Source organism: Glaesserella parasuis (assembly GCF_002015085.1).
Lineage (GTDB): Bacteria > Pseudomonadota > Gammaproteobacteria > Enterobacterales > Pasteurellaceae > Glaesserella > Glaesserella parasuis.
On sequence record NZ_MUXW01000001.1, the window covers coordinates 101,089 to 158,759 of the forward strand.

52 protein-coding genes, 1 tRNA gene and 4 pseudogenes (1 of these 57 running past the window's edge) are annotated in these 57,671 nt (G+C 39.7%); 27 read left to right on the top strand and 30 right to left on the bottom strand.

Annotated elements, in window-relative coordinates; all coding sequences use genetic code 11:
* Positions 1-1,143: pseudogene (locus B0183_RS00445) on the bottom strand (hypothetical protein); the annotation flags it as partial.
* Positions 1,144-1,360: 217 nt separating this feature from the next.
* On the opposite strand from B0183_RS00445, the pseudogene B0183_RS12560 reads away from it, so the two are divergent.
* Positions 1,361-1,486, top strand: a pseudogene (locus B0183_RS12560) (helix-turn-helix domain-containing transcriptional regulator); the annotation flags it as partial.
* 42 nt (positions 1,487-1,528) lie between these two features.
* Here the strand turns inward: B0183_RS12560 and infB are convergent.
* The 7 genes from infB to rdgC form a co-directional block, all read right to left on the bottom strand.
* Positions 1,529-4,144 carry a translation initiation factor IF-2 gene (infB, locus tag B0183_RS00455; RefSeq protein ID WP_078208166.1) on the bottom strand — a complete coding sequence of 872 codons (2,616 nt, stop codon included), beginning with the start codon at positions 4,142-4,144 and terminating at the stop codon, positions 1,529-1,531.
* Positions 4,145-4,161: 17 nt separating this feature from the next.
* Complete coding sequence (nusA, locus tag B0183_RS00460; RefSeq protein ID WP_021113457.1) at positions 4,162-5,694, bottom strand: transcription termination factor NusA; 1,533 nt, start codon at positions 5,692-5,694, stop codon at positions 4,162-4,164.
* 14 nt (positions 5,695-5,708) lie between these two features.
* Positions 5,709-6,170, bottom strand: a complete 462-nt coding sequence (gene rimP, locus B0183_RS00465) for a ribosome maturation factor RimP (protein WP_078208194.1) — start codon at positions 6,168-6,170, stop codon at positions 5,709-5,711.
* Between the two features lie 201 nt (positions 6,171-6,371).
* Positions 6,372-6,448: transfer RNA gene (locus tag B0183_RS00470), tRNA-Met, on the bottom strand.
* A gap of 93 nt (positions 6,449-6,541) precedes the next feature.
* Positions 6,542-7,597, bottom strand: a complete 1,056-nt coding sequence (gene fbpC / locus B0183_RS00475; protein ID WP_078208167.1) for a ferric ABC transporter ATP-binding protein — start codon at positions 7,595-7,597, stop codon at positions 6,542-6,544.
* Positions 7,581-9,644, bottom strand: coding sequence for an ABC transporter permease (locus B0183_RS00480; RefSeq protein ID WP_078208168.1), 2,064 nt, complete (start codon positions 9,642-9,644; stop codon positions 7,581-7,583). Before B0183_RS00480 ends, fbpC begins: the two co-directional genes overlap by 17 nt.
* Positions 9,645-9,895: 251 nt before the next feature.
* Complete coding sequence (gene rdgC / locus B0183_RS00485) at positions 9,896-10,813, bottom strand: recombination-associated protein RdgC (RefSeq protein WP_021118809.1); 918 nt, start codon at positions 10,811-10,813, stop codon at positions 9,896-9,898.
* 340 nt (positions 10,814-11,153) lie between these two features.
* Here rdgC and agaR point away from each other — a divergent pair, with 340 nt between their 5' ends.
* The 8 genes from agaR to lacD all read left to right on the top strand — a co-directional run bounded on the left by agaR (position 11,154) and on the right by lacD (position 19,214).
* On the top strand, positions 11,154-11,915 hold the full coding sequence (agaR, locus tag B0183_RS00490) for a transcriptional repressor AgaR (protein WP_021110574.1): 762 nt from the start codon (positions 11,154-11,156) through the stop codon (positions 11,913-11,915).
* A gap of 51 nt (positions 11,916-11,966) precedes the next feature.
* Positions 11,967-13,097 (top strand): SIS domain-containing protein, encoded by a 1,131-nt coding sequence (locus B0183_RS00495; RefSeq protein WP_035490504.1) that lies wholly within the window; start codon positions 11,967-11,969, stop codon positions 13,095-13,097.
* 16 nt (positions 13,098-13,113) lie between these two features.
* Complete coding sequence (locus B0183_RS00500) at positions 13,114-13,587, top strand: PTS system mannose/fructose/N-acetylgalactosamine-transporter subunit IIB (protein ID WP_016528132.1); 474 nt, start codon at positions 13,114-13,116, stop codon at positions 13,585-13,587.
* 13 nt (positions 13,588-13,600) lie between these two features.
* Positions 13,601-14,476, top strand: a complete 876-nt coding sequence (locus tag B0183_RS00505; RefSeq protein WP_012621601.1) for a PTS mannose/fructose/sorbose/N-acetylgalactosamine transporter subunit IIC — start codon at positions 13,601-13,603, stop codon at positions 14,474-14,476.
* On the top strand, positions 14,463-15,299 hold the full coding sequence (locus B0183_RS00510) for a PTS system mannose/fructose/sorbose family transporter subunit IID (RefSeq protein ID WP_005713835.1): 837 nt from the start codon (positions 14,463-14,465) through the stop codon (positions 15,297-15,299). The genes B0183_RS00505 and B0183_RS00510 overlap by 14 nt, the downstream gene beginning before the upstream one ends.
* Before the next feature lie 683 nt (positions 15,300-15,982).
* Positions 15,983-17,773 carry a glycoside hydrolase family 35 protein gene (locus B0183_RS00515; RefSeq protein WP_078208169.1) on the top strand — a complete coding sequence of 597 codons (1,791 nt, stop codon included), beginning with the start codon at positions 15,983-15,985 and terminating at the stop codon, positions 17,771-17,773.
* Between the two features lie 102 nt (positions 17,774-17,875).
* Positions 17,876-18,262: a PTS sugar transporter subunit IIA gene (locus tag B0183_RS00520; protein WP_021110506.1), complete on the top strand. Its 387-nt coding sequence runs from the start codon at positions 17,876-17,878 to the stop codon at positions 18,260-18,262.
* Positions 18,263-18,272: 10 nt separating this feature from the next.
* Positions 18,273-19,214 (top strand): tagatose-bisphosphate aldolase, encoded by a 942-nt coding sequence (lacD, locus tag B0183_RS00525; protein WP_078208170.1) that lies wholly within the window; start codon positions 18,273-18,275, stop codon positions 19,212-19,214.
* A gap of 44 nt (positions 19,215-19,258) precedes the next feature.
* Here the strand turns inward: lacD and B0183_RS00530 are convergent, their stop codons facing one another.
* From B0183_RS00530 to znuC, 3 genes are all read right to left on the bottom strand, one after another.
* The gene (locus B0183_RS00530; protein ID WP_021110569.1) at positions 19,259-20,056 is read right to left on the bottom strand and encodes a class II glutamine amidotransferase; all 798 of its coding nucleotides are present in this window, start codon (positions 20,054-20,056) and stop codon (positions 19,259-19,261) included.
* A gap of 123 nt (positions 20,057-20,179) precedes the next feature.
* Positions 20,180-20,965: a zinc ABC transporter permease subunit ZnuB gene (gene znuB, locus B0183_RS00535; RefSeq protein WP_021113448.1), complete on the bottom strand. Its 786-nt coding sequence runs from the start codon at positions 20,963-20,965 to the stop codon at positions 20,180-20,182.
* Between the two features lie 10 nt (positions 20,966-20,975).
* Positions 20,976-21,761: a zinc ABC transporter ATP-binding protein ZnuC gene (gene znuC / locus B0183_RS00540; protein WP_021112231.1), complete on the bottom strand. Its 786-nt coding sequence runs from the start codon at positions 21,759-21,761 to the stop codon at positions 20,976-20,978.
* A gap of 206 nt (positions 21,762-21,967) precedes the next feature.
* Between znuC and mepM the strand changes: the two genes are divergently transcribed.
* The 4 genes from mepM (at position 21,968) to B0183_RS00560 (ending at position 27,742) form a co-directional block, all read left to right on the top strand.
* A complete protein-coding gene (mepM, locus tag B0183_RS00545) occupies positions 21,968-23,389 on the top strand; it encodes a murein DD-endopeptidase MepM (protein WP_035495712.1) in 1,422 nt (473 codons plus the stop codon).
* An 11-nt stretch (positions 23,390-23,400) separates the two neighbouring features.
* Complete coding sequence (gene dsbC, locus B0183_RS00550) at positions 23,401-24,084, top strand: bifunctional protein-disulfide isomerase/oxidoreductase DsbC (RefSeq protein ID WP_021112250.1); 684 nt, start codon at positions 23,401-23,403, stop codon at positions 24,082-24,084.
* 304 nt (positions 24,085-24,388) lie between these two features.
* The gene (gene clpB / locus B0183_RS00555; protein ID WP_078208171.1) at positions 24,389-26,962 is read left to right on the top strand and encodes an ATP-dependent chaperone ClpB; all 2,574 of its coding nucleotides are present in this window, start codon (positions 24,389-24,391) and stop codon (positions 26,960-26,962) included.
* A 117-nt stretch (positions 26,963-27,079) separates the two neighbouring features.
* Positions 27,080-27,742, top strand: coding sequence for a Bax inhibitor-1 family protein (locus B0183_RS00560; protein WP_010785792.1), 663 nt, complete (start codon positions 27,080-27,082; stop codon positions 27,740-27,742).
* A gap of 67 nt (positions 27,743-27,809) precedes the next feature.
* On the opposite strand, the gene polA is transcribed toward B0183_RS00560, so the two are convergent.
* The 4 genes from polA to zapB form a co-directional block, all read right to left on the bottom strand.
* Positions 27,810-30,674 (bottom strand): DNA polymerase I, encoded by a 2,865-nt coding sequence (gene polA, locus B0183_RS00565; protein ID WP_078208172.1) that lies wholly within the window; start codon positions 30,672-30,674, stop codon positions 27,810-27,812.
* A 146-nt stretch (positions 30,675-30,820) separates the two neighbouring features.
* Entirely contained in the window at positions 30,821-31,468 is a 648-nt protein-coding gene (gene hxpB, locus B0183_RS00570; RefSeq protein ID WP_026916708.1) for a hexitol phosphatase HxpB, read from the bottom strand.
* A gap of 133 nt (positions 31,469-31,601) precedes the next feature.
* Positions 31,602-32,180 carry a thymidine kinase gene (locus tag B0183_RS00575; RefSeq protein ID WP_016528142.1) on the bottom strand — a complete coding sequence of 193 codons (579 nt, stop codon included), beginning with the start codon at positions 32,178-32,180 and terminating at the stop codon, positions 31,602-31,604.
* Between the two features lie 58 nt (positions 32,181-32,238).
* On the bottom strand, positions 32,239-32,457 hold the full coding sequence (gene zapB / locus B0183_RS00580; RefSeq protein ID WP_010785796.1) for a cell division protein ZapB: 219 nt from the start codon (positions 32,455-32,457) through the stop codon (positions 32,239-32,241).
* Positions 32,458-32,782: 325 nt separating this feature from the next.
* On the opposite strand from zapB, the gene B0183_RS00585 reads away from it, so the two are divergent.
* Positions 32,783-32,962, top strand: a complete 180-nt coding sequence (locus B0183_RS00585; protein ID WP_016528143.1) for a hypothetical protein — start codon at positions 32,783-32,785, stop codon at positions 32,960-32,962.
* Positions 32,963-32,985: 23 nt separating this feature from the next.
* Here the strand turns inward: B0183_RS00585 and efp are convergent, their stop codons facing one another.
* On the bottom strand, positions 32,986-33,552 hold the full coding sequence (gene efp, locus B0183_RS00590; protein ID WP_016528144.1) for an elongation factor P: 567 nt from the start codon (positions 33,550-33,552) through the stop codon (positions 32,986-32,988).
* A 166-nt stretch (positions 33,553-33,718) separates the two neighbouring features.
* Between efp and B0183_RS00595 the strand changes: the two genes are divergently transcribed.
* Positions 33,719-34,252: a hypothetical protein gene (locus B0183_RS00595; RefSeq protein ID WP_021118058.1), complete on the top strand. Its 534-nt coding sequence runs from the start codon at positions 33,719-33,721 to the stop codon at positions 34,250-34,252.
* 170 nt (positions 34,253-34,422) lie between these two features.
* Entirely contained in the window at positions 34,423-35,436 is a 1,014-nt protein-coding gene (gene epmB, locus B0183_RS00600; RefSeq protein ID WP_078208173.1) for an EF-P beta-lysylation protein EpmB, read from the top strand.
* A gap of 7 nt (positions 35,437-35,443) precedes the next feature.
* Here epmB and nrdR read toward each other — a convergent pair whose 3' ends face one another.
* The 4 genes from nrdR to cmoA form a co-directional block, all read right to left on the bottom strand.
* On the bottom strand, positions 35,444-35,893 hold the full coding sequence (gene nrdR / locus B0183_RS00605) for a transcriptional regulator NrdR (protein WP_062923864.1): 450 nt from the start codon (positions 35,891-35,893) through the stop codon (positions 35,444-35,446).
* A gap of 14 nt (positions 35,894-35,907) precedes the next feature.
* Positions 35,908-36,171, bottom strand: coding sequence for a YcgL domain-containing protein (locus B0183_RS00610; RefSeq protein WP_078208174.1), 264 nt, complete (start codon positions 36,169-36,171; stop codon positions 35,908-35,910).
* A gap of 1 nt (position 36,172) precedes the next feature.
* A complete protein-coding gene (locus B0183_RS00615; RefSeq protein WP_005711286.1) occupies positions 36,173-37,621 on the bottom strand; it encodes a replicative DNA helicase in 1,449 nt (482 codons plus the stop codon).
* Between the two features lie 135 nt (positions 37,622-37,756).
* Entirely contained in the window at positions 37,757-38,482 is a 726-nt protein-coding gene (gene cmoA / locus B0183_RS00620) for a carboxy-S-adenosyl-L-methionine synthase CmoA (protein WP_035494270.1), read from the bottom strand.
* A 277-nt stretch (positions 38,483-38,759) separates the two neighbouring features.
* Between cmoA and B0183_RS00625 the strand changes: the two genes are divergently transcribed.
* Positions 38,760-39,530, top strand: coding sequence for an FNR family transcription factor (locus B0183_RS00625; protein WP_021110553.1), 771 nt, complete (start codon positions 38,760-38,762; stop codon positions 39,528-39,530).
* A gap of 167 nt (positions 39,531-39,697) precedes the next feature.
* Here B0183_RS00625 and B0183_RS00630 read toward each other — a convergent pair whose 3' ends face one another.
* Positions 39,698-40,738, bottom strand: coding sequence for an ABC transporter substrate-binding protein (locus tag B0183_RS00630; RefSeq protein WP_016528148.1), 1,041 nt, complete (start codon positions 40,736-40,738; stop codon positions 39,698-39,700).
* 126 nt (positions 40,739-40,864) lie between these two features.
* Here B0183_RS00630 and trmJ point away from each other — a divergent pair, with 126 nt between their 5' ends.
* Complete coding sequence (gene trmJ, locus B0183_RS00635) at positions 40,865-41,593, top strand: tRNA (cytosine(32)/uridine(32)-2'-O)-methyltransferase TrmJ (RefSeq protein ID WP_035524983.1); 729 nt, start codon at positions 40,865-40,867, stop codon at positions 41,591-41,593.
* Positions 41,594-41,668: 75 nt separating this feature from the next.
* Here trmJ and B0183_RS00640 read toward each other — a convergent pair whose 3' ends face one another.
* Complete coding sequence (locus tag B0183_RS00640; RefSeq protein WP_078208175.1) at positions 41,669-42,748, bottom strand: porin; 1,080 nt, start codon at positions 42,746-42,748, stop codon at positions 41,669-41,671.
* A 441-nt stretch (positions 42,749-43,189) separates the two neighbouring features.
* Here B0183_RS00640 and priC point away from each other — a divergent pair, with 441 nt between their 5' ends.
* A complete protein-coding gene (priC, locus tag B0183_RS00645) occupies positions 43,190-43,687 on the top strand; it encodes a primosomal replication protein PriC (protein WP_035524990.1) in 498 nt (165 codons plus the stop codon).
* A gap of 147 nt (positions 43,688-43,834) precedes the next feature.
* On the opposite strand, the gene rpsI is transcribed toward priC, so the two are convergent.
* Both rpsI and rplM read right to left on the bottom strand, forming a co-directional pair.
* A complete protein-coding gene (gene rpsI, locus B0183_RS00650) occupies positions 43,835-44,230 on the bottom strand; it encodes a 30S ribosomal protein S9 (protein ID WP_021112205.1) in 396 nt (131 codons plus the stop codon).
* Positions 44,231-44,245: 15 nt separating this feature from the next.
* Complete coding sequence (gene rplM / locus B0183_RS00655) at positions 44,246-44,674, bottom strand: 50S ribosomal protein L13 (protein ID WP_010785807.1); 429 nt, start codon at positions 44,672-44,674, stop codon at positions 44,246-44,248.
* Between the two features lie 306 nt (positions 44,675-44,980).
* Here rplM and B0183_RS00660 point away from each other — a divergent pair, with 306 nt between their 5' ends.
* Complete coding sequence (locus tag B0183_RS00660; RefSeq protein WP_078208176.1) at positions 44,981-45,373, top strand: Z-ring associated ZapG family protein; 393 nt, start codon at positions 44,981-44,983, stop codon at positions 45,371-45,373.
* A gap of 179 nt (positions 45,374-45,552) precedes the next feature.
* Positions 45,553-46,272 carry a dethiobiotin synthase gene (bioD, locus tag B0183_RS00665; protein ID WP_078208177.1) on the top strand — a complete coding sequence of 240 codons (720 nt, stop codon included), beginning with the start codon at positions 45,553-45,555 and terminating at the stop codon, positions 46,270-46,272.
* A gap of 136 nt (positions 46,273-46,408) precedes the next feature.
* On the opposite strand, the gene gltS is transcribed toward bioD, so the two are convergent.
* Complete coding sequence (gene gltS, locus B0183_RS00670; protein WP_021114703.1) at positions 46,409-47,629, bottom strand: sodium/glutamate symporter; 1,221 nt, start codon at positions 47,627-47,629, stop codon at positions 46,409-46,411.
* Positions 47,630-47,834: 205 nt separating this feature from the next.
* Between gltS and B0183_RS00675 the strand changes: the two genes are divergently transcribed.
* Positions 47,835-49,493 carry a putative transporter gene (locus tag B0183_RS00675; protein ID WP_078208178.1) on the top strand — a complete coding sequence of 553 codons (1,659 nt, stop codon included), beginning with the start codon at positions 47,835-47,837 and terminating at the stop codon, positions 49,491-49,493.
* 212 nt (positions 49,494-49,705) lie between these two features.
* The gene (locus B0183_RS00680) at positions 49,706-50,476 is read left to right on the top strand and encodes a hypothetical protein (protein ID WP_035524996.1); all 771 of its coding nucleotides are present in this window, start codon (positions 49,706-49,708) and stop codon (positions 50,474-50,476) included.
* Between the two features lie 171 nt (positions 50,477-50,647).
* Here the strand turns inward: B0183_RS00680 and pflA are convergent, their stop codons facing one another.
* From pflA to focA, 3 genes are all read right to left on the bottom strand, one after another.
* Positions 50,648-51,388 carry a pyruvate formate lyase 1-activating protein gene (gene pflA, locus B0183_RS00685; protein WP_078208179.1) on the bottom strand — a complete coding sequence of 247 codons (741 nt, stop codon included), beginning with the start codon at positions 51,386-51,388 and terminating at the stop codon, positions 50,648-50,650.
* Between the two features lie 141 nt (positions 51,389-51,529).
* Entirely contained in the window at positions 51,530-53,854 is a 2,325-nt protein-coding gene (gene pflB / locus B0183_RS00690) for a formate C-acetyltransferase (RefSeq protein ID WP_078208180.1), read from the bottom strand.
* 93 nt (positions 53,855-53,947) lie between these two features.
* Positions 53,948-54,772 carry a formate transporter FocA gene (gene focA / locus B0183_RS00695; RefSeq protein WP_021110543.1) on the bottom strand — a complete coding sequence of 275 codons (825 nt, stop codon included), beginning with the start codon at positions 54,770-54,772 and terminating at the stop codon, positions 53,948-53,950.
* A gap of 194 nt (positions 54,773-54,966) precedes the next feature.
* Here focA and B0183_RS00700 point away from each other — a divergent pair, with 194 nt between their 5' ends.
* The 4 genes and pseudogenes from B0183_RS00700 to B0183_RS00715 form a co-directional block, all read left to right on the top strand.
* Positions 54,967-55,443: a YqaA family protein gene (locus B0183_RS00700; protein ID WP_021116727.1), complete on the top strand. Its 477-nt coding sequence runs from the start codon at positions 54,967-54,969 to the stop codon at positions 55,441-55,443.
* 48 nt (positions 55,444-55,491) lie between these two features.
* Positions 55,492-56,040: an ADP compounds hydrolase NudE gene (nudE, locus tag B0183_RS00705; protein WP_021114275.1), complete on the top strand. Its 549-nt coding sequence runs from the start codon at positions 55,492-55,494 to the stop codon at positions 56,038-56,040.
* A complete protein-coding gene (locus B0183_RS00710; protein ID WP_021110540.1) occupies positions 56,027-56,428 on the top strand; it encodes a hypothetical protein in 402 nt (133 codons plus the stop codon). Before nudE ends, B0183_RS00710 begins: the two co-directional genes overlap by 14 nt.
* A gap of 177 nt (positions 56,429-56,605) precedes the next feature.
* Positions 56,606-56,914, top strand: a pseudogene (locus tag B0183_RS00715) (IS1595 family transposase); the annotation flags it as partial.
* A 314-nt stretch (positions 56,915-57,228) separates the two neighbouring features.
* Here the strand turns inward: B0183_RS00715 and B0183_RS00720 are convergent.
* Together B0183_RS00720 and B0183_RS12205 are read right to left on the bottom strand one after the other, a co-directional pair.
* Complete coding sequence (locus tag B0183_RS00720; protein ID WP_042906059.1) at positions 57,229-57,459, bottom strand: hypothetical protein; 231 nt, start codon at positions 57,457-57,459, stop codon at positions 57,229-57,231.
* A 161-nt stretch (positions 57,460-57,620) separates the two neighbouring features.
* Positions 57,621-57,671: pseudogene (locus tag B0183_RS12205) on the bottom strand (transposase); its annotated part runs 210 nt beyond the window's last position; the annotation flags it as partial.

Below are 57,671 nucleotides of genomic sequence, written 5' to 3' on the forward strand. Positions count from 1 at the left end.
AGAAACTGCACCGATAAGAAAATCATCAGAACCTTTAGGATGAACGTCAGGACTGTCACCAACACTTTGTGTTGATTTAAAACCATTGCTAACAGAACTTTCTTCTGTTGTTACAGAATAGGATTGTCTCGCTCCTTCTATACCCCCATTCGTTTGTGCTTTCGAACCATAACCTAACGCCACGCCACCACCAACAAGAACAATTGAATTGTTACCAAGTGCGGTTGCTCTCTTTACTAGGTTGGTAGTTGCCTGTTCACCCACAGCGACAGAACCTATGCCATATGCAGTAGCTTTATAGCCTAAAGATGCCGCATGACTGCCCGCTACAGAACTGCCACCGACAGCCACACCATATTCGCCATTTGAAGTACTTTTCGCACCGATTGCTACACCTTCTGTATGGGTTGCTTGTGAGACTGGACCGACTACAACTGATCCAGTTCCAACTGCCTTTGATTTTCCACCAATTGCAATGGCAGCATTTCCTGTTGCCGTGGTGTTAATATACTGACTACCTCCTGAAGCCTGATATTCAGTCTCATTTAAATCATCGTTACCGATTGATATGGAGCCACGCCCCTCCGCGATGGTATCTCCCCCGATAGCAATAGATTGTGCCCCTCTTGCTCTAGCTTTTGGACCTATTGCAACTGTTTGAGTATGTTCCGCATTGGCTTCTCTGCCTAAGGAGACAGATTGTAATGCTGCATTTGCACTATAACCGATTGATATGGAGTATTCCCCTCTCGCATTGGTACTTTTCCCGATAGCAACAGATTGTACCCCTTCTGCTACAGAATCTTGACCTACTACAATTGTTTCAACCGCTCTCGCATTGCTTCCTGCGCCTAAGGCGATAGATTTGAATGGTATTGCTTTTGCATTATAACCTATCGCAACAGCAGTCCTACCACTAGCGTCTGAGTGCTCACCAATAGTAATAGAACCAGACCCAGCCCAACTACTTCGACCAATACCAATAGAAGCATCGTCACTTCCTTGATTCCCTGGAGTAGAACCATTTTGAAACCATCCTTCTGCTGAACCTACTGGACTAAAAAATATACTTAGTAATACTAGACTTAAAAGATTTAATTTAAATTTATCTTGCTGTTTATCTAAAAATAATGTGAGGTGCATAGTTGAGCTCTTTTATACGTGTTAAGCGGGGGAATCTCGAAAATACCTGTCCCCACGCCATTGTAAAAAAAAAAACAACAGGTTACATAAAACAAAGAATAAAATAACAAGCATTTTTCAACTTTTATTTTCAATTATCAAAAAAGTTAGAAATAATAGGCGGAAATCTGATGAAAGCGGTGATTTAGATAGGATATTTTACACCGCATCAAAAGATACAGGATTACCACGAGAGAGTTTATACAAAACTTTATCAGGTGCAAGCAAACCACGTTTTGACACCATTGCAAAAATATCATCTGCGTTGGGTTTAAACATTGCGTTTGTTCCAAGAACTTTGTGATTCTTATTTGGGGCAAATGACATTTGCCCTAATATCAATAGATTAAATCGAACGTTTAATCTCAACCACTTCGAATACCTCGATTTGGTCGCCGACTTTTACATCATTGTAGTTTTTCACGCCGATACCACATTCCATACCGTTACGGACTTCTGAAACGTCGTCTTTGAAACGACGGAGAGATTCTAACTCGCCTTCAAAAATTACTACGTTATCACGTAATACACGGATTGGGTTGTTACGTTTGACGATACCTTCAGTGACCATACAACCTGCAATTGCACCAAATTTCGGGTGACGGAAGACATCACGCACTTCTGCCAAGCCGATGATTTCTTGTTTAAATTCAGGTTGTAACATACCGCTCATTGCTGCTTTGATTTCGTTTAATAGCTCATAAATGATTGAATAATAACGTAAATCAATGTTTTCGCTTTCGATAATGCGACGTGCTGAGGCATCTGCACGGACGTTAAAGCCAAGTACAATAGCGTTAGACGCTGCCGCTAAGGTTGCATCGGTTTCCGTAATACCACCTACGCCAGAGCCAACTACTTTCACTTTTACTTCTGCCGTTGAAAGCTCGTGTAAAGATTGAACAATCGCTTCTACAGAGCCTTGTACGTCTGCTTTCACAATCACGTTCAATTCTGCAACATCGCCTTCCGCCATATTGCTAAACATATTTTCAAGTTTCGCTTTTTGTTGGCGAGCCAATTTCACATCACGGAATTTACCTTGACGGTATAACGCCACTTCACGCGCTTTTTTCTCATCACGCACCACTGTCGCTTCATCACCTGCGGCTGGTACGCCTGAAAGTCCTAATACTTCCACAGGAATTGATGGGCCTGCTGATTCAATGTCTTTACCATTTTCATCACGCATTGCACGAACACGGCCATATTCAAAGCCACAAAGTACGATGTCGCCTTTGTTTAACGTACCTGATTGAACAAGGATAGTTGCAACTGGACCACGACCTTTATCGAGGTAAGATTCGATAACCACACCGCTTGCCATACCCTCTTTCACTGCACTTAATTCTAATACTTCCGATTGAAGAAGAATGGCTTCAAGTAAGTCGTCAATCCCCATTCCTTTTTTCGCTGAAACAGGAACAAATTGAACATCACCACCGAATTTCTCAGAAATCACTTCGTGTTGTAATAACTCTTGCTCTACACGCTCTAGGTTTGCTTCTGGTTTATCAATTTTGTTTACCGCAACCACAATCGGCGCACCAGCTGCTTTCGCGTGTTGGATTGCTTCAATGGTTTGTGGCATTACGCCATCGTCAGCTGCTACTACAAGAACAACGATATCCGTTGCTTTCGCACCACGCGCACGCATTGAGGTAAATGCCGCGTGTCCTGGTGTATCTAAGAAGGTAATCATCTTACCGTCGTCGGTTTCAACGTGATATGCACCGATATGCTGAGTAATACCGCCAGCTTCACCTGCTGCTACTTTCGCTTTACGGATATAGTCTAATAATGAGGTTTTACCGTGGTCAACGTGTCCCATAATGGTCACAACTGGCGCTCGGGTTACTTTTTCTGCGTGTAAGTCACGATCTTCTAAGATCGCTTCTTCTAACTCATTTTCTTTACGCAGAATCACTTTGTGTCCTATTTCCTCTGCAACAAGCTGTGCAGTTTCTTGGTCAATCACTTGGTTAATGGTCACCATTTCGCCCATTTTCATCATTGTTTTGATAATTTCGGTCGCTTTTACTGCCATTTTGTTCGCAAGTTCTGCCACAGTAATAGTTTCACCGATCACCACATCACGCGTAACTGCTTGAGCTGGTTTAGTGAAGGCTTGTTGTAATGCACTGCCTTTCTTCGCGTGTTTACCCTTGCCTTTGGTATCTTTTTGGTTACGGCGGTCAGATTGACGTTCATTTTTACTGCCGTTTTCATCATCACGTCCGCCTTTTTTGGTTTTCGCTACACCGCCTTTGCCACGTCCACGATTGCCTTCACTACGACGCTCAGAATCACGTTCTGCTTCTAACGCATATTTAGAAGTAAAGCGGTCATCTTCATAGTCTTCACCATTTTCAATCGCTTCTTCACGGGCAATTTCTGCTAAACGACGAGTATTTTCTGCTAAACGACGAGCATTTTCTGCTGCACGTTTTGCGTCCATTTCCGCTTTTTGGCGAGCCACTTCTTCTTGCTTACGACGCAATTCAGCTTCTTCTTTACGTTTTGCCTCTTTTTCAGGATCAACCGCTTTTTCTTGTTTTGGTTGAGCTTCTGCTTTTGGTTGCGCTGGTTTTGGTTGTTTATTTGGCATTACAGGCACTTGATGTACCGCTTTTTTTGCTTCTTCGGCTTTTGCTGCTTCTGCTTTTTTAGCCTCTTCTTTCGCTTTGGCTTCCGCTTCAGCTTTTTCTTTCGCTGCTTTTTCTGCTGCTTTTTCTGCTGCTTCTTTTTCTGCTTTCGCTTTAGCTTCCGCTTCTTGTTTCGCTTTCAGTGCTTCTTCTTGGGCTTTTTTAGCTGCTTCAGTATCTACTTTGCGAGATTTACGCACTTCCACTTGCACTTCTTTTGCCTTACCGCCTGCAGTCGTACCGCTCACGGTTGTTTTAGTACGACGCTGTAAACTTAATTTCTTCGGTGCGTCTGTTTTGATTTCATTTTCACTCATTCTTTCTCTCCCTGTTTTTAGCTAAACCAGCAAATTTGACGTGCAGCCATAATTAATTCTGCGACTTTTTCTGCGGTTAATTCTTCAATATCAGCTAAATCATCAACACCTTGCTCTGCAAGGTCTTCAAGAGTGGTAATCTGTTTTTCTGCTAATTTAAAGGCGATATGGCGATCCATACCTTCAAGATTTAACAATTTATCTTCAATATGTGCCTGTTTTAATGCTTCTTCTTCCGCTAACGCTTTAGCTGTGATCGCATTTTTAGCACGCGCTTGAAGTTCTTCAACTAGATCTTCATCTTCTAAGCCATCAATTGCTGTCAGTTCCTTAACTGGTACATAAGCAATTTCTTCTAATGAGGTAAAGCCTTCTTCAATTAAAAGATGAGCAAATTCTTCATCAATTTCTAAAGCGTCCATAAAGAGATTAATCACTTTATTGTCTTCTGCTTGATGTTTTTTTTCTAACTCATCGGTTGTCATCACATTTAATGTCCAACCTGTTAATTGGGTGGCTAAACGTACATTTTGACCATTACGACCGATAGCTTGTGCAAGCGCGTTTGCTTCAACAGCAATATCCATTGAGTGATTGTCTTCATCAACAACGATTGAGCTAACATCAGCAGGTGCCATTGCGTTAATCAAAAATTGTGCTGGGTTGTCGTCCCACAACACGATATCTACACGCTCACCGCCAAGTTCGTTAGTAATTGCCTGTACACGCGCACCACGCATACCGACGCAAGCACCTACTGGATCGATACGTTTATCATTGCTTTTCACGGCAATTTTGGCGCGAGAACCTGGATCACGAGAAGCCCCTTTGATTTGAATCACTTCTTCACCGATTTCAGGTACTTCAAGTTTGAATAACTCTTGTAACATCACTGGTTTTGCACGAGTAACGAATAGTTGAGGACCTTTTGACTCAGGCTTAATTGCATAAAGTACACCACGCACTCGGTCACCTGGACGGAAGTTTTCACGCGGTAACATATCTTCACGCATAATCACCGCTTCAGCTTTAGTGGTATCGTCCTTTTTACCTGCAAGCTCAAGAATAATACTTTCACGACTTACTTTTTTTACAGTACCGATAACAATTTTGCCTTCTTCTGAACGGAATTGTTCAATCACTTTGTTACGTTCCGCTTCACGAATTTTCGTGGTGATCACTTGGCGAGCGGTTTGCATTGTTATACGGTCGAATGCGATAGACTCAATCTCATCTTCAACATAGTCACCTAATTGAATGTTCGGGTCTTCAAATTGAGCCGCTTCTAAGGTAATTTCACGTGTGTGGTAGTGCACTTTTTCAACCACTAACCAACGACGGTAGGTGGTAAATTCACCGGTTTTACGATCAATCACAACACGCACATCGATATCAATGCCGTTGCCCGTTTTACGATCTTCACGTTCTGCAGCCGCTTTCTTTTTCGTTGAAATGGCTAATGCTGTTTCAAGTGCCTCAAAAATGGCATCTTTTGGTAATAATTTTTCATTGGATACCGCTTCTGCGGCTAATAAAATCTCTTTACTCATTGGTTTTGATTTCCTTAGAAATTAAAAACGGGGATTAAATTTGCTTTTTGAATGTTGCCAAAGACAAAAGCCTGTAAATTACCATCAACTTTTAAGGTAATTAAATCACCTTCAACACTCACTAATTTACCTTGCCATTTACGGCGATCTAACATTGGAATGCGTAAATGAACAACAATTTCACGCCCAACAAAGCGTTGATAGTGGGCTAATGTAAATAATGGACGATCTAACCCAGGGGAAGATACTTCTAGGTTATATTTATCCGCAATCGGATCTTCCACATCAAAAATCGCACTCACTTGACGGCTAACATCGCTACAATCATCAATCGTAACACCGCCTTCTTTATCAATATATAAGCGTACAGTTGAAAAACGACCTGCACGTTGGCACTCAACGCCGACAAGTTCAAATCCCATTGCATCAATGGGATCGGCGACAAGCTCTTGTAATTTTTGTTCTAATGTTGCCAAGGAAACCTCCATTTGACAGATATAAAAAAAGGACTTGAAAAAGTCCCTTTAACACAACAAAGCTGACTATGTAGCCACAAAAAAGCCTCAAACTACAACAGTTGAGGCTTCAAGCGGTTTGTTTTATCTAACATTTTACAATTTCAAATGCCTAGATAGAACAAAACTCATCGTCTTAACCAAAACGATGAGCCTTAAAACTGGTTGCGGGGGCCGGATTTGAACCGACGACCTTCGGGTTATGAGCCCGACGAGCTACCAAGCTGCTCCACCCCGCGTCTGATGTGGTGTATTATAGGGGATAAAAAAATCCGTGCAACTCTTTTTTTAAAAATTAAGAATGAATGCTAGATTTTTAGTCAAAATATGCTTTAAGCATTATCTTTCAACAAAAACACCCCTTTATTTTTTATTTCTATATAACAATTTCTTTGGGATTCATCATAATCTTCTGGGTTAAGGTTAATCATTAATGTTTTCCCTTGCCAAAGTACGGTAATTTCCCAATGGTTTCCCATATAGACAGCCTGCCTAATTTCACAATATTGAGCTGCAGTTCCATCACTTAACAAGCGGATACTTTCTGGTCGTAATCCGACAAGACAATCCCCATCAGGTACTTGAAAACGTGCTGCATTTTCAAGGGTAAAAGAAAACTCACCGATATTAATTTGATTGCCTTGTCGTTTTCCTGAAAAAATGGTTGATTCCCCCATAAAATGAGCAACAAAGAGAGAGTTTGGCTGTAAATAGAGATTTTTAGCCGTATCTTTTTGCATAATGCTACCCTGATCCATCACAATCACTTCATCAGACACTGCAAAAGCTTCACTTTGATCGTGAGTAACATAGAGTGAAGTGATATTGAGCCGTTGTTGTAACTCGCGGATTTTTTCTCGCATTGAACGGCGTAAATTCGCATCTAGACTACTTAGAGGTTCATCAAATAAGAGAACTTTAGGCTTGAGAATTAATGCTCTTGCTAATGCCACTCGTTGTTGCTGTCCGCCTGAAATTTGATCGACATAGCGATCTTCAAACCCTGCCAGATCGACTAACTCTAATGCTTCTTTTACTCGCTGTTTTCGCTCTTCTTTGGATACACCCTGCATTTTTAGCCCATATTCCACATTTTCACCAATCGACATATGTGGGAAAAGTGCGTAAGACTGAAATACGATACAAATATCTCGCTGTTGCGTTGCGTTGTGGGTAACATCTTGGCCGTCAATAAAAATTTGTCCTGCTGTGGGGCTTTCTAAACCTGCAACTAAACGTAACACAGTGGTTTTGCCACAGCCAGAAGGACCGAGTAACGTGACCATTGTGCCTTGTTTAATTGAAAAGTTTAAGTTATCTATAACTCTATGTTTACCAAAAGATTTGCTGATATTTTTCAACACGAGAAAATCATTTTTTTGTTCCATTTTTCTCTCCAAATTCATCTTTTTGCTTTGAACGGGCTATATGCATGTCGCCAACAAGCCAATCAAATAAGAAAATCATTGCCATCATGACTACAATCAACATTGAGCCATAGGCAATCGCCATTCCATATTCCCCATCCTCTACTCGATTTAAAATATATGAGGTTGCGACGCGTGTGTCTGCTGTAACTAAAAAGATGATCGCACTGACTGTTGTCATTGATCTAACAAAACTCGTAACTAAGGCAGAAAGTAACGCCGGTTTTAAAAGCGGTAAAGCGACAAAGCAGATTGTTTTTAATGTTCCAGCTTTCAGTGAGAGCGAGGCTTCATCTAAGGCTTTATCTAACTGTCTTAATCCAGCAATAGCCGCCCTCATTCCTACTGGCATATTCCGCATCACCATAGACAAAATAATAATAAGCCCTGTTCCTGTCAGGTAAATAGGTTGATGGTTAAAAGCCAGAATATAGGATACCCCAGCCACTGTTCCTGGTACGGCAAAACAAAGTAACGTCAGAAATTCTAAGGGCTTTTTCCCTTTAAAATCACGGCGAACAGTAATATAAGCAATCAACAAACCAAAAATAGCCGTAATCGGTGCTGCACTAGCGGCAAAAATAACCGTTTGGATTAAAGATGGCCACGCTCCACTATTAAACCCTTGTCCAAAAAGATTGAGGTAGTTATTGAATGTCAGTGTGTGGTCTATTCCCCAACTTACGGTGAAGCTACCGTAAAAAATACTACCGTATAGTACGAAGTTAAACAGAACCCAAAAACCTAAAGTGCAAATAATTGCCCATTTCATACCGCTTGGTAATGCTTGTACATCACCTCGATAAGATTTACCTGATACGGTGATATAAGATCGATTGCCAATCCAGAGATATTGCACCACAAAAATCGTAAGGGAAAAGAGTAACAAGATCACACCTAAGGTGCTTGCCGAAGCATAATCTAACTGTGAACCAGCAATATAGAAATAGATTTGAGTGGCAATAACGTCAAAACTTCCACCTAAAACTAAAGGGGTGCTAAAGTCTGCAAGCGATTGGATCACCACAACTAAAAACGAGTTGGCTAACGCTGGCTTGAGTAATGGAAAAATAATATAGAAGAAGGCTTGATAGCGGTTAGATCGTAAAGTATAAGCGGCTTCCTCAACAGATGGGTGAATAGATTTTAATGCACCGTCTAAAATCATAAAAGACATTGGGGTCAGTGCGAGGGTATGGGCAATCACTATCCCTGTAAAACCATAAAGCCAGTTATTACTAAAGCCAAGATGATCGACTAAAAAAGCAGTCACATAGCCCGAACGTCCTAACATAAGGGTGACACCTAAGCCCACAACAAATGGCGGTGTTACAATGGGTAAGATAGAGAAAATTTTACCAATAAACGCCGTGCGTTTTGCAATCCGTGTGGTATAAAGAGCAAAGGCTAAACCAAACAACGTAGATAAAATCCCAACAGTTGTCGCAACACTTAATGAATTACCAATCACTCTTAATACATAAGGCTGTTGTAAGATAGACAACACTTGACTTGGTACAAATTCACTGCCGTCGTAAAACATTGAGATGAAAATTGCCAGTGTTGGATAGACCATAAAGAAAAAGATCAACAAAATAATGCTAATCAATGAGGCAATAATAAATCTGTCACCCTGCATTATTTTTAATTCAGCAAGGGCATTTGTCGCTAACGCAATCAACGCAACAATTAAGAAAAAAACCGCATAACCTAAGCTGATTTTTGCTAAAATTGCGGAAAGAAAGATAAAGAGAAACAGCCCAACTGCCCCGAATAACTCACATTTACTTCGTAATGTTGAAGGTGTTTTGTTCGGATACAGATAAAGCAGTAGGGGAAAAAACCATATCCAAGTAAGGTTAATATCATTCCACCCCATAGCCTGTTGAAATTCGGCTGAAGTTGCTTCAAACAGTCCATATTGCAATGCTTTTACTGGGAAAAAGCAAAAGCCTAAAAAAGCAAAAATAACCCAAGTCAATGAATGACGAAAAAAAAATGTTTGCATAACCCTCTATAACATCTATTCCACAATCTTTCATCATTCTACTATTAAACAAAATGATAGAATAGTTAAATTATAATTCAGCGCCAACTAAAGAATAATCAACCCGATCTTCAAAAAAAGATCGGGTTTGAGTGTCATACTTTAAGAACGCCCAGCAAAAAAAGCGAATCGTTCTAAAATAGAACCATTCTAGATCAAAAAATAATCAAGTTTCCAAATAAAAAAATATTGGCTGAGAAATAGTAGACCAGCTAAAAAGATAACAAGGAATTTACCCCCCCAAACTCTTCCGTCAATTTTTCTGTAAACAGACGTAATTCTTCCGTCATTAACAGAAAATCCGCATCGAAACGTTGGGCTTTGTCTTCTTTCAAAATATCATCGTTCTTTTCACGCACTTCATCGGCAAATTTGACACGGGCAAGAGTGGCATCTTCGTTCAACACAAAAGAAAAATGATTTTCCCAATCTAACGCAAGTTTTGTGACAAATTTGCCCGCTTGTAAATGTTGGCTAATTTCGTCGCTTTCTAAATCTTGGCGTTTACAACGGATTACGCTGTCGGTATCAAAAGATTTTAATTCTGCTTCTTCCAGAAGTGTCAGCCAGCTTGGTGTATGCCCTTTTGCCACCCAATTTGTCATCACTTCGCTCGGCTGTAGCGTGAAGGAAATCGGCACAACAGGCAGAGAGCCAAGGGATTTGCGTAATAAAGCAAGGGTGTCTTCGGCACGTTTTACCGAGCCACTATCTACATAAACGAGCTGTTTATCTAAGTCTAACCAAATCGCCGTAAATTGGTGTTTACTAAACGCACGAGGCAACAACATTGCCACAACATCATCTTTGATCGCCTGCTTTTCCGTTTTTTTCAGCTTACGTTGCTCTTTTTGTTCTAAGGCTTCAATGCGATTTTCCGTTTCTTTTTTGACGACGTGAGCTGGCAATAATTTTTCTTCTTTATGAGAAACCAGTAGGAACTGCTGACCCTGTGCAAAGTGCAACAGTTCACTTCCTGCAAGCGGTGACGACCAGCCAAATTTTTGCATATCGCTTTGTTGGCAAGGGGTGAATTTTGTTTGCTGTAATTGTGCGTCTAATTCACTGCTAGTGAAGCGTAATTCACTGGTTAAACGGTAAATCATTACATTTTTGAACCAATATGTCATAACATCTCTCTTTATCTAAAATTCATTATCAATCAATAAGTTACTGAAAGTTCATCATTGATTACTTTGATTATATCACCATAACTCAAAATGATAGTAACCATTTTGAGCACGAATATCACAATCACTTAGTCTTGGTATAGAAGTATAGTAGGAAACTTTCCAAGCTCAAATTACTATAAACGTGACAAAACATTTTCTTGCTTAAAACACAAAATGTAAATTTTGTGATCTTTCTCTCATTTTCGAATATTTTCGATTGTTTTTGTTTTTAAGGGGTGTAAACTTACTTTCGAAAGCAATCGTAGTATGTGGTGGTTGCTTTGATGTAGGAGAGAAAATGAAAAGTAGCGTAGAAAGACGTTCTGACATTTTGGCATTATTGCAAAAAACAGGCAGTCATCGAGTTGAAGCATTGTCTCAGCATTTCGGGGTTTCGACGGTTACTATCCGTTCAGATCTCAATGTGTTAGAGCAACAGGGCTATATTACAAGATCGCACGGTTTTGCGGTATTAAATTCCAGATTAATGGCGGAACTTTCTATTGCGGATAAACGCAATAATTATCCCGAACTCAAACAACAGATTGGTCATCTAGCTGCCTCTTTACTAAAAGAGGGTGAAAAGGTGATTTTGGATTCTGGAACGACAACGAAAGCAATCGTAAGTGCTATTGGCGATCTTAACTTGACAGTATTGACAAATGGACTTGATGTCGCAATGGCATTGGTTTCTTGTCCAAATGTTGAAGTAAGAATGACGGGTGGGGTTTTACGGAAAAATGCGATGTCGTTTTCGGGAGTAATGGCGGATAATAATTTGCAACATTATCGCTTTGATAAAGTCTTTTTGGGTGTTGATGGTTTTGACTTACAAAAAGGGGTCACAACCTTTAACGAGCAAGAGGCTCAGCTAAATCGCTTAATGTGCGATGCAGCGGATCAGGTGATTGTGGTGACTGATTCAAGCAAATTTGGTCAATATAGCCATTTTGTTATTTGCCAAGCCAATCAAATAGATGTGTTAGTCACGGATAATAAAATTCCTCTAAGTTATCGAGAGTATCTCGAAAATGTCGGGGTGCAAGTGTTAATTGCGTAGTTTTATTCTCTTTCCTTATAAATAAATCCATTTATTTGTGAGGGAAATGCAATGATCCTCAATATTGCTAACCAAACATTAGAAAAGCAGAACGCTTTTTGGACGGCAAAGGAAATTGCCCAACAGCCAGCGACTTGGCGTGAAACGGTTTCTATTGTGAAATCGTCACTTGTTATTCCATTTCTTCAGCCTCTTGTTGAATATGCAAAACAAGGCGAACTTCGTGTTATTTTTACGGGGGCAGGTACTTCTGCTTTTATTGGTGAGGTTGTTGCACCGATATTAAGCCAGCATTTAGGTTGTGCTGTCGAAGCGATTGCAAGTACTGATCTTGTATCCAATCCTTATCAATATCTTTTTGCGGATAAACCAACGCTTTTGGTGTCTTTTGCTCGCTCTGGTAATAGCCCTGAAAGTATTGGGGCAGTAGAGCTTGTCGATGAAATTGTAGAGGAAGCGTATCATTTAGCCATAACGAATAATGTCAATGGGGCATTATTTAAAAAATGTCAGCAAGATCCGACCGCTTATCCATTAGCATTACCAGAATCAACCCACGATAGAGGCTTTGCAATGACCTCCAGTGCCAGCAATATGATGTTAGCGGCATTAGTGGCATTTTTACCCGATGTATTTGATGATAGCTGGGTTGAGGAAACGGTATCGGTGACAGAACAGTTACTAGAACGGGATCTGCTCGAAATCCAACGTTTAGCCCATCTGCCATTAAAACGGATCGTCTATTTAGGCAGTGGGCATTTCCAAGGGCTTGCCCGTGAAACCTCTTTAAAATTACTTGAACTCACCGCTGGTGAACGTCTTGGCTTCTTTGAGTCGTCAATGGGCTTCCGCCACGGACCAAAATCCCTTGTTCAAGATGAAACGCTCATTTTTATCTTCTTATCTCAGCAACCTTATACCGCACAATATGACCGTGACCTGTATCAAGAGTTAATCAGAGATAAAAAAGCCAGAGAAGTGGTGTTACTAGGCGATACAAGCGGCTCGATCCGAGCTGAAATTCACAAATTAGATGACGCAGCACGGATTTTCCCATTCTTAGTGATTGGGCAACTTTACTCGTTTTATAGCTCGCTCTATCTCGGCTACACCACGGATAACCCTTGTCCGACAGGCGAGGTTAATCGTGTGGTGCAAGGTGTAACGATTTATCCATATTGATATACAGGAGGCAAAAATGGCAATTTTAAATGTACGCATTGATGGACGTTTAATCCACGGTCAAGTGGCAAACTTATGGACGTCTTATCTCAATATCACTCGCATTATGGTCGTCGATGAAGTCGCGGCAAATAATGACATTGATAAAGCAGGCTTACGCTTGGCTTGCCCAGCAGGGGTGAATTTAAGTGTTTTACCTGTGGAAAAAGCAGCTGCCAACATTAACGAAGGGCGTTATGACTCTCAACGTGTGTTGTTGGTGACAAGAACCCCACAAACGATCTTACAGCTTGTGGAGGCAGGCGTAAATCTGCCAGAAGTAAATGCAGGGAATATGCCTAAAACGGATCTAACACGTCCTATCCGAAAAACAGTACACGTTACTGAAGATGATGTGGAAGTGTTTAGAAAACTTTCTGAAAAAGGCGTGAAGCTTACTGCTCAGTTAGTGCCTAATGAAGAAAAAGTCGATTTAATGAAACTTTTATAGAGGAGTAACGATTATGATCGAATGGTGGCAAATACTTTTGATAACGCTCTATGCGTTCTATCAAATCCTAGATGAAATCACGATTGTATCTAGTGCTGGTTCACCTGTGTTTGCAGGCTTTATCACAGGTTTAATTATGGGCGATTTAACAACTGGATTGTTAATCGGTGGTTCAATGCAATTAACCATTTTAGGTGTAGGTACCTTCGGTGGTGCATCTCGTATTGATGCAAACTCAGGTACTGTTATCGCAACTGCATTCTCTGTTGCAGCTGGAATGGATCCACAATTAGCCTTAACAACCTTAGCTGTACCAATCGCAGCGTTAATGGTTTATACCGATATTTTAGCGAGAATGTCTAACGTATTCTTCGCTCACCGTATCGACAAAAATATCCAAGACCACGCTTATAGTGCAATCACGGTAAACTATCTCTGCGGTGCAATCGCTTGGGGTCTATCTCGTGCATTACCAATCTTCTTAGCGTTAGTGTTTGGTGGCCCATTTGTGGCAAGCCTAGCAGAAGCAATGCAAACAGGCTTCTTAAAAGTTATCGCAGATGGTTTAACCCTTGCAGGTGGCGTATTACCAGCGTTAGGTTTCGCAATCTTACTTCGTTACTTACCAACAAAACGTCACATTGCATACTTAATCCTTGCATTCTCACTCACAGCAATCTTCATTACTCTCTTCGGTAACATCAATGCTGTAGGTGCATCAACAGGTGTAAGCAACTCAATCAGCAGCGTACCAATGCTTGCAATGGCAGCAATCGGATTTGCATTCGCCTACATTGTTTACCAACGTAGCGTAGAAGGTGGCTCAGCCCCAGTTGCAAAACAAAATACCACTTCTGACAAAGGAGAAATTGAAGATGACGAACTCTAATCAACAAGTCGGAAATCCAAAAGGCTATAAATTAACAGATGCGGACTTCCGCCAAATCAATATCCGTAACTTATTCTTCAACCAAGTTGGTTGGAACTACGAACGTATGCAAGGTTCAGGTTATTTATGGATTATGTTGCCACAGCTACGCAAAATGTACGGCGACAATACACCTGAACTACAAAAAATGATGGTGATGCACAACCAATTCTTCAACACCAGCCCATTCTTTAACACTATTGTTAAAGGTATCGACTTGGCACTTGAAGAAAAACAAGGGGTGAAATCACTTGAAGCCGTTGCAGGTATCAAATCAGGTTTAATGGGACCATTTGCCGCTATCGGTGATGCCCTATTCGGCTCACTCGTCCCAGCAATTATGGGGGCGATTGCCGCAACAATGGCAGTAAACGGCAATCCGCTTGGTGTCGGCTTATGGGTTGCGGTAGCGATTGCAACAATGGTATTCCGTTGGGTGCAACTCAAAATCGCTTATCGTGAAGGGGTAAACTTAGTCACCAACCTAAGTCACCGTTTGAACGCACTAACCAATGCTGCAACAGTGCTTGGGGTATTCGTTGTGGGGGTAATGTGTGCCACGATGGTGAATGTCAAAGTACCGTTTGTTGCTACTATCGGTGAGAAAGTCGTTTCCGCCCAAGCGAACTTAGACCTTATCTTACCAAGATTAGTCCCTGCGTTAGTGGTGTTCTTCATCTACTGGTTACTCGGCAGACCGAAAATGAACTCTAACAAAGCGATTATGATCATCATCGCACTCTGTATCTTGCTCTCTTGGGCTGGATTGTTGGCGAAAGGGTAATTTAAAAGGGACACGAGGCGTCGTGTCCCTACAACCACTTCGGATTTAGTCTTGTAGGGACACGCTGCGCGTGTCCGTCAATAATCATTCAACTTGATTAATAATGTGGTTGTGGGAAATATTGGAACGGACACACGCAGTGTGTCCCTACCCGCGTATCTTGGGCTGGATTGTTGGCGAAAGGGTAATTTAAAAGGGACACGAGGCGTCGTGTCCCTACAACCACTTCGGATTTAGTCTTGTAGGGACACGCTGCGCGTGTCCGCCAATAATCATTCAACTTGATTAATAATGTGGTTGTGAGAAATATTGGAACGGACACACGCAGTGTGTCCCTACCCGCGTATCTTGGGCTGGATTGTTGGCGAAAGGGTAATTTAAAAGGGACACGAGGCGTCGTGTCCCTACAACCACTTCGGATTTAGTCTTGTAGGGACACGCTGCGCGTGTCCGTCAATAATCATTCAACTTGATTAATAATGTGGTTGTGGGAAATATTGGAACGGACACACGCAGTGTGTCCCTACCCGCGTATCAATACAACGTTATTGTAGCGACGCCACGCTTGGCGCCCTAAAACAAGCGGTCAAATTCATTCAAAATGTTACAAATAACCAAGATCTAAAACCCAATCGCTCTTCTCTAGATTTATTCGGTTTTATATCTTTTAAGCGAGGTGAACTATGCCTTTCCAAATCGGCGAAAAGGATTTCCTACTCAATGGAAAACCGTTCAAAATCCTGTCAGGTGCAGTACATTATTTTCGTATCGTGCCGGAATACTGGTACAAAACGCTCTATAACCTAAAGGCAATGGGGTGTAACACGGTGGAAACCTATGTGCCGTGGAACTTACATCAGCCACAGCCTGATCAATTTAACTTCAGCAAGCGGGCAGATTTAGTCAAATTTTTGCAAACAGCAAAAGATCTAGGGTTGTACGTTATTCTTCGCCCAACACCTTATATCTGTGCGGAATGGGAGTTTGGCGGATTGCCTGCGTGGTTGCTCAATATTCCAAATATCCGCTTACGCCAAAACGATCCGCTGTTTATCGCTGAAATCGACCGCTATTTTCAAGAACTGCTTCCACGCATTGCCCCTTACCAAATTACCCAAGGCGGTAATATTCTAATGATGCAAATCGAGAACGAATACGGCTCGTTCGGCAATGATAAAAACTACCTAAGAGCTATTCGGGCGTTGATGTTAATTCACGGGGTGAACGTACCGCTTTTCACGTCAGACGGTGCGTGGCAGAACGCCTTAGAAGCAGGGGCGTTGATCGAAGATGATATTTTGCCGACGGGGAACTTCGGCTCTCGTTCCAATGAAAATTTAGATGAGTTGCAACGTTATATTGATAAGCACGGCAAATCTTACCCGTTGATGTGTATGGAATTTTGGGACGGTTGGTTTAACCGTTGGAAAGAGCCTGTGATCCGCCGTGATGCTCAAGATTTAGCGGACTGCACCAAAGAGCTACTCGAACGGGCAAGTATCAATTTCTATATGTTCCAAGGCGGAACGAATTTTGGCTTTTGGAACGGCTGTTCCGCACGGTTAGACACCGATTTACCGCAAGTAACCAGCTACGACTATGATGCCCCTGTTCACGAATGGGGTGAACCGTCAGAGAAATTCTACCTGCTACAAAAAGTGCTAGGGCAGTATCCTGATGCCAGCCCGATTGTCGATCCGATTTTGCCAAATATCACCGCTTACCCACCGCTTGCAGTGCAAAATGAAGTCTCGTTGTTTGGTACCTTAGACACAATCAGTGAATGCTATGAAAGCCCGTTCACTCAAACAATGGAACAGCTAGGGCATTACTACGGCTATCTGCTTTATCGAGCCAAACCGACAGCATATAGCGGTGAGATCAAGCTGAGAATTTACCAAGGCAGAGATCGCATTCAGATTTTCAACGATAAACAAAAAGTTGCCACCCAGTATCAACACGAGATCGGCAATGAAGTGATGTTACAGACACCAAATGGCGAGTTCCAACTTGATCTATTAGTGGAAAATATGGGACGAGTGAATTACGGCGGTAAGCTACTTGCAGCGACACAGCATAAAGGGATCGGGGCAGGAGCTGTGCTTGATCTGCATTTTCACACAGGCTGGCAACAGTATGCGATTGATTTTGACCGCTTGGAAGAGATTGATTTTGATGGCGAAAAAGACAGCCAAACGCCTTCGTTCTATCAATTTAAGTTACACCTAGACCAAGAACCGCAAGATACCTTTATTGATACCCGTGAGTTCGGCAAGGGGGTAATTGTGGTAAATGGTGAGAATTTAGGACGTTACTGGAATGAAGGCCCAACCTGTTATCTCTATCTGCCTGCACCGTTACTGCACAAAGGCGAGAATGAGATTATCGTCTTTGAAACGGAAGGGGTGAAGATCGATAGCTTAACATTTAGCGATAAGCCGATTTATAAAGAGTTGAATACGAAGAACTTATAAAGCCGTAGGGACACACTGCGTGTGTCCGTTGTGTATCAATATGTTTATTTTTGGACACACGCAGTGTGTCCCTACATCATAAATGATAAAAAAGGAGCAACTATGAGCTTAATTTTAATCAGTCACGGAGAGTTTGCGGAAGGCTTACTGGATACTGCCGAAATGATTTTAGGCAAAATCGACAATGCTCAAACCGTCTGCTTATATCCACACGAAGGCAATGAAGATTTCCAAGTGAAATTTGAGCAAGCATTGGCGAATGCAAGCGGTGAGATTGTGGTTTTTTGCGACATTATGGGCGGCACGCCGTGTAATGTGGCAATGCGTTACTTGCCGAAATTATCAGGGTTATATAGCGGAATGAATTTACCGATGGTGATTAGCTATGTGAGTGAAGAAGGCACGGACGGCTTACTGGAAAATGCCAAAGAACAAATTCACGATGTGGCTCAACAACTTAAAAACTTAGCGTTAGGCGATGATGAATAGGAGTAGTAGTATGTCTAAACAAGATTTAATGAAAAAACTTTGCACCAAAGAGGGCATTATTGCTGCTCTTGCGATTGACCAACGTGGTGCGTTACGCCGAATGATGGGCGATGATATTACCGCTCAGCAGGTCAGCGAATTTAAAACTTTGATCTCTCAAGAATTAACCCCCTATGCGTCGTCGATCTTACTTGATCCAGAATTTGGCTGGGTGGCTTCAGAGAAACGTGATGCAAATTGCGGATTAATTATGGCATACGAAAAAACAGGCTATGATAAAACCGCTGTGGGTCGTTTCCCTGATTTGATTGATGATGTGTCCGTCTATCGCTTAAAAGAAAAAGGGGCGGAAGCGGTTAAATTGTTGATCTATTTTGACATTGATGAACCACACGAAATTAACGATCGCAAAGCTGCCTTTGTTGAACGTGTTGCTTCGGAATGTAATGCGGAACAAATTCCGTTGTTCTTAGAAATTTTAACCTACGATGGCTCAAACGAAGATAAAGTCTATAACGCCAAAGTGAAACCGCGCAAAGTGATTGAAGCGATGAAGTTCTTTGCGGACAAACGTTTTGGGGTAGATGTGTTGAAAGTGGAAGTGCCTGTGGTGATGAGCTATGTGGAAGGCTTTACTGACAGTGAAGTGCTTTACAGCCAAGCAGAAGCGGCGGAATTCTTTAAAGAGCAAAGCGAAGCAACAGATCTGCCGTTTATTTTCTTAAGTGCAGGCGTTTCAGCCAAACTGTTCCAACAAACCCTTGAATTTGCTCACCAAGCAGGCAGTCAATTTAACGGCGTACTGTGCGGACGTGCCACTTGGGCAGGCGGTGCAGAAGCCTATAAAGCCGAAGGTGTTGAAGCCGCTCGCCAGTGGCTTAAAACACAGGGTAAACAGAATATCAGTGAGTTGCTCGAAGTGTTAGAACGCACGGCAACGCCGATTAAGTAGAAAAGTAAATTGCCCCTTTTGAGTATAGAAAGGGGCAATCTATTTTAAACGTGAGGTTTACATTCAGGTAGTGTACCTTCAATTTCAAAGAGTACATCACCATCTTTAAAGAAGACATAGCCCCCATTTTTCATTTTTGTCCAGTTCTCATTTTTTGTGAGAGGCTGGGTTGTAATAATGGTGACTTTATCACTTTCTTCCGTATATTCACGGAAATCAATCATTACATCATCATCACGCAATGCCGTGCCGAATGGGGCTTTGCGACAGATATAATGTAAGTTTGTTGAGCAACGTGCGATCATCCAGTGCCCATTGGAAAGAATAAAATTAAATACGCCGTGTTTAGCGATTTCACTGGCAATATCTACAATTGCGTCAAAAATCTCTTTTTCACTTGGTTTCTGTGGAAAACGTTGTTTTAGGCTGGCAACTATACAGCAAAATGCGGCTTCAGAGTCCGTTGAGCCTATAGGCTGATAGTGATTATTCGGGCAAACTTTGACATCAACCGTGCCGTTGTGGGCGAACACCCAGTTTTCACCCCAAATTTCGCGGATAAATGGGTGGGTATTTTCTAAATTGACATCGCCACAGGTTGCTTTACGGATATGGGCGATAACGTTAAAGGATTTAATTCGATATTGACTGACGAGATCTGCCATTGGTGATGAGGCACCTGGGCGATTGTCTCTAAAAATACGCACACCTTTGCCTTCAAAAAAGGCAATGCCGAAGCCGTCGGTATGGTGGTCGGTTAAGCCTGCACGCCGTCGAAATCCTTCAAATGAGAAAGTAATATCGGTCGGCGTATTACAATTCATTCCTAATAATTGACACATAATTTACTTCTTTATTTACTTCAAAAAAATATAAAAATCCCACCGCTTGTTATCATTAACAAGCGGTGGGATTTAAGCGAAATTTGACAAAAAATTCAATAGGAAAATTATATTTTATTGATCTTAATTCGCCTCTTTTTTAATTAATGAGAGTAAAAAGAGTGTTCCTGCACAAACAACCACTGAAGGTCCTGCTGGTGTATCTTTGAGGGCAGAGAGTAATAATCCGCCACTGACCGATAATATGCTTAATCCGATGGCGTAAATAACCATTGTTTCAGGGGTTTTGGCAAAGCGTCTTGCGGTTGCAGAGGGGATAATCAGTAGTGAGGTGATGATTAAAGCCCCGACAAATTTCATACTTAATGCAATGGTTAATGCGGTGAGCAACATTAATAAGAGGCGTAGGCGTGCGACATTTAGACCTTCAATTTGAGCTAATTCAGGGCTGACTGTGATGGCGAGTAGCTTTTTCCAATACAGAGCCAGTAGTGTCGCAATGCCGATAACCCCGATGCTGATAAAGAGTACGTCGTTAAAACCAATTGCAAGAAGATCACCAAATAGGTAGGACATTAAATCAACACGAACATTGTCTAATAGGCTGATGGTGATAACGCCTAAGGATAAACTGCAATGGGCGATAATGCCTAATAGGGTATCGACTGAGTGAGTAGAGTGCTGTTCTAACCAGACGAGGCAAAAGGCGAGTATGACGGTCATTAGAATAACAGCAATATAGGGATCGATTTGTAGGAAAATTCCTAATGCAACCCCAAGTAATGCGGAGTGAGAGAGGGTATCACCAAAATATGCCATTTTTCGCCAGACGACAAAAGCTCCAAGCGGTGCGGTGATGAAGGTTAAAAATACGCCTGCTAACCACGCAGGAAATAAAATCTCAAACATATTGCCTCAATTAGTGATGTCCGTTACAACGACATACATTGCCTTGTAAGTCGTGATGGTGATTATGGTGATGAGAATAAAATGCCACGTTTTTCGCAAATTGATCGCCAAAGAAGTGGATAAAACTTGGGTCACTTGAAATTTTTTCAGGTGTACCAGCACAGCAGATATGGCGATTAACGCATAGTACTTCGTCCGTATTTGCCATTACAATGTTTAAATCGTGAGAAACCATTAAAATAGCACAGTTTAACCATTCACGAGTTTTATTTAATAGTTGATAGAGTTCCGTTTGCCCTGTAATATCCACCCCTTGCATTGGTTCATCTAAGACAAGCAGTTGTGGACGGTCTAAAATTGCACGGGCAAGCAGTACTCGTTGTAACTCACCGCCAGATAATTTTTGCATACTATGCTTAGCAAGGTGAGTGATTGAAAATAGGGACAATGCTTCATCTATCAAGGGTTTAGTGCTGTTAGGCTTGAGAGATAGAAATTTTTCAACGGTAATGGGAATAGAGTGATCCAGATGCAATTTTTGTGGCACATAGCCAATTTTTAGCTGTGGTTGGTGAATAACCTCCCCTGATGTTGCTGGCTGTAATTTCAGCAATACTTTTAATAGGGTAGATTTACCCCCCCCATTAGGACCAACGATAGTTGTGATAGAATTGGGGTAGATGTTTAAATGAATATTTTCAAGGGCAACTTGTGTACCAAAATTAACATTAATCGCTTTCAGTTGCACAAGGGGCTTCGTTAAATTGTGGATCGGCTTAATTTGCTTGATCTGCATAACATTAATAAATTTAAGGATTTAAGGATTTAAAATTAGCGGATTTTTTGCTGTTTTACAAGAAAGCTATGGGAATTTTTTGCCCATTCCTTTGTCTATAATAAGTTAGCATAGAAGAAATTATTTAGGATAGAATTTTGCAACACGTTATTTTTGCTAGAGATCGGCGTCGTAAGAAGAATAGAACTAAGGCATTTGTGTTTTTGGTGATTATATTATCTATCTTTATCGGTATCGCTTTAACCTTAAAAAGACCGAGTTCAAATTCTTCAGAGGCTCAAGAAATCCCGATTACGTTGGCTACTCAGTCGTTGCCTGAAGTTTCAACAGGATTATCTCATGGTGAGCCTAAGTATATCAGCATTGATTTTACTGCCTCTGCTAAAGAGGAACAGGAACAAGTGAATGCCGAGCCTGTTGATGAAAATGCAACCTCTTATGAAGATGAGTTAAGTGATGTTGATGATGAAGTAGAAGGTCAGTCTGCGGTTGTACCTGAAAGTGAAAAATTATCAGAAGAAGCAGAAAGTGTGTTAGAAGATCTGCTAGATATTGCAGATCAAGCATTACGTATCCAAAATCAGTTTAGTTATATCGTAACTCAAGGCGATCAGCTAAAAGATGTACTAGAGCAGTCAGGATTAACACATGCTACAGCAAAAGCCTTAGAAAAAACTTTTCCACAGTTAGCCGAGCTTAAAGTTGGGCAACAGTTCTACTGGATTTTAGACAATAACGGTGAGCTGGAATATATGAACTGGCTTATCTCAGAAAAAGAAGAGAAAATTTTTGAGCGTAAAGCACAAGATCAATTTGCAGTACAAACTATTCAGAAAAAAGGTGTTTGGCAACAAGATGTGATTAAAGGCACCATTGATGGTAGTTTTAGTGCCAGCTTAAAGGCGGTAGGTTTATCTCAACGTCAAATTAATCAGTTAGCTAACGGTCTGCAATGGCAAATTTCCACCAATAAATTGAAAAAAGGCGATAAATTTGCAATTTTAGTGAAGCGTGAGTATATCAATGGTAAGGTTACTGATTTAGGTAATGTTGAAGCTATTCATATCATCAGTGGCAAGAAAAGTTATTATGCCATTCAAGCTGATAATGGACGTTATTATAACCGTCACGGTGAAACGTTAGGTAAAGGATTTGCTCGTTACCCATTGCCATTTACACCAAGAGTTTCATCACATTTTAATCCTCGTCGCTTACATCCAGTAACAAGACGAGTTGCTCCTCACAAAGGTGTTGATTTTGCTGTACGAAGCGGTACGCCGATTATTGCCCCTGCAGATGGTGTTGTTGAACATATCGCTTACCAAGCAAACGGTGCTGGTCGTTATATTAAAGTCCGCCATGGGGGACAATATACTACGGTATATATGCACTTAAGCCGATCGTTAGTTAAAGTTGGGCAAAGTGTGAAAAAAGGACAGCGTATTGCGTTGTCTGGAAATACAGGACGTTCAACAGGTGCACATTTGCATTATGAATTTCATATCAATGGGCGACCGGTTAATCCAATGACAGTAAAATTGCCTGGTATAGGATCTGGTATGCCAGATAAAGAACGTAAAGCATTCTTAGTGAAAGCACGGAATATTGAAACAAAACTTAAACTCTAGAAGGATTTATAATGAAAAAAATTCTATTGACCCTAATTAGCCTTGCAATCTTAGGTTCGGCACAGGCGAATGATAAAAACTTACAGCAACAACTTGAGAAAATTGGGGCAACTAATGTGAAATTGTCAGAATCTGCCTTGCCAGGTTTTAAAACAGCGATTTCCGATCAAGGTGTTGTGCAAATTAGCAATGATGGACGCTATGTAATACACGGGCAGATTTTTGAATTAAAAGATGGCAAAGTTACTGATATTACTAATCGTGCATTACTCGCAGAACTTAATAGTCTAGCAAAAGAGATGATTGTGTATCCTGCGAAAAATGAAAAACACGTTGTCACTGTGTTTATGGATATTACTTGCCATTATTGTCATTTATTGCACTCAAAGATCAAAGAATATAATGATTTAGGCATTACTATTCGTTATTTAGCTTTCCCTCGTGGCGGTATGAATACTGAAACTGCAAAACAGATGGAAGCAATTTGGACAGAAAAAGATCCAGTCTTTGCGTTAAACGAAGCAGAGAAAGGTAACTTACCAAAACAGGTAAAAACGCCAAATATGGTGAAAAAACATTATGAGCTTGGGATTAAATTTGGGGTTACAGGTACGCCAAATATGGTCACAAAAGAAGGAGAGTTAATCGCTGGTTATGTTGAGCCAAAAGAGTTACTCAAAATGTTAAGTCACTAACCCTTAATTTAAACTACAAGCGGATAGGTTTTATTCTGACATCCTCCCCGCCCCAAGAGGCGGGAATTCCTAAGTGTAAATTTTAAACGTATTTAAAGACCTATAATTTCATCGTTTGAATACTGATAAAAATTGACCATGCATTAGCTTCTTGAAAGCTGCTCCTCCCCCAATAGATTTCATAATTTTGTGATCTCTTTCACATTTTCTCTTGAAATCCCCTTGACAATCCCAATTTATGGTTACGTCAAGCGAGAGTAATCTCGAAGTCAGAACATTAATAAACAGAATTTAGGGGAAACCTATGAATATTGATAAATTTACCAGCAAATTCCAATCTGCAATTGCCGATGCACAATCTTTAGCCGTTGGCAAAGATAATCCTTATATTGAACCAGCACATTTAATGCTTGCGTTGTTAAAGCAAAATGATGGTTCAATTACACCGCTTGTTACCAGTTTAAATGTGCAACCGAACCGTTTAAGCAGTGAACTTGATGGCATTATCAGCCGCTTGCCGCAGGTGCAAGGGGGCAATACTCAGCCGTCGCAACAACTTTTTCGCTTGTTAAATCAATGCGATAAATTGTCGCAACAGTTTGGCGATAGCTTTATTTCATCAGAGCTATTTGTGCTTGCGGCACTTGAAGATAATGGTGATTTAGGCAAGTTATTGAAAAACTTAGGTTTAACCAAAGAGAAAGTGACAGCCGCTATTCAACAAATTCGTGGAGGGGAGAGTGTGAATAATCAAAATGCAGAAGAAAAGAGACAAGCATTACAAAAATATACCATTGATTTAACCGAGCGAGCTAAGGTAGGCAAACTTGATCCTGTGATTGGACGTGATGAAGAGATCCGCCGTACAGTGCAAGTATTGCAACGCCGTACTAAAAATAATCCAGTGCTTATCGGTGAACCAGGTGTGGGGAAAACGGCGATTGTCGAAGGTTTAGCACAGCGTATCGTCAATGGCGAAGTGCCTGAAGGTCTAAAAAACAAACGTGTACTTTCCTTAGATATGGGGGCTTTGATTGCAGGAGCAAAATACCGCGGTGAGTTTGAAGAGCGTTTGAAAGCGGTATTGAATGAGCTTGCTAAAGAAGAGGGGCAAGTGATCCTGTTTATTGATGAAATTCATACGATGGTCGGTGCAGGTAAAACCGATGGAGCGATGGACGCAGGTAACTTGTTGAAACCGTCCCTTGCTCGTGGCGAGTTGCATTGTGTCGGGGCGACAACTTTAGATGAATATCGTCAATATATTGAAAAAGATGCAGCACTGGAGCGTCGTTTCCAAAAAGTGTTGGTTGATGAGCCGACGGTTGAAGATACCATTGCGATTTTGCGTGGTTTGAAAGAACGTTACGAAATTCACCACCACGTTCAAATTACGGATCCTGCAATTGTCGCAGCTGCAACCCTTTCGCACCGCTATATTTCCGATCGTCAGTTACCCGATAAAGCGATTGACTTAATTGATGAAGCAGCGTCGAGCTTGCGTATGGAAATCGACTCTAAACCAGAGCCGTTAGACAAACTTGAACGCCGTATTATTCAGTTGAAATTAGAGCGTCAAGCGTTGCAAAAAGAAGAAGACGAAGCTAGCCGTCAGCGTCTTGCAAAATTAGACGAGGATCTGACCGCTCGTGAACGTGAATATGCGGAACTGGAAGAAGTATGGAAAGCAGAAAAATCCGCTCTGTTAGGCACGCAACACATTAAAACCGAGTTGGAAAATGCCCGAATTGAAATGGATCAGGCTCGCCGTGAGAATAACTTTGAGAAAATGTCGGAGTTGCAATACGGAAAAATCCCAGCCCTTGAAAAACAGTTACAAGAAGCAGTAAAACGTGAAGAAGAGGGCGGTGAAAATCATCTACTTCGCACCAAAGTGACCGATGAAGAAATTGCCGAAGTGCTTTCTAAAGCCTCAGGTATCCCTGTATCCAAAATGATGGAAGGGGAAAAAGAGAAACTATTACGAATGGAAGAGGTGCTACATAAACGGGTCATCGGTCAAAGTGAAGCCGTTGATGCAGTGGCAAATGCGATCCGTCGTAGTCGTGCAGGCTTGTCTGATCCAAATCGCCCTATCGGTTCATTCCTATTCTTAGGGCCGACAGGCGTAGGGAAAACAGAGCTTTGCAAAACATTAGCCAACTTCCTATTTGACGATCAAGATGCGATGGTGCGGATCGATATGTCCGAATTTATGGAAAAACACAGCGTATCTCGCTTAGTTGGCGCACCTCCAGGATATGTCGGCTATGAAGAAGGCGGATACTTAACCGAAGCAGTTCGCCGTCGTCCATATTCGGTTGTATTGCTCGATGAAGTAGAAAAAGCACACCCAGATGTATTCAACATTTTATTGCAGGTGCTTGATGATGGTCGTTTAACTGACGGACAAGGTCGTACGGTGGATTTCCGTAATACGGTCGTAATTATGACATCAAACTTAGGTTCGCACTTAATTCAAGAGAATGCGGAAAATATGAGTTACGATGAAATGAAAACTATCGTGATGAATGTGGTTGGGCAACATTTCCGCCCTGAATTTATCAACCGTATTGATGAAACTGTGGTATTCCACCCATTAGATAAAGAAAATATCCGTGCGATTGCAAGAATACAGCTTGAACGTCTAATTAAACGTATGGCGGAGCGTGGCTATGAAGTGACGGTGACCGATGCGGCAGTTGATCATGTCGGCGAAGCAGGCTTTGATCCACTCTTTGGGGCAAGACCGCTTAAACGTGCAATTCAGCAAGAGCTTGAAAACACCTTGGCACAGCAAATTCTCTCTGGCAAATTGTTGCCGAATAGTCCTGTGACAGTGGATTATCAAGAAGGAAGGGTTGTGGCAGTTCAGTAAAAGAGTAAGAGCGTATAGATACGCCCTTTGTTTTGTGAAATACATTGACTTTTCTATGATTTCTCGCTAATTTGTGGGCGTTTTTAACACAAAAACTATTTATTTACAGGAGATTCTATGCAAGATCGTTTAGTCACTTCCACAAGAAGTGAATCCCTTCTTAGCACACATAAAGTATTACGTAATACTTATTTCTTACTCGCGTTAACGCTTGTATTTTCGGCAGTGGTTGCATCTGTCACAATGACACTTAATTTACCACGTTTACCTTGGTGGGGAATGTTAGTCGGTTTTTATGGCTTACTTTTCTTAACCAATGCAACGGCAAATAGTGCAGCAGGGTTAGCAAGTGTTTTTGCGTTAACGGGTTTCTTAGGTTATAGCTTGGGTCCAATTTTAAATGCTTATATCAGCAATGGCTTAGGCGATGTGGTTGCATTGGCTTTAGGGGCGACTGCGTTGGTATTCTTTAGCTGTTCTGCTTATGTATTAACTACTAAACGTGATATGTCTTTCTTATCGGGTATGATGATTGCGTTGTTCGTGGTGTTATTAGTGGGTATTGTGGCAAATATCTTCTTAGCAATGCCCGCGTTAAGTTTAGCGATCAGTGCATTATTTGTAGTGTTCTCAACGGCTGCAATTTTATATTCAACTAGCAACATTATCCACGGCGGTGAAACAAACTATATCCGTGCAACCGTTGATTTATATGTGTCTATCTACAACCTATTTGTGAGCTTATTACAGCTTTTAGGAGTATTTAGTAGTGATGACTAAATAAATTTAGCTCATTGGATTCATTAAAAATAGTTATAAGGGGACGCTAATTTAGTCCCCTTAATCATCAATGCGCCTCGTCCCAGTTGCCTCCAACCCCAACTTCTGCAATCAATGGCACTTTAAGCTCAATCGCTTTTTCCATTTCAGCTTTAATCAGTTGGGTGTAATGCTCTACTCTGTCGGCTTTGACTTCAAAGACTAATTCATCGTGTACTTGCATAATCATTGCAATATCTTCGCAATTTCGCACCGCTTGATCGATCCCGATCATTGCCACTTTGATAATATCTGCCGCCGTGCCTTGCATTGGGGCGTTGATGGCAACACGTTCCGCCGCTTTGCGTCGCATTTGGTTGCTCGAGTTAATTTCAGGCAAATATAAACGGCGACCAAATAGCGTTTCAACATAGCCTTTTTCAGCGGCTTTTTCACGAATATCTAACATAAACTGTTGCACCGCTGGATAACGCTGGAAGTAAAGTTCCATATATTTTTTCGCATCGGTACGAGAAATGCCCAGTTGATTTGCCAAGCCAAATTCAGACATTCCGTAAATCAAGCCGAAGTTAATCGCCTTAGCACTACGGCGTTGTTCACTGGTTACGGCTTCCAACGGCACGCCAAAAATTTCCGCCGCCGTGGAACGGTGAATGTCTTTACCTTCGGCAAAGGCTTTGATCATATTTGCATCATTGGCAAGATGAGCCATTATGCGTAACTCAATTTGCGAATAGTCCGCCGCCAAAATCACATAGCCATCATGGGCGATAAAGGCTTGACGAATACGTCTGCCCTGCTCGTTGCGGATCGGAATATTTTGTAAATTCGGATCGCTTGATGAAAGTCGTCCTGTTGCCGTGACCGCTTGATGATATGAAGTATGCACTCGTCCTGTTTGGGCGTTAATCATCTGTGGAAGTTTATCGGTATAGGTTGATTTCAATTTGCTCAAGCCACGATGTTCCATCAACAGAACAGGCACTTGGTGTCCCATTTGAGCCAATTCTTCCAACACTTCTTCGTTGGTTGATGGCGCACCTTTCGGGGTTTTCTTTAAAATCGGTAAGCCGAGTTTGTTAAATAAAATCTCTTGCAGTTGCTTGGTAGAAGCAAGGTTAAACACTTCTCCTGCTTCTTGGTGTACAAGGGTTTCAAGCTCTTTTAAACGCTGTTCGATCTCAACTGAATGTGCCAACAGTTTGGCAGGATCGATTAATACGCCGTTTCGTTCCACACGAGAAAGTACGCTCACCAACGGCATTTCGATTTGTTCAAACAATTTCACTAATTCAGGCGTTTTTTGTAGTTCAGACCATAAGAGTTGATGCAATTTCATTGTAATTTCGGCATCTTCCCCTGCATATTCTGTTGCTTTATTCAGTTCAATTTGATCGAACGTAAGCTGATGTTTGCCCTTGCCTGCCAATTCTTCAAAAGGAATAGTTTGATGTCCCAAATAACGCTCTGCCAAATTGTCCATATTGTGACGACCTGTGCTGTCTAGGGTGTAAGATTGCAACATCGTATCAAAGGCAACCCCTTGTAGCTCAATGCCGTGGCGTGCAAAAATCGTTAAATCGTATTTGATATTCTGCCCGATTTTGCGGATATTTGGGTTCTCTAAAATCGGTTTTAATTGTGCCAAACAGTCCGCTTTGTTCAACTGGTTAGGCAGTAACGCTTCGACTTCATCGAGTTCTGCTTCACTTTCACCAAACAGATCCACTTGGGTCGGCTGTGTAATTTTGCCTTTATGTGCCAACGGAATGTAGCACGCTTCGCCATTTTCTAAACCAAACGAAATCCCGACTAAATTTGCTTGCATTGCATCTAAATTGTCTGTTTCGGTATCCACCGCCACAAGCTGTGCCATTTGCAATTTTGCCAGCCATTTGGTAAAGAGTTCAGGGCTGTTCACGCAATCGTAAGCGGTGCGATCTATCTCGACTTTTGCAAAAGGTGCAGATTTTTGTTCGGCACTGACCGCTTGTGTGGCTTGATAATTGTTCGGAATTTTCTCTGCTGACGTTTGTGTCACAGGGTTTGCGTCATTCATCACTTCGTTCAGCCAACGCTTAAATTCATAACGACCAAAGAGTTCTACCAGTTGATCTCGCTGTTGTGGTTGAGTAACAAGCTGATCGTAAGTGACATCAAGGGCAACATCGGTTTTGATTGTCGCTAATAGATAAGAGAGATCGGCTGTTTCTTTTTCTGCTTCCAGTTTCGGTGCAAAGGTTTTTGCCCCACGAAATGATAACTCTGCAACTTTGTCTAAATTTGCATAAATCGCTTGCATTGAGCCAATACCTTGCAACAACGCAATCGCTGTTTTCTCACCAACACCTTTTACCCCTGGAATATTATCGGACGAGTCGCCCAATAAGGCTAAATAGTCGATAATCAACTCAGGCGGAATGCCATATTTTTCAATCACCCCTTCACGATCTAACAAGGTATTGTTCATCGTGTTAATCAGCATAATATGATCGTTCACCAGTTGAGCCATATCCTTATCGCCCGTACTGATTAAAACGTGCTTACCTGCTTGTGAAGCCTGCACTGCAAGCGTTCCAATTACATCATCAGCTTCCACCCCTTCAATCGACAACAGCGGAATACCCAATGCTTTAATCATTGCGTGCAAAGGTTGGATCTGCGAACGAAGCTCATCGGGCATCGGCGGACGGTGGGATTTATACTGTTCAAACAGCTCATCACGGAAAGTTTTCCCTCTCGCATCAAACACGACAGCAATATGGCTTGGTTCAACCTGTGCAATCAGGCTTTTTAACATATTCAACACGCCATACATCGCCCCTGTTGGCTCACCTTGTTTGTTAGTTAAAGGGGGAAATGCGTGGAATGCACGATATAAATAGGACGAACCGTCCACTAAAACGAGCGGATTTTTTGCAATTGTTGCCATTTGAATTCTCTTTGATCTAAATAATTTGGGCTATTATAGCGAAAGTGGGGGGATTAAAGAAAAAGTTTTGAGAAATTATGTCTATCCATATTTTTCCCCAAAACGCTCCCCATACAATAGGGGACTTTACGATTTACATCAAACCATTACGATTCTATTAACATCGGTAATTCTGACATACTCACTAATTTATAATCAGCCAAAGCCCAGCGAGGGTCGTCCCATTCCGATTTTTCAGGAATAACAACGGTTTTCATACTCGCTGCTTTACCTGAAATCATACCTAAAACCGAATCTTCTACGGCAAAACAAGCAGATGTTGGAACGCCAAGTTGTTTTGCTGCGTGTAAATATACAGCGGGGTGTGGCTTGTTGTACTCCAATTCCTCAGCAAAAGCTAAATAATCAAAATATTCAGCTATACCACAGCTATCAACAATGCCTTGTAGCATATTTCTTGGTGAAGCCGAAGCAACTGCGATTTTAATCCCCCATTGTTTTAAGGTAGATAAAACATCTTTCACATTTGGCATTAACGGCTTCGCTTCAAGCACCTTTCCAACTACATATGCCATCAACTCTTCTATTAACTGAGTACGGCTCTTTTCTTTTTCGCCATATTTTTGCAGCACATAATCAACAAGCGTACCAACTGGTGACCCTGTAAGAGTCATCATTTCAGCTAAGGTTACAGGAAATTGGTTTTGTTGAAAAAATTCAGTACTTGCTTGATACCAAATAGGTTGGGAATCAATTAACGTACCGTCCATATCAAAAATTACAGCTTCGATCATTTTACATTCTTCCGTTATTGATTATTACAAGTGCTTCCCCTAAAACAAAGCAATCACTGTATCCTACATGCTCTTCACCTTTGAAATATAATTGGCAATTCATTCCTATTCAGATAAATAGACAGAAACTAAGTTATATCCCCAATTTTTCCTTATAATGCAAACGGCATACAGAAAGATAGCTATCGTTTCCACCAATTTGGATTTGATCTCCATCTTTTACCGCTTCGCCTTTCTCATTCATACGAATAACAAAACCTGCTTTATGCCCACAATAACAGATGGTTTTAAGTTCTTCGAGCTGATCTGCCCAAGCCAGTAAATAGCGGCTGCCCTCAAATAATTCAGATTGGAAATCGGTGCGTAAGCCGTAACAAAGCACAGGGATTTTTAATTTATCGACCACTTCAGTCAGTTGATAAACCTGTTGCTTGGTAAGAAATTGTGCTTCATCAATCAGAATACAGTGCAATTTTTCATCGGCAATGTAAGCGGTGATTTCATCAAATAAATTGCTATCATTTTTGAACAAGCGAGCGTCTTGTGAAATACCAATTCGAGAGGACACTTTCCCTACGCCATAACGATCATCTATCGCCGCAGTATAAACAAGGGTATTCATTCCTCGTTCTTGATAGTTGTAAGATGATTGAAGTAAAGTTGTGGATTTCCCTGCATTCATCGCAGAGTAATAAAAATAGAGTTTCGCCATAATAAATGATGCAATAAAAAACGGCTAATCAAAATATTAGCCGTTTATTCAAAAAAGATTAAACGTTGTCGATTTGACCTAACAGAGAGCGTAAACGATCTTGGAAGTTTTGATGTTCGGTTTTTAATTGCTCGTGTTCTTGACGTAGAGTTTCGCTTGAACGATTTGCTTCCTCGTTTTTACCTTTTAACTCTTCAACTTCTAATTGAAGTAATTGAATGGTTTCAACAGCCTGTTTAATTTTTTCTTCAAGTTGGTCTAAAATTGCGACTGACATAATATGTTCCTCTAGTGAGTAATAATGAAAGTGTAAAGATTTTACCTTACTTAGAAGAAATTTTCATTATAAAGTTCGGAGTTATAGATAAAAAAGCACACTGTTAGACATAAACTTTTTGTAACTTTCTCAATTAGGGGTAGTATATGTCTATCAAAAATTAGATATTAGATTAGTGGTAAAGTAGCTTGTAGGGTGGGTCTTGACCCACCATATAATCGTAACATATTGATTTTATTGATGGATTAAAACCTACCCTACAATATTTAACCTATTAATATATGGTTTGTTAGCGGTCTAGTACCTAGTACGGAGATGAGATGAAATGAAAATTGAGAAGAAAAGTAATGAGGCAATTATTGAGCCAATTGAAGATAATTGGAATTGGTTAGATGAATTGGGAGAGCCAGATCCTACGTTTAATTATCAACATATCAAAGAATTTAAACCTGTACCATTATTAAACTACGAAGATTGGTTAGCTGAAGATAAAAAAATCCCCTAACAAGTTGTCAGGGGATTGAGGGATTATTTTACACGAGAAACATATTCGCCTGAACGGGTATCCACACGGATCACTTCGCCGATTTGAACGAAAAGTGGAACACGAACAACTGCACCTGTGCTTAATGTCGCAGGTTTACCACCAGTACCAGCAGTATCACCTTTTAAGCCTGGATCGGTTTCGATAACTTCTAATTCAACGAAGTTTGGTGGAGTAACGCCGATTGCAGAGCCGTTCCATAATGTGATGATACATTCTGCTTGATCAACCAACCATTTGTCGTTGTCGCCCAATGCTTTTGCATCTACAGAAATTTGCTCGAACGTTTCTGGGTGCATAAAGTACCAGAAATCTTCATCTTTATAAGAGTAAGTGTAGTTGTAATCTACAACGTCTGCTGCTTCAACGGTTGAGCCTGATTTGAAGTTGATCTCTAATACTTTACCAGATATTAATTTACGGATTTTAGTACGGGTAAATGCTTGACCTTTACCTGGTTTTACGAATTCGTTTTCAACGATAACGCAAGGTTCACCATCTTGGATAAATTTTAAACCTGGTTTGAAATCATTAGTGCTGTAACTAGCCATTGTGATCCTCAGAATTTAGATAAAAAGTAACGCCCAAAGGGCTAAGATATAAAAAGGCATATATAATACACTAAAAATGGCAGGCAAAAAATTAAAATTTTTCTTAAGTATGGCGGATAAAGCCGTTTCAGGTATAATTCACCTTTTCAATCAATGAGGAAATAAAATGAAAAAAGCAGTGTTAATGGGCTTAGTTCTTGCCCTTAGCGTTTCAACCGTTCAGGCGAAAAAAGCAGGTAGAATGAAATTTTCTTCAAGCAAAAAAACACCCGCAACGGTTCAGCAATCTACAACACAACAAAAAGCTGATGCGGACTTTAATAATACGCCAAATCAAGCAATGCCAAATGCTGGTGCTGCTCAACAGGCGCAGGGCAACCGGTTAGGCAATTTTGTGACAGGGGCGGCGGCAGGTTACTTATTAAGTGAAGCACTTTCCCCAACGGAAGCACAGGCTCAAACACCAGCGACCAATCCAACAGAGCAATTAACCAAACAGGTACAACAAGTGCCAGCGGTGCCGACCTTTAAAGCGATTGATCCACAAAACGACCCTTACCTTATTGAAAAAACACCAGGTTATTTGCGTTATTGCTTAAACGGTGTGCAATATATGGTGGGAACCAATAACAGCCAATTACCACCAACATTGATGGTAGATAAAACCAACGCACCAGTGCAGTGTGTGATTAGCCAGTAAATCAACAAAAAATGAAATTATGTAGCACTGAGTAGGGACACACTGAGTGTGTCCGCAAGATATTAATTAAATCAAAAATATTGGTAACGGACACGCTCAGCGTGTCCCTACTGAATATGGAAAGTTTGTGTATTTGCTACATAATATCAATAAAAACAAAAGGGGTAAATTTGAACATCTTATTTTACGACGCACCAACAAAAGCACAATGGTTACAAGATCTGGCTGAAGCCTTTAATCGACCAGAAGATTTATTGCATTACCTTGAGCTAGACATTGCAGATTTCGAGCAAGATCTTACCGCTCGTAAACTGTTTGCGTTAAGAGTGCCACGCCCCTTTGCTGAAAAAATGAAAAAGGGGGATCGGGCAGATCCCCTTTTTTTACAAGCGATCACATTACAAGAAGAATTTACCAATGTTGATGGCTTTGTCCAAGACCCACTGGAAGAACAGCATTCGCCTGCCCCTAACATTTTACATAAATATCATAACCGCTTGTTATTTATGGTAAAAAATAGCTGTGCGATTAACTGTCGCTACTGTTTCCGTCGCCATTTTCCTTATGATGAAGTTAAAAGTGGCAAAGCAACGTGGCAGAAAAGCCTCGACTATATAAAAGCGCATTCCGAAGTGGAAGAAGTGATCTTATCAGGGGGCGATCCCTTGATGGCAAAAGACCACGAAATTGACTGGATTTTCACCCAACTAGAGCAGATTTCCCATATCAACATCGTACGTATTCACAGCCGTTTACCTGTGGTCATTCCCAACCGTATTACAGACGAATTGTGTGAAAGGCTATCACAAAGCCGTTTGAAGGTCGTGTTAGTGACGCATATCAATCACGCCAACGAAATAGACGAAATCTTTGCAGAAAAAATGCAGAAGCTAAAACAAAGCAATGTCGTGTTGCTCAACCAATCTGTCTTGCTCAAAGGGATCAACGACAACGCCCAAACACTCAAAGTCTTGAGTGATAAATTATTTCGCTATGGCATTTTACCCTATTATTTGCACCTATTAGACAAAGTGGCAGGGGCGAGCCATTTTTATATTGAAGATAGCAGAGCCTTTGAAATTTATCGTGAATTGCAACGCATTACATCGGGTTACTTAGTGCCGAAATTAGCACGAGAAATGGCGAAAGAGCCGAATAAGACATTGATGGGTATCTCTGCTTAATTGATATTCAGTTCCTTAATCGCTCAATCTCTTTACTAAATTCTTCTACATCATCAAAACTTAAATAAACTGACGCAAATCGAATATAAGCGACTTTATCTAAGGACTTTAATTCACCTAACACCAAGTCTCCGACAAATTTACTAGCAACTTCCCTTTCCCCTGTGGCTTGAAGTTGTAACACAATGCAGTGGATCGCTTGCTCAACATCATCGGTACTCACGGGACGCTTTTCTAATGCACGAGATAAACTGGTTCTTAATTTACGTTCATCAAAAGGTTCTCGGCTACCATTATTTTTAACAATATGCGGAATGAGTAATTCAGCACTTTCAAAGGTTGTAAAACGTTCTTTACAGACAGGGCATTCTCGTCTGCGACGAATTTGGTAGCCATCTGCGGTTAAACGTGAATCTACAACTTTGGTATCATCAGTAGCACAAAACGGACAACGCATTATTTTAACCCTTTTTATCTTGCTACAAATTCAGCGTATAAATTTTCAGGGGGTGGAGGCATTTGCAAATAGAACCCTTCATTTTGGATTTTTTGCAAAACTTCTTGATTATCTACCCGCTTGAGCTGCTTTTCACCTGCTAAATTAAACAGCATTACAAACTCAGGTTTACCAAAAATTTGGCGAAGTTCTAGAGGTACGGACTCAAATTTATCCCGTTTTTCCACATAAAGATACATTCCTTCTTTTTTGGGGCTTTTATAAATTGCACATAACATCTTATTCGTCCTCTAGTCTGTAGCTACCTTCGTAATTGGTGAAACGTGAATATTGTCCTTGGAAACCTAACGGCACTCGTCCGATTGGACCATTACGCTGTTTACCAATGATGATCTCCGCCATTCCTTTTGTATCTGGATTATCGTGATAAACCTCATCACGATAAATAAACATAATTAAGTCTGCATCTTGTTCAATCGATCCCGATTCGCGCAAATCCGAGTTTACAGGGCGTTTATCTGAACGTTGTTCTAAACTACGGTTGAGCTGAGAAAGTGCCACTACCGGTACTTGTAACTCTTTAGCTAAGGCTTTCAGTGAGCGAGAAATTTCCGCAATTTCAAGGGTTCGGTTATCCGCAAATCCAGGAGCGCGCATTAATTGTAGATAGTCCACCATAATTAAACTTAATCCACCGTTTTCCTTGTACACACGTCTCGCGCGTGAACGTAATTCCGTTGGGGTTAAACCTGAACTATCATCAATATAAATATTACCTCTGGATTGCAACACTCCCACTGTACTACCAACCCTAGACATTTCCTCATCATCTAGTTGCCCTGTACGAATACGCGTTTGATCGACCGTTGAAAGCGAAGCAAACATACGCATCATAATTTGATCTGCTGGCATCTCAAGGCTGAAAATCAGCACAGGCTTATTCGGTTGCTTAACTTTATTGCCGTTCTCATCTTCGACCTCAACATCACCCATTGCTGCATTTTCACACAAATTCATCGCAAATGTTGTTTTCCCCATTGATGGACGGGCTGCTACAATAATTAAATCTGAAGGCTGAAGCCCTGCCGTTTTTCGATCTAAGGCAGCAAAGCCCGTTGATATACCTGTTACACCGCTGTTATTTTGAGAACGAGAAAGTAATTCTATGCGAGCTAAAGTTTCCATTAAAATATCATCAATTTTTTTCGGTCCTTCGTCAGTTGCAGTTCGCATCTCTGCGATATGGAAAACCGTTCTTTCCGCTTCATCTAAGACTTCTTTAACCGTCAATCCCTTAGGATTGTAGCTGATTTCTGCAATTTTATTACCCGCAGCAATCAATTCACGACGAATAGCCCGTTCACTAACAATCTCTGCATAAGCTAAAATATTCGCCGCACTTGGGGTATTTTTAGATAGTTCCGCAAGATAGGCAAAACCGCCTATATCTTGCAATATGCCTTTATTTTTAAGCACTTGATCAAGTGTGATAATATCAATAGGCTGATTGTTACGAGATAATGAAGCCATTTCTTCAAAAATCAGACGATGAGCGTGATTGTAAAAATCGGTACTCTGAACACGCTCAGCAACGCCGTCCCAGTACTCATTACTCAGCATTATCCCGCCTAATACCGCTTGCTCTGCTTCAATTGAGTGAGGGGCAATGTTTATCTGTTCAATCTGTTTATCTTTTTGAGGATCTTTATTTTTTTGATATTCAGCCATTGATGAAACTCTTTTCAGGGAAATGATAAAAAGGTAGTTTACCGAATTTGCCAAAAATTTTCAGCTGGTTTAGCCCGTACAAAAATAGCGAGACACAAAATTTGTTAATAATCTACTTCAACTACACTAATTTCATTATTTAATAGTAATCATAGAACCAAAGTTAAAGCACTGAAACCACAGATCTACTTGTGAAAAACCTGCTTCTTTTAGGCGTGCTTTATGTGTATCAATACTATCTGTCCTCATCACATTCTCAAGGGCTGTACGCTTTTGGCTTACTTCAAGCTCACTATAGCCATTTGCACGTTTAAACGTGTGGTGCAAATCAATAAGAAGTTCATTTATTGTGTTATCTTCAAAAGTAAATTTTTCCGATAACACCAACACACCATTTGGATTTAACCCATGATAAATTTTACGTAAAAGAGCAAGCCTGTCTTCTCTTGGCAAAAATTGCAACGTGAAATTTAGGACAACCATTGATGCATTTTTAATCTCAATATGACGAATATCATCACATAAAATTTCCACAGGAATATCCGAATGATAGGCTTCCAAATGACGACGGCAGCGTTCTACCATAGGTTCAGAATTATCCACACCAATAATTCTTACTCCAGCTTTTTCCACATTACGCCGAATCGATAAAATCCCAGCCCCGCGAGAACAACCTAAATCATAGACATTTGACTGATCAGTCACAAAACGAGAAGCAAGCATACCAATCGCTGTAATGATATTAGAATAACCCGGCACAGAACGTTGAATCATATCTGGAAAAACCTCCGCAACAGATTCATCAAAAGTGAAATCCCCTAATTTCTCAATAGGGGCTGAAAATAGAGCATCTTTAGACATAAACAATATTATTGATAATAAATGGTGTATTCTACTCGCAATTTATAAAGATTGTAGAAAATAATTTATTTAGCAACATTCCTAATTTAGTGAATACGTATAAGTACGATATAAAAATGCGCAAATCAGGATAAATAACATCACAATAATTTGAATTAATCTCTTTTTAGTCAATTTCTCTGCCGCCATTTTCACTCCAAATCTAAATAAATCTTGTTCATTATTCCCTAAAAAAATGTTAAAATTTGCCTTAAATCAAATTTTAGGATGGTTGCGTATGAAAATTGTATCTGATTTTAAAGCAAATGGAAGAACAGCCTGCACAATTCACTGTCAAAATTGCAGTATTAGTCAATTATGTTTACCTTTTACTCTCAATGAACACGAATTAACTCAATTAGATAATATCATTGAGCGTAAGAAACCTGTGCAAAAATCACAAATCATCTTTCAGTCAGGTGATGAGCTCAAGTCTATCTACGCAATCCGTTCAGGCACAATTAAAAGCTATACCATCAGTGAAAATGGTGAAGAGCAAATCACCGCTTTCCATTTACCGGGCGATTTAGTTGGCTTTGATGCGATTATGGATATGAAACATATCGGTTTTGCTCAGGCTCTTGAAACGTCAATGATCTGCGAAATTCCTTTTGATATTTTAGATGATTTAGCTGGCAAAATGCCAAAAATCCGCCATCAGATTATGCGTTTGATGAGTCATGAAATCAAAAGCGATCAAGAGATGATTTTGTTGCTTTCTAAAATGAGTGCGGAAGAAAAACTTGCGGCGTTTATTTACAATCTTTCACAGCGTTATGCCGCACGCGGTTTTTCAGCAAGAGAATTTCGCTTAACAATGACCCGTGGTGATATTGGAAATTACTTAGGTTTAACCATTGAAACTATCAGTCGCTTGCTTGGTCGACTCCAGAAAAATGGCATCATAACGGTACAAGGTAAATATATTACCATTAATCATATGGATGAATTAAGTGAAATGGCTGGTGTTACAAAACCTAAACTGTCCCATTGCAATCCAAACTTATAATTCTTTACATACTACTTATCTTGACGTTCCCCCCGTACCTTACGGACAGGATTGAAAAAAATACTCTTCTATCTTAAAAAGATAATTTATGCCCTAGTCTCCGATCTGTGAGAATGAATACCAGGGCTCATCTCCAATGAAAATATCCCTTCCTTCTATAAAGAAGATCAATTCGATAATTTGATATTAAAGAGCCATTTATCTACCAAACGCTTCCCTTCCTCGCTTGACCCAAAACGAGCATAATCTACATCAACCAATTTCACGCCGTCCAATTTAGGTGATTGTGGAGCAACTTCTGCTTTCACATTGGTTGGTGTTTGATAAAGTCCGTGGTCACGCCAAGGAATTTCTTGAACCTCTTTAGATAGAACCCAATCCATAAATAATTTCGCATTATCAAGGTTTCTCGCACCTTTAATAATACTTGCAGCCCCTAAAGCATAGCCTACCCCATCTTTAGGTAACACATAATCAACTGGCGCACCTTTCTCTTTTTCTGAAGCATAGCCATGAGCAAAGCCAACTGTCACAGCACTTTCCCCACGAGAAAGGTTCGAGGTCACTAAGGTGCTTTTCACATATTGAGAAATGTTACCATCTAATTTTTTCAAATACTCAAAGGCTTTTTCCTCGCCCATTAATTGAATAAGCGTAATCATCGTGGTATACATTGTCCCTGAACTGCGAGGATCGGCTAATTGCACTTCACCTTTTAAGCGAGGATCAAGCAAATCTGCCCATTTTTTCGGAGCTTCAACGCCTAACTGTTTTAATTTTTCGGTATTAATACCAAAACCAAGCACCATCAAATACGCAATCGAGGTATATTTACCTGCTTCGCTCTCTTGCAATGCTTTAAATTGAGGTAAAACCTCCGCTTGCAAAGGTGAACGATAGGCTTCTAATAGCCCCATCTGCCCTGCTTGGAAATGTGGCTCAATAGTACCGCCATACCAAATATCCGCTTGTGGATTATCTTTTTCCGCTTTCAGCTTACCTAAAATTGTTCCTGTTCCACCGTGAATAAACTGAGTTTCCACATTATATTTTTGTGAAAAACGTTTCGTCAGATCTTCACATACTTTATTTTGGACGCCACAGTAAACTGTCAGCTTTCCTTCAGCCTGAGCATTATTAGCTACAAAGACTAATGGTGAAAGTAGAAAAAGGCTTGAAAACCATTTTTTTAATTGCAATTTTTTCATTTGTTTCACATTCCTGATGTTTAAAAGAGTCATAAGTGTAACATTTATCCTACATAAAGCAAGAACAAGCGGTTTGATTTTATGCTAAAATGACATAACACTACCCTATTATATTGATATGAAAAAATGTTGCTTAATCAAATTCAAATAATCCTAGTCGAAACCTCTCACAGTGGTAATATCGGCTCAGCCGCACGAGCAATGAAAACGATGGGACTAAGCCAGCTAAGGCTTGTCACCCCAAAACAAGCGATTGACGAACAAGCAATAGCCCTTGCTGCAGGGGCAAAAGATGTATTGGATAATGTGCAAATTTATCCAGATTTCGACAGTGCAATCGCAGATTGCCAGCTTGTTATTGGCACAAGTGCCAGATTACGCCACCTACAAAGCTCACTGATCGAACCACGTCAATGTAGCAAATTAGCCATTCAACGTGCTGAACAGGGTAAAGTAGCGATTGTATTTGGACGAGAACGGGTGGGCTTAACCAATGAAGAACTATTAAAATGCCATTATCACTTAAACTTCCCAACCAACCCCGACTATGGCTCGTTAAATCTTGCAATGGCGGTACAACTCGCCTGCTATGAACTCCGAATGGCTTGGCTAGATTTACAAGAAAAAACCGATATTCAACCGCTTGCAGAATACCCGACATCAGAAGCCTTAGAACATTTCTTTGCCCATACCGAACGTTTATATAAAGAACTTGGCTTTATTCGCAACGAAGCAGTTATGCTGAAACTACGCCGTTTATATCAACGAGCTGAATTGGAAACCAATGAATTGAATTTATTAAGAGGAATGCTGACTGCAGTAGAAAAGTACTCGCTAAAGCAGAAAAATGACTAATAATAAAGGGATAAGAAATTACATCTCTTATCCCTTAAATCATAGCTAATTAACTATAGTACCTAACTATCTAGATTACCATAATACACGTAAACCAACACCAAGTGCTTTGTCAGTAACTTTGTTGTTATCACTGTCTTTGTTCTTGATTAAACGACCTTCAACAAAGGTAACAACTTGTTTATGTAATTTATAGTCTGCACCTAACATGAATTGATGAGCTGTTGCTTTGTAAGCTTTATTTTTGTAAGTACCATAAGAGTAGTTTCCATACACGCCAGATTTTGGAGTAACATCAAATCTTGCGCCAGTTCTTACGAAGTCAATTTTCTCTTTAACATTACCTGTTTTTTCAACACCATGACCACCATCAACAGCTACAGTAAATGGAGCATTGACATATTTAAGACCAAAGTATACACCATCTTTGTCTTTCTTATTAACAGCTCCAGATTTATAGTCATCATGAGTATAACCTGCTGCCACAGTTACAGATTGACTTTCCGCAATCTTAGCTGTGTATTTAGCACCTAAACCAAAGCCAGATTTAGCAGAATCTACTTTTACTTCTCCCGTCTTCTTATCACGCTCATTTGCAACATTATAGTTAGCACCTAACGTCAAACCTTCAATGCCTGTATAGGTATAGTTAATTGCTGAATCAGAAGATGCAGTAAGGATATCAAAACCTTTTTTGTTTGTGTTGTTTGCTGAATATTTAATTCCATCAGTACCAACACCGTATACTTTATCAAAACCAGCTTGACCAATGCTATCACCGATTACAGCTTGTTTACCAAAAGAAATTTCATGACCATAGCCACCTAAACCAACGTAAGCCTCTTCTGTTGTAACATCCCCCCATTCTGCAGCATTTTTAGAACCACTGCCAAGGCGAGTCTCATAACGACCAAAACCGTAGAGATTCTCATTGATATTATGTTTGATAGAAATACCGAAACGAGAACTATTATTCTTTAAGTTAGTGTGACCACGTGTTGAAGATTGACCTTTCTCTTTTGTGGCTTGTTCTTCTAAAAGAAGACGCAATTGACCATCAAAATCAACTTTTGTACCTTCATTTTCATAAACTGTTACAGCTGATGCTGATGCTGCAAATGCCGCTACTGCTAACGCTACTAGTGTTTTTTTCATAATGTTCACCTTAAGTTTTTAGTTTAACTAAGATTACTCTTATTAAGCTATAAGAGCAACCGATCCATATCTGCCATTACCTTCCCATGTAAGTTTGGTAAATGCAGATTGCATGCGAATGATTGCAAATTTGTAGAGTAGTGTCAATATCTTACATAAAAAAACATTTTCTTTAAAATCAATAAGTTAATAAATCTCCACTCCCAAATAAGTATTCAGAGATAATTTTTTAAAATATTGCTCCTATTGCAATAAATCACATAACTATATGATTTAAAAATAAAAAACTCATAGCAAATAAAGATTTATGACCTTTTTTCTAAAAATGTGAGTTTCATCACATTTTTAGAAAAAATAGAAAGATTATTTTTATCAAAAATAAATTTGAAAAGAGATGCACATACATTAAAATATCTATACATTTAATACAGAGAATAAAAAATGGGTAATTTTACAGATACAATCATTACAAAATTAAACGACTTTTCTCCCATCTTGTCTCTGCAAATCTCTATCTATAGCCACTGCTTTAAACTTACTCATGGCTCCGTCAAAGAATTCATACAAGAAATACTAGAAACATGTTCACATGTTGAGCAGTCAACTTCCCCTGAAATAACTGAAGTTTATACTCAACGTTTAATTGAACAATATGATGCTCTACAAAAAAGTATTCATCTCAAGGATAAAAAGTCAGATTCCCCTATTTTCTCTCAATATAAATTTACTAAGAGTATTCATACATTATCAAAGAAACAGAAGTTACATGAATACTATAAAGCGTTGCGTGCATTGAATGAAAAACTCTCATGGCTCATTGAACAAAATTACCATTACCCTGAGTATAGGCATATGCTCTCAATAAAGATACAAGAAACAGAGAATAGAAAACAAAAATGTTTAAAGGCGATTGAAGAATTGAGCTTTAATCAGGAATAACGGGAGAAGATTGACGATATATTGTTGCTAATCTTATCAATCTCTAGTAGTGTCTAAATATGCTATGCTCTAAACATACACATCATACTAAAAAGAGTCCATAGAAAATATCCTCTCTTAATAGAGAGGATATATAAAATTGTAATACTAACGTTTTGAGTATTGTGGACGACGACGTGCTTTGTGTAAACCCACTTTTTTACGTTCAACACGACGAGCATCACGGGTAACAAAGCCCGCAGCGCGTAACGCTGGACGTAAAGTTTCGTCGTATTCGATCAATGCACGAGTAATACCGTGACGGATTGCACCTGCTTGACCAGAAATACCACCACCTTTAACAGTGATGTATAAGTCTAATTTATCTGTTAATTCAACTAATTCTAATGGCTGACGAACGATCATACGAGCTGTTTCGCGACCGAAGTACACTTCCAAAGAACGTTGGTTAATGGTGATATTACCATTGCCCGGTCTGATAAATACACGAGCTGAAGAGCTTTTGCGGCGACCTGTGCCGTAGTTTTGATTTGCTGCTGTCATTTTTATGCTCCGTGATTAGATATCTAAAACTTGTGGTTGTTGTGCTGCGTGGTTGTGTTCGTTACCTGCATACACTTTTAATTTACGGAACATTGCACGACCTAATGGACCTTTTGGCAACATACCTTTAACCGCAATTTCAATCACTGCTTCTGGACGACGAGCAATCATTTCTTTGAAGGTTGCATCTTTAATGCCACCTACATAGCCAGTGTGCCAGTAGTAGATTTTATCAGTTTCTTTTTTGCCTGTTACCGCTACTTTTTCCGCATTGATAACGATGATGTAATCGCCTGTATCAACGTGTGGAGTGTACTCAGCCTTGTGTTTACCACGAAGACGATGTGCTAATTCAGTAGCTAAACGACCTAAAGTTTTACCTGTCGCATCTACTACATACCAGTCACGTTTAACTGTTTCTGGTTTTGCTACAAAAGTTTTCATTAATTAAATACCAAAATTTAAAGTTTAAACCCAATATCCTGATGGATATTACCTATTAATACGGTAGAATCTGACCCCTTCGAGTCCTATTCAGACCAGACTTACATGGCGGGAATACCATGCAAAAACAGGGTGGCAAAATTATACAGATTTATTTACTAAAGATCTAATTCTTTTTTAAGAAAGAGTGGTTTTTGCGGTATATTTCAAAATTCCAACAAATTTTTATAGGTTTTACTTCTCATCAAATTGAGAAAATGATAAAAAACAGCTACATCAAGCTAACTAACTGTAAAGGAGTGAACTATGGAACAATGGTCTGGTAACGTATGGACTGCAATTATTGCAGCATTTATCATAGGTTGTATCATCAGTTATGTTGTTGTTCGTGCGACAAATAGCAATGTGAAAAAACAACTACAACTAGAGGCTGATTTAAAAGATACTGCTAAGAAAATGGACGAGCAAAAACAGCAATTAGAACAACACTTTGAACAATCTGCAGCTCTACTTGCAATACTTGCTGAAGACTACAAAAAACTTTATACGCATTTAGCACAAGGGTCTGAAAAATTATTGCCTGCTGAATCGGCAAAAATTGAATTTTTCCAACAACCTAAAATTGAAAATAAACCTAAATCTGAAGATGACCAACCTAAAGATTATTCAGAAGGCTCCTCTGGTTTACTAAAATCCTAGTATTCATATATTATTGAATTTAAGAGGAGGGAATCCCCTCTTAAATTCTCTTTAACTACATTTTTCTTAGAACATATTGTCTTTATTATCAGAAAATTTGATCGAAAACATTATATTAAATTTAATTTCAGATTAGAATTTGAAAAATTTTTTTAACTTATCATTAACAGGAAAATACAATGTCTTGTTTATTTATTGCAGGCACAGATACAAATGTAGGAAAAACTATCGTTACAAGGGCTCTATTACAAACAATATCTAAATATGAAATTCCCATTGTCGGTTATAAGCCTATTGCGTGTGGTGGCGATGATTCTTTACCCACAGAACCCAATCAAGATGATTATGCCTGTGAAGACAATAGTGATGTCCTCATTATACAGAACAGCTGCCCTTGTCCTGTAAAATACAGAGAAATTAATAGCTATTCTTTTATCCATTCTAGTACGCCAGTATTTGCAGCGCTAGACGCAGTACGTCATATTTCTGTTAATAAACTGGATCACGATCTTCAACGTTTACACCGACAATATGCAAATGTTCTTATTGAAGGCACTTATGGCTGGTTAACACCTATTAATAAAGACCTAAGTTTTGCTGATTGGGTTAAGAAAAATAGAATGCCAGTCGTACTTGTTGTGGGAATAAAAGAGGGTTGCGCTGACCATGCACTTTTAACAGCGGATGCGATTCAACAAAGTGGGATTAATCTTATCGGATGGATTGCAAATCGAGTAAATCCTGGGCTACGTCACTACGCTGAATTAATTGAACTCCTTAGCAAAAAAATCAATGCTCCATTACTAGGACAAATTCCTTATATTGGTTATCCTAGTAAAAAAGAACTATCTGAGTATATTCAGAACCCAGAGCCTCTATTAAGTTTTTTCCATAAATAATCTAATTGCTGGCTCTTGAAGAGCTAAGCTCATACTGAAATATTAAGCTGGCTCTTTATTGATAATAATAGACTAACAATCATGACTACAAAGGTTGCTATATAATTTTAGCAACCACTCTGATTTCTATGCTATTTTAGCTAGTTAAATAATTCATAAATGCTGTAATTACACCTAAGTTAACCACATCCACAAAGAATGCACCTACAAGCGGTATGATTAAGAATGCTTTATGTGATGGTCCAAAAGTTTCTGTGACAGATTGCATGTTCGCGACCGCAGTTGCAGTTGCGCCTAAGCCAAAACCGCTGTGACCTGCTGCAAGAATGGCTGAATCGTAATTACTTCCCATCACTCTAAAGGTCACAAAATATGCATAAAGTACCATAACTATGGTTTGAGCAATAAGGATAATTAACATTGAGCCAGCAAGGTCTGCTAATTCCCAAAGTTTAATGCTCATTAATGCAATTGCTAAGAATAAGCTTAATGATGCGTTACCAAATACGTCAATAGCACGGTCAAACATATCAAATTTAAACACTAACGTTAATACGTTTCTTAATACTACACCAAAACCTAATGCCCATACGAATTGAGGTAAACCTGAATCAGGGAATACTTTAACCATAACTGATGAGAATGCTAGACACGCTGCAAATAATGCCATTGTTTCGATCGTTGATGTTGCTGTGATTAAGCGTACATTGTCAGCATCTTCAAATGTATCATCAGCATATTTTGCTTCTACGCTTTCAACTTTTACACTGTGTTTAGATGGGGTAATTTTCATTTTGTTGATAAGACGGCGTGCTAATGGGCCACCGACTAAACCACCAGCTACTAAACCAAATGTAGCAGATGCCATTGCCATTTCCATTGCACCTGCAAGCCCATGTTTCTCTGCAAAAACAGTTGCCCAAGTTGCACCTGTGCCGTGTCCGCCAGTTAAAGTAATAGAACCTGTAATTAAACCAACAAGTGGATCAATACCAAGTAGCATAGCTAAACCAACGCCTACACCATTTTGAACAAGGATAAATATACTCACGATAACGAGGAAAATGACAAGTGGGATTCCACCTTGTTTCAAACGGGAAAAATCTGCGGATAAGCCGATAGATGAGAAGAAGGCTAACATGAAAGCTGTACGTAAAGAGCTTTCAAATTCAAAGGTAATTCCAGCGAATTTATATAGACAAAAAATGATACCAGCGATAAATAAACCACCGGCAACAGCCTCTGGGATATTAAAGTCTTGGAAGAACTTAATTTTATTTACAAATACTTTGCCGAGAAGCAAAACAAGCGTTGCGGCGATAAGTGTGTGATAACCGTTTAAAACGATTGGCTCCATATCATTACTCCTAATATATGATTTATGAAGGGGCGGATAATATTATAAAGATTTAGCATTGTCAAAATGGCTATTTGATTATTTAGTCGCATAAAAATATTGTTATGGTAGACATTTCTCTATTATTTTTTGAGTTAGATCTCATTTTTTGCTTGGGGATTTTGGTAAAATCGTCGCAGTTTTATTTTTTTATGATGAGGCTTTTATGAGCGAAATTGCATTAACAGTAAGCCTATTATCCTTAGTTGCTGTCATTGGGCTATGGATAGGGCATATTAAGGTGAGGGGCGTAAGCCTTGGTATTGGCGGTGTGTTATTTGGTGGGATACTGGTTTCCCATTTTATGACGCAATATGGTGTCAAACTTGATGGTCATACCTTGCACTTTATTCAAGAGTTTGGTTTGATTCTCTTTGTCTATACCATTGGTATTCAAGTCGGTCCTGGTTTCTTTGCTTCATTACGCCAATCGGGATTAAAGCTTAATGCTTTTGCTGTGATGATTGTTGGGATAAGCGGTATTTTAGTGATTTTATTACACAAAATATTTGATGTTCCTCTTCCTGTGATATTGGGTATTTTCTCTGGTGCGGTAACCAATACGCCATCATTAGGTGCTGGGCAGCAAATTCTGACAGAATTAGGCGGTGAGTCCATTACTGCTGTGATGGGTATGGGGTACGCAATTGCCTATCCTTTCGGGATTATCGGGATTCTATTAGCAATGTGGCTTATCCGTATTATTTTTAAAATTAATGTGGATAAAGAAGCTGATGAGTTTGATTCTGCAACCAACAATAAAAAAGATGGATTAAGTACGATGAATGTTCGTATTACAAATCCAAATTTGAATGGGTTGATGCTTCAAGAGCTTCCTGATTTTGAACTGCACGAAGTGGTTTATTCTCGTATTAAGCGTAATGATGAGTTGTTTGTGCCTAAAGTGCATACCCAAATCCAAATAGGCGATATTCTGCATCTTGTGGGAACAAAAGCTGCGTTGCATAAAATGCAACTCATTCTTGGTGAAGAAGTGAATGTTTCACTTTCGACAAAAGGCACAATGTACCGCACAGAACGTGCTGTCGTTACCAATGAAAAAGTATTTGGGAAACAAATTCGCCAATTGATGTTAAAAGGGAAATATGGTGTAGTGATTTCTCGCTTAAACCGTGCGGGGGTTGAGTTAGTTCCTAACGGGCAAATGACATTGCAATTTGGTGACGTGTTGAACTTGGTTGGCCGCCAAGAAGATATTGAGGCTGTGATGGCGATTATCGGTAACGCTCAACAAAAATTACAACAAGTACAAATGTTGCCTATCTTCATCGGGGTTGGTTTAGGGGTGTTACTAGGCTCTATTCCAATTTATCTGCCAGGTTTCCCCGTTGCATTAAAATTAGGGTTAGCTGGCGGTCCTTTGGTGGTTGCATTAATTTTGGCAAGAATAGGAAGTATCAAAAAACTCTATTGGTTTATGCCACCAAGTGCAAACTTAGCATTAAGAGAAATTGGTATCGTGCTTTTTCTTGCAGTTGTAGGTTGGAAAGCAGGTGGAAACTTCTTGAATACCTTATTAAGTAATGATGGTTTAGCGTGGATTGGTTATGGTGCGATCATTACTTTTATTCCATTAATTGTTACAGGGCTGGTTGCTCGTATTTATGGTAAATTAAATTATCTGAGCCTATGTGGATTGCTTGCAGGTTCAATGACGGATCCACCCGCTTTGGCATTTGCAAATGGTATTAAAGAAGGCAATGGTGCAGCAGCACTCTCTTATGCGACGGTATATCCATTAGTGATGTTCTGTCGAATTATCTTGCCTCAAATTTTCGCTATATTATTGTGGGTAGCTGGCTAATCGTAACTAAGCAATCTAGTTATTGACAGTTCAATAGACTAGATTGCTCAATTTCAATAAAACGCAATAAGTTTCCAACAATATTTAGGATCCATTCACGCCATTTTTATAGGATTATAATTTATTTTCTATGATAAATAATAGGATGTCTTAATCACGGATTTAACGTTATAATGAGAAATAAATCTGTTTTTTAATGGAAATACTACTTTATGTATCGCTTAACCTTTTTTTTGATATCTACTTTGCTGTTTAATCCCTTCCTCTCTGCCAAATGGCTAAAGATCAATGATGTAGACTATATCTGGGGACCATTTAAAATCTATAATATTTCATTATTCTCTGAAACTGGCAGTTATACTAATAGCACACGCCCATTAATGCTGACTCTAAAATATCAAAAGCCCGTTGAAGGGCGTGATTTTGCAATTTCTTTAGCTAGATCTTGGTCTAATTTAGGCATCACTCTGCAAAATCAAGATAATGTGGTTGATCGTTTGCGTAAAATTTTACCTAATATCAAGAAAGATGATTCTCTCAGTTACATTGCTTTAGAAGATAAAGGATATTTCATATTAAATAATATTGTTATTCCTGAAGAATTTAACAAAGAATTTAATGACGCTGTAGTAGCAATATGGCTAGATCCTCGTGTAGAAATTGGGCGTAAACTTGTCAATAAAGAAGAAAAAACCTTCATTGCAAACATCCCTAGAGTTTTAGAGACACAAAAACCACAAAATATAGAAAATAATATAGGAGTACATGAAGAATCAATAGATCCTGTGGTGGACTCAAGCAAAGTATCTAATGATATCAAACAGAACTTAGACTCTTCAATAATGCCTAGAGTACAAGATAAGCCTTTAACTCAGTCAAATGAAGAGAATATGAAAGAAGCAGAAAAACCACTTGAAGATTCAGAAATTGATATTTCTCCTCCTTTAGATCCCATACCAGAAGGCAAATATCTAAATATATAGCTGATTATTAAAGTGTTTATAGCATATATAATAAATCGACAATGCCGATTCAGAACTGGAAACTGGCGATGAATCGATTTATGATTGATTTTGGTGATCGCCTAGACGATCACCGTTAAGTTGAAATGGGTGTTTACACAGAATTTGGGATAGGGTCGAATCATCTAAGCGCTAATACTTCACCGTATGCCCATAGCTTTCAATAATACCTTTAATATGCTCTAACGATTCTTTCGTCGGTGACATCACATCTTCCAATTCATATTCTAACCCTAAGGTTTTCCATTTATGTGCGCCTAAACGGTGATATGGCAGAAGTTCGACTTTTTCTATGTTGTCCATACCTTGAATAAACTGACCCAATAAATGAATATCTTCATCGGCATCCGTATAACCTGGTACAACCACATAGCGGATCCAAGTACGTTGATTACGTTTATGCAAATAACGAGCGAAGTCTAAGGTACGTTTATTAGAGACACCGATAAAATCTTTATGAATTTCTTCGTTCAGCTGTTTTAAATCAAGCATAACGAGATCGGTTACATCTAGCATTTCATCGACTAGCTCTGAATAATTCCGCACAAAACCATTTGTATCTAAACAAGTATCAATACCCTCAGCTTTACAAGCACGGAACCAATCACGCACAAATTCCATTTGTAACACGGCTTCGCCACCTGATGCTGTTACGCCCCCGCCCGTTGCTCTCATAAAATGTTTATACGTCACAACTTCCTTCATTAGATCTTCTACGGAGATCTCTTTCCCACCTTCAAGATCCCAAGTGTCACGGTTGTGGCAATATTTACAACGCATTAAACAGCCTTGTAAAAACAAAATAAAACGAATCCCAGGCCCATCTACTGTGCCACACGATTCGTAAGAGTGATAACGTGCTAAAACAGTCATTCTTTTTCCTTTAAATAAAGTACGATTAGGACAAATGTCCTTAAACATTTCTGCTAATCGCAATTAATGCGTAAGATACAATAAGCGGTCAGTTTCTGCAAAAGTTTTGCAAAATCTGACCGCTTATTAGTTTAAACTAAATTACATCGACTGAGTGAAAGTACGAGTAATTACGTCCATTTGTTGCTCTTTAGTTAAAGAGTTGAAACGCACTGCGTAGCCTGAAACACGGATTGTTAATTGTGGATACTTCTCTGGGTTTTCCATCGCATCTAATAACATTTCACGGTTCATTACGTTTACGTTTAAGTGCTGACCACCTTCGATGGTTGATTCGTGGTGGAAGTAACCGTCCATTAAGCCTGCAAGGTTACGTTTTTGAGATTCAAGATCTTTACCTAACGCATTTGGTACGATTGAGAAGGTATAAGAAATACCATCTTTCGCGTAAGCAAATGGTAATTTCGCAACAGAAGTTAATGAAGCTACCGCACCTTTTTGGTCACGTCCGTGCATTGGGTTTGCACCTGGTCCGAATGGCGCACCTGAACAACGACCGTCTGGGGTGTTACCTGTTTTCTTACCGTAAACCACGTTTGAAGTAATGGTTAATACAGACTGTGTTGGTGCTGCATTACGGTATGTTTTGAGCTTCTGAATTTTCTTCATAAAGCGTTCAACTAAATCAACTGCAATGTCATCTACACGGTTATCGTTGTTACCGAATTGTGGGTATTCACCTTCAATTTCAAAGTCAAGTGCTACGTTTTTCGCTACGCCAACCACTTCTCCTGCTTTATTTTTGATTTCGATGTCGCCACGGATTGGTTTTACTTTCGCATATTTGATTGCAGAGAGTGAGTCTGCTGCAACAGAAAGACCTGCGATACCACAAGCCATTGTGCGGAATACATCACGATCGTGCAACGCCATTAATGCTGCTTCATAAGCATATTTGTCGTGCATAAAGTGAATGATGTTTAACGCAGTCACATATTGTTTCGCTAACCAGTCCATAAAGCTGTCTAAACGGGTCATTACATCATCGAAATCTAAGTATTCAGACATAATTGGCTCAGTTTTCGGTCCAACTTGGTCACCTGATTTCTCATCAACACCACCGTTGATTGCGTATAGTAAGGTTTTCGCTAAGTTTGCACGAGCACCGAAGAACTGCATCATTTTGCCTACGATCATCGGGCTTACACAGCACGCAATCGCATAGTCATCGTTTTGGAAATCTGGACGCATTAAGTCGTCGTTTTCGTACTGAACAGATGAAGTTTCGATAGACACTTTCGCTGCATAGCGTTTGAAACCATCTGGTAAACTTTCAGACCAAAGGATTGTTAGGTTTGGTTCTGGTGATGGCCCCATTGTGTAAAGGGTATGTAATAGACGGAAGCTGTTTTTGGTTACTAATGTACGACCATCTAAGCCCATACCTGCGAAAGTTTCTGTTGCCCACATTGGGTCGCCTGAGAATAATTGATCGTACTCTGGGGTGCGTAAGAAACGAACCATACGGAGTTTCATTACTAAGTGATCCATTAATTCTTGAGCTTCTTTTTCAGTGATTTTGCCTGCTTTTAGGTCACGTTCAATATAAATATCTAAGAAGGTTGAAACACGACCGAAAGACATTGCTGCACCGTTTTGTGATTTCACTGCTGCAAGGTAAGCAAAGTAAACCCATTGTACCGCTTCTTGTGCGTTAGTTGCTGGGTTTGAAATGTCAAAGCCATAAGATGCAGCCATTTCTTTCATTTTGCCTAAAGCACGGTGTTGTTCTGCGATTTCTTCGCGTAATTGGATTGTCGCTTGAATATCTTCGCCACGCTCTAACTTCTCTTGTAAAGAGGTAAACTGTTTTACTTTATCTTTCATTAAGAAGTCAGCACCGTAAAGAGCCATACGACGATAGTCACCGATAATACGACCACGACCGTAAGCATCAGGAAGACCTGTAATTACGCCTGATTTACGGCAACGTAAAATGTCTGGAGTATAAACATCGAATACACCTTGGTTGTGGGTTTTACGATATTCAGTAAAGATTTTCTCTACTTCTGGATTTAATTCACGGCGATAAACTTTACAAGAGCCTTTCACCATATTGATACCGCCAAACGGCATAATTGCACGTTTTAATGGTGCATCTGTTTGAAGACCTACGATTTTCTCTAAATCTTTGTTGATATAACCTGGTGCGTGTGAAGTGATGGTTGATGGAATATCGCAATCAATGTCATACGGTTCGTGGGTTTTGTTTTCCACTTTGATTTTTTCCATCACTTCTGCCCAAAGCGTTGTAGTTGCTTCGGTTGCATCTGCTAAGAAAGATTCATCACCTTCATACGGCGTATAGTTTTTTTGGATAAAGTCACGCACGTTTACATCAGTTTGCCATTCACCTGGTGCAAAACCTTCCCACGCTTTCTTTTGAGCTTCGGTTAGTTGAGTCATTTTAAGTCCTCGTTAGTTAATGTAATAAATTGGAACGCAAGCGGTGCGATTTTGCAAAAACACTGCGAAAAGTGACCGCTTACAAGTTTTGAATTAATGTTTTTTTAGATGCAAAAACCACTGCACCATACCGATGAAAAATGCACCACCAACAATGTTACCTAAGGTCGCTGGAATTAAATTTTTCACCACAAAATTTGCCATTGTTAAATCAGCGAATTGACTAGGATCAACCCCTATCGCTGTCCAAAATTCAGGGCTTGCAGAGCCGTGAATTAACACGCCCATTGGGATCATAAACATATTCGCCACACAGTGTTCAAATCCAGATGCCACAAACATGGCTATCGGCAAAATCATAATGAACGCTTTATCCGTCAGGCTCTTACCTGCATACGCCATCCATACCGCAATACAGACCATCAGATTACAGAAAATCCCCAAGCTGAATGCTTCAATCCAAGTATGATGGATCTTATGTTGGACTGTTTTTAAAATAGTCAAGCCCCACTGCCCATTTGCAGCCATAATTTCACCGCTAAACCACACTAACAGCACAATAAAGGTCGCACCGATGAAATTACCGCCATACACAACAAACCAGTTTTTAAACATCTGCGCCCATGTAATTCGCTTACTTGCTTTGGCAACAATCGTCATGGTTGTTGAAGTAAAAAGCTCTGCTCCAAATACCACGCACATAATAATGCCTAAAGAGAAAACAAGACCGCCAATGAGTTTAGCGACACCCCATGGCATATCCGCAGCCCCAACTTGGGTAGTTGCATAAAAGACAAAAGCAATAGAAATGTAAGCGCCAGCAGTAATTGCTGAAATGAAAGAATAAAATTGGTTTTTGGTTGCTTTATAAACTGCGCCATCTTCGGCGATTTTTGCCATCTCAGCAGGTGAAAACATTACTATCCTTAAACGAAAATTTGAAAAATTATAGAAATTGTTGAGAATTATAGACCTGTTAACCTGATGATTAAATAATTTTTACGTTTAAAATAAATAAAGTAGAATTCTTTCTTGATCCATATCAATCTTTCAAAAAAAGTACAATTTTTGAAAACTTAACTTAAACACAAATTTAACAAAATAGTTACAAAATGACCGATTATTTGACTGCTTTACTCGGAATTTTCCTTAGCGAAGAGAATCAACTTCTCATTATGTTTGTCAGCAGCTTTTTAAGCGCAACAATACTACCAGGCAATTCCGAAGTGATTTTTACCACTTATACAACGCAAGCACTATTACAAAAAAATACGGTGTATGGATTATTCGTTGTAGCGACATTAGGAAACTCCCTCGGTAGTATGACAACTTATTTTATCGCTCAATTTTTTCCACAACCTAAATTTCATGACCAACAACATAAAAGCATCAAGCTCGCGCTTAAATTGAGCCAAAAATATGGTATATGGATTCTATTATTTAGCTGGTTTCCTATTGTTGGCGATATCTTTTGTGGTATTGCAGGTTGGTTACGATTCAACTTATGGAAAAGCATATTATTAATTACTCTAGGCAAAGGAATTCGTTATGCATTGCTACTTTGGAGCGTTTATTTGGTTGTTAGTTAAGGACTAACAGTCTACAATATGAATAAATTATTTTTGATGAGAAAAGCTATGTCAAAACACCCCCCTGAAATCAAATCTATCTCAGTAATTGCCAAAACTCGCATTTTTGAAGTGCAATCCGTCGATTTACGTTTTTCCAACGGCGAAGAACGCACCTATGAACGTTTAACGCCACAACGTCGTTCATCTGTCATGGTATTACCCATTCATAATAATCAACTGATTCTTGTTAAAGAGTATGCTGTCGGCCCTGAACGTTATGAACTCACCTTCCCTAAAGGCATTGTGGATAGTGGGGAAGATCCTGTACTGAGTGCAAATCGAGAATTACAAGAAGAAATAGGTTTTGGAGCAAAAACAATCGAACCACTGCGTTCAGTGTATAGCGGTCCTAGCCATATGTACGGCTTAATGCACCTTTTCGTGGCTCAAGATCTCTATCCATCACAGCTAGAAGGCGATGAACCAGAGCCACTTGAAATCATCTATTATCCATTAAACAAAATTGACGAACTGCTTGCCGACCCTAATTTTGCCGAAGCACGCAATTTATCCGCCTTATTTTTATTAAGAGAATATCTCAATGCCAAAAACTAGCCTACATATTTTATGGATTTATCCACTACTTACCCAGTTACTCGGCTCTGCCCTATTACCCCTTTTTAGCGAATTTAGCCAAGGGGGAATGCTGGTTGTTTTTGCCTTATTTACCGTCCCAGCTTTTCTATTTGCATTAGTCAGCTACAAACAGCAATATCACCAACGTAACATCATTCAAATTGCCTTTTTCTCAGGGGTAATAATGTTCATTTACAGCCTTTTTTCATTTTCATTGATGTTAGCTTTTGATGAATACACCAGCCTTGAAGATCCTATTCCCCTATGGGAACAATCCCTTGCCGTGATCTTATTCGCTCTAACCTTTGCTTTAGCAAAAGTAATGTACGCACTGTTGGTGTTGAGATTGTTTTTGCCGAAGGTGTAAGTCGCTTACATTAATAGAATGGAGCTAGACACTTCGGGTTTAATAATGGCGAGAGTTTTTTAGATCATTGGTTATCCTTATATTCAAGTTAAGGCAGGGTGAGAAACTTCCTCCTAGTAAATTTATAGGTCTCTCCTAGATAACGACTAAAAATCCCTATTAGGTTAAGATAGCCCTATGAGCAAAAGTTATCTAAGTCAGTATAAACAAAATAAACTTATTGAGCTGTTTGTAGCAGATATCACTGCTCGAACAGCTGCTGAGTTGATAAATGTAAATAAAGCTACCGCAGCCTATTATTTCCATCGTCTGTGATTGCTTATCAATCAAAACAGTCTACATCTTAAGAGGTTCGATATTCAAGAACAAGTGAAGCCCGGCAGTATTGTTTACACCGATTTCTACCGAGACTATGATAAGTCTGATGTAACTGAGTTTAATCATTTTCGCATCAATCACAGTACCTACTTCGCAGAAAAACAAAACCCCAAACGAAAAGGACTAAGTCCGATACAATATCGAAATCAGTCCTTTGAATAGCTGTATAACTTTTGAAGGTCAGATCATTTTATTCATATTTTAAAAGGTGATTTGAAGACTTTTACCATAAAACTTTAGGGGCTGACGTAGATTAGCCCCAATAAAAAAGTACCCCGAAGAAGAAACCCAAGCCCCAATTTGGCTAAATGCACATCAGCTTCCCAACCAGTGCTTCTTTTTAACAAAACTTTTTCAGGAGAATATCTGTCCGTGTAGTAATATCCTAGCACTAGAACAAACATTACAATAACAACGCCTAATTAATTTTCCTTTGGTACAGAATTTGATAATGCATCTACGTGTTTTTTTATTGCTTCACGAACATGATGATTGGAATAATCTACCTCAAGAGAACCATCTCTATTTACTTTTACTCTACCATCAAAAATTGTTGTTGGCTGGACTTTATCAGCTGATTTAACCCATAATACTCTAACACAATTAAACGTTGTTTTTAAAAAATCAAACGTAACTGTAAATAGTTTTAACATAGCCATCCTCATATAAAATAGCGAGTGCATAATAGTATTTAATAAATCTTATCAGATCAACCTTAAAACACATTATTAACATCAACTATTAACATTATTTTAACACAATCATAATGGTCCCCACAATCCTACATCCAAAGAGTTCAAATCTTAACCAGACATCAATCAATCCAGCGAATACAGCATATTGCCAGCGATGCTGCATAATTTCT

Bases quoted from the DNA above. Each gene is read 5' to 3' on its own strand.
- trmJ (WP_035524983.1), top strand. From the start codon at position 40,865: ATGTTGCTTAATCAAATTCAAATAATCCTAGTCGAAACCTCTCACAGT.
- B0183_RS00595 (WP_021118058.1), top strand. From the start codon at position 33,719: ATGAAAAAAGCAGTGTTAATGGGCTTAGTTCTTGCCCTTAGCGTTTCA.
- fbpC (WP_078208167.1), bottom strand. From the start codon at position 7,597: ATGGAACAAAAAAATGATTTTCTCGTGTTGAAAAATATCAGCAAATCT.
- B0183_RS00510 (WP_005713835.1), top strand. From the start codon at position 14,463: ATGACGAACTCTAATCAACAAGTCGGAAATCCAAAAGGCTATAAATTA.
- infB (WP_078208166.1), bottom strand. From the start codon at position 4,144: ATGAGTGAAAATGAAATCAAAACAGACGCACCGAAGAAATTAAGTTTA.
- rdgC (WP_021118809.1), bottom strand. From the start codon at position 10,813: ATGACATATTGGTTCAAAAATGTAATGATTTACCGTTTAACCAGTGAA.
- B0183_RS00625 (WP_021110553.1), top strand. From the start codon at position 38,760: ATGAAAATTGTATCTGATTTTAAAGCAAATGGAAGAACAGCCTGCACA.
- hxpB (WP_026916708.1), bottom strand. From the start codon at position 31,468: ATGATCGAAGCTGTAATTTTTGATATGGACGGTACGTTAATTGATTCC.
- znuB (WP_021113448.1), bottom strand. From the start codon at position 20,965: ATGTTTGAGATTTTATTTCCTGCGTGGTTAGCAGGCGTATTTTTAACC.
- B0183_RS00505 (WP_012621601.1), top strand. From the start codon at position 13,601: ATGATCGAATGGTGGCAAATACTTTTGATAACGCTCTATGCGTTCTAT.
- B0183_RS00675 (WP_078208178.1), top strand. From the start codon at position 47,835: ATGAGCGAAATTGCATTAACAGTAAGCCTATTATCCTTAGTTGCTGTC.
- nudE (WP_021114275.1), top strand. From the start codon at position 55,492: ATGTCAAAACACCCCCCTGAAATCAAATCTATCTCAGTAATTGCCAAA.
- dsbC (WP_021112250.1), top strand. From the start codon at position 23,401: ATGAAAAAAATTCTATTGACCCTAATTAGCCTTGCAATCTTAGGTTCG.
- B0183_RS00530 (WP_021110569.1), bottom strand. From the start codon at position 20,056: ATGTGTCAATTATTAGGAATGAATTGTAATACGCCGACCGATATTACT.
- zapB (WP_010785796.1), bottom strand. From the start codon at position 32,457: ATGTCAGTCGCAATTTTAGACCAACTTGAAGAAAAAATTAAACAGGCT.
- rpsI (WP_021112205.1), bottom strand. From the start codon at position 44,230: ATGACAGCAGCAAATCAAAACTACGGCACAGGTCGCCGCAAAAGCTCT.
- gltS (WP_021114703.1), bottom strand. From the start codon at position 47,629: ATGGAGCCAATCGTTTTAAACGGTTATCACACACTTATCGCCGCAACG.
- znuC (WP_021112231.1), bottom strand. From the start codon at position 21,761: ATGCAGATCAAGCAAATTAAGCCGATCCACAATTTAACGAAGCCCCTT.
- B0183_RS00575 (WP_016528142.1), bottom strand. From the start codon at position 32,180: ATGGCGAAACTCTATTTTTATTACTCTGCGATGAATGCAGGGAAATCC.
- B0183_RS00680 (WP_035524996.1), top strand. From the start codon at position 49,706: ATGTATCGCTTAACCTTTTTTTTGATATCTACTTTGCTGTTTAATCCC.
- cmoA (WP_035494270.1), bottom strand. From the start codon at position 38,482: ATGTCTAAAGATGCTCTATTTTCAGCCCCTATTGAGAAATTAGGGGAT.
- polA (WP_078208172.1), bottom strand. From the start codon at position 30,674: ATGGCAACAATTGCAAAAAATCCGCTCGTTTTAGTGGACGGTTCGTCC.
- B0183_RS00660 (WP_078208176.1), top strand. From the start codon at position 44,981: ATGGAACAATGGTCTGGTAACGTATGGACTGCAATTATTGCAGCATTT.
- nusA (WP_021113457.1), bottom strand. From the start codon at position 5,694: ATGAGTAAAGAGATTTTATTAGCCGCAGAAGCGGTATCCAATGAAAAA.
- efp (WP_016528144.1), bottom strand. From the start codon at position 33,552: ATGGCTAGTTACAGCACTAATGATTTCAAACCAGGTTTAAAATTTATC.
- B0183_RS00630 (WP_016528148.1), bottom strand. From the start codon at position 40,738: ATGAAAAAATTGCAATTAAAAAAATGGTTTTCAAGCCTTTTTCTACTT.
- rplM (WP_010785807.1), bottom strand. From the start codon at position 44,674: ATGAAAACTTTTGTAGCAAAACCAGAAACAGTTAAACGTGACTGGTAT.
- pflB (WP_078208180.1), bottom strand. From the start codon at position 53,854: ATGACTCAACTAACCGAAGCTCAAAAGAAAGCGTGGGAAGGTTTTGCA.
- B0183_RS00710 (WP_021110540.1), top strand. From the start codon at position 56,027: ATGCCAAAAACTAGCCTACATATTTTATGGATTTATCCACTACTTACC.
- B0183_RS00515 (WP_078208169.1), top strand. From the start codon at position 15,983: ATGCCTTTCCAAATCGGCGAAAAGGATTTCCTACTCAATGGAAAACCG.
- B0183_RS00615 (WP_005711286.1), bottom strand. From the start codon at position 37,621: ATGGCTGAATATCAAAAAAATAAAGATCCTCAAAAAGATAAACAGATT.
- B0183_RS00610 (WP_078208174.1), bottom strand. From the start codon at position 36,171: ATGTTATGTGCAATTTATAAAAGCCCCAAAAAAGAAGGAATGTATCTT.
- bioD (WP_078208177.1), top strand. From the start codon at position 45,553: ATGTCTTGTTTATTTATTGCAGGCACAGATACAAATGTAGGAAAAACT.
- B0183_RS00495 (WP_035490504.1), top strand. From the start codon at position 11,967: ATGATCCTCAATATTGCTAACCAAACATTAGAAAAGCAGAACGCTTTT.
- nrdR (WP_062923864.1), bottom strand. From the start codon at position 35,893: ATGCGTTGTCCGTTTTGTGCTACTGATGATACCAAAGTTGTAGATTCA.
- B0183_RS00480 (WP_078208168.1), bottom strand. From the start codon at position 9,644: ATGCAAACATTTTTTTTTCGTCATTCATTGACTTGGGTTATTTTTGCT.
- B0183_RS00560 (WP_010785792.1), top strand. From the start codon at position 27,080: ATGCAAGATCGTTTAGTCACTTCCACAAGAAGTGAATCCCTTCTTAGC.
- B0183_RS00640 (WP_078208175.1), bottom strand. From the start codon at position 42,748: ATGAAAAAAACACTAGTAGCGTTAGCAGTAGCGGCATTTGCAGCATCA.
- pflA (WP_078208179.1), bottom strand. From the start codon at position 51,388: ATGACTGTTTTAGCACGTTATCACTCTTACGAATCGTGTGGCACAGTA.
- lacD (WP_078208170.1), top strand. From the start codon at position 18,273: ATGTCTAAACAAGATTTAATGAAAAAACTTTGCACCAAAGAGGGCATT.
- clpB (WP_078208171.1), top strand. From the start codon at position 24,389: ATGAATATTGATAAATTTACCAGCAAATTCCAATCTGCAATTGCCGAT.
- B0183_RS00500 (WP_016528132.1), top strand. From the start codon at position 13,114: ATGGCAATTTTAAATGTACGCATTGATGGACGTTTAATCCACGGTCAA.
- focA (WP_021110543.1), bottom strand. From the start codon at position 54,772: ATGTTTTCACCTGCTGAGATGGCAAAAATCGCCGAAGATGGCGCAGTT.
- B0183_RS00720 (WP_042906059.1), bottom strand. From the start codon at position 57,459: ATGTTAAAACTATTTACAGTTACGTTTGATTTTTTAAAAACAACGTTT.
- B0183_RS00520 (WP_021110506.1), top strand. From the start codon at position 17,876: ATGAGCTTAATTTTAATCAGTCACGGAGAGTTTGCGGAAGGCTTACTG.
- priC (WP_035524990.1), top strand. From the start codon at position 43,190: ATGGGTAATTTTACAGATACAATCATTACAAAATTAAACGACTTTTCT.
- agaR (WP_021110574.1), top strand. From the start codon at position 11,154: ATGAAAAGTAGCGTAGAAAGACGTTCTGACATTTTGGCATTATTGCAA.
- B0183_RS00585 (WP_016528143.1), top strand. From the start codon at position 32,783: ATGAAAATTGAGAAGAAAAGTAATGAGGCAATTATTGAGCCAATTGAA.
- B0183_RS00700 (WP_021116727.1), top strand. From the start codon at position 54,967: ATGACCGATTATTTGACTGCTTTACTCGGAATTTTCCTTAGCGAAGAG.